Annotated in this window: 50 protein-coding genes (1 of these 50 running past the window's edge); 31 read left to right on the top strand and 19 right to left on the bottom strand. The window is 72.6% G+C overall.

The genetic code is table 11. The annotated features are described in order from the left end of the window. Positions 1–191 precede the first annotated feature (191 nt). From AB0P03_RS24515 to AB0P03_RS24505, 3 genes are all read left to right on the top strand, one after another. Positions 192–317, top strand: coding sequence for a hypothetical protein (locus AB0P03_RS24515; protein ID WP_279634918.1), 126 nt, complete (start codon positions 192–194; stop codon positions 315–317). Between the two features lie 73 nt (positions 318–390). Beyond that, positions 391–990: a nucleoside triphosphate pyrophosphatase gene (locus AB0P03_RS24510; RefSeq protein ID WP_363630741.1), complete on the top strand. Its 600-nt coding sequence runs from the start codon at positions 391–393 to the stop codon at positions 988–990. A 288-nt stretch (positions 991–1,278) separates the two neighbouring features. Next, entirely contained in the window at positions 1,279–3,054 is a 1,776-nt protein-coding gene (locus AB0P03_RS24505) for a biotin carboxylase N-terminal domain-containing protein (RefSeq protein ID WP_363580282.1), read from the top strand. A 79-nt stretch (positions 3,055–3,133) separates the two neighbouring features. Here AB0P03_RS24505 and AB0P03_RS24500 read toward each other — a convergent pair whose 3' ends face one another. Beyond that, positions 3,134–4,126: a DeoR/GlpR family DNA-binding transcription regulator gene (locus AB0P03_RS24500; protein ID WP_363580280.1), complete on the bottom strand. Its 993-nt coding sequence runs from the start codon at positions 4,124–4,126 to the stop codon at positions 3,134–3,136. A gap of 200 nt (positions 4,127–4,326) precedes the next feature. Continuing rightward, the gene (locus AB0P03_RS24495; RefSeq protein WP_350877308.1) at positions 4,327–5,775 is read right to left on the bottom strand and encodes an NAD(P)H-quinone dehydrogenase; all 1,449 of its coding nucleotides are present in this window, start codon (positions 5,773–5,775) and stop codon (positions 4,327–4,329) included. 99 nt (positions 5,776–5,874) lie between these two features. On the opposite strand from AB0P03_RS24495, the gene AB0P03_RS24490 reads away from it, so the two are divergent. After that, a complete protein-coding gene (locus tag AB0P03_RS24490; RefSeq protein ID WP_363580278.1) occupies positions 5,875–6,312 on the top strand; it encodes a gamma-glutamylcyclotransferase in 438 nt (145 codons plus the stop codon). Positions 6,313–6,324: 12 nt separating this feature from the next. On the opposite strand, the gene AB0P03_RS24485 is transcribed toward AB0P03_RS24490, so the two are convergent. Beyond that, positions 6,325–7,320 (bottom strand): hypothetical protein, encoded by a 996-nt coding sequence (locus tag AB0P03_RS24485; protein WP_363580276.1) that lies wholly within the window; start codon positions 7,318–7,320, stop codon positions 6,325–6,327. A 246-nt stretch (positions 7,321–7,566) separates the two neighbouring features. Between AB0P03_RS24485 and AB0P03_RS24480 the strand changes: the two genes are divergently transcribed. The 6 genes from AB0P03_RS24480 to AB0P03_RS24455 all read left to right on the top strand — a co-directional run bounded on the left by AB0P03_RS24480 (position 7,567) and on the right by AB0P03_RS24455 (position 15,716). Further along, complete coding sequence (locus AB0P03_RS24480) at positions 7,567–9,807, top strand: HAMP domain-containing protein (RefSeq protein WP_363630740.1); 2,241 nt, start codon at positions 7,567–7,569, stop codon at positions 9,805–9,807. A gap of 21 nt (positions 9,808–9,828) precedes the next feature. Beyond that, on the top strand, positions 9,829–11,178 hold the full coding sequence (gene pgsB / locus AB0P03_RS24475) for a poly-gamma-glutamate synthase PgsB (protein ID WP_363630738.1): 1,350 nt from the start codon (positions 9,829–9,831) through the stop codon (positions 11,176–11,178). Next, positions 11,175–11,657, top strand: a complete 483-nt coding sequence (locus AB0P03_RS24470) for a poly-gamma-glutamate biosynthesis protein PgsC/CapC (RefSeq protein ID WP_063349074.1) — start codon at positions 11,175–11,177, stop codon at positions 11,655–11,657. The genes pgsB and AB0P03_RS24470 overlap by 4 nt, the downstream gene beginning before the upstream one ends. Before the next feature lie 57 nt (positions 11,658–11,714). Beyond that, complete coding sequence (locus AB0P03_RS24465; protein WP_363624613.1) at positions 11,715–12,800, top strand: NlpC/P60 family protein; 1,086 nt, start codon at positions 11,715–11,717, stop codon at positions 12,798–12,800. Positions 12,801–13,017: 217 nt separating this feature from the next. After that, a complete protein-coding gene (locus AB0P03_RS24460; RefSeq protein WP_350877297.1) occupies positions 13,018–13,839 on the top strand; it encodes a purine-nucleoside phosphorylase in 822 nt (273 codons plus the stop codon). A 152-nt stretch (positions 13,840–13,991) separates the two neighbouring features. Beyond that, entirely contained in the window at positions 13,992–15,716 is a 1,725-nt protein-coding gene (locus tag AB0P03_RS24455; protein WP_363630737.1) for a phospho-sugar mutase, read from the top strand. A gap of 63 nt (positions 15,717–15,779) precedes the next feature. Here the strand turns inward: AB0P03_RS24455 and AB0P03_RS24450 are convergent, their stop codons facing one another. Next, positions 15,780–16,454, bottom strand: coding sequence for a PH domain-containing protein (locus tag AB0P03_RS24450; protein ID WP_363580266.1), 675 nt, complete (start codon positions 16,452–16,454; stop codon positions 15,780–15,782). 207 nt (positions 16,455–16,661) lie between these two features. Between AB0P03_RS24450 and deoC the strand changes: the two genes are divergently transcribed. From deoC to AB0P03_RS24430, 4 genes are all read left to right on the top strand, one after another. Then, positions 16,662–17,648, top strand: a complete 987-nt coding sequence (gene deoC, locus AB0P03_RS24445; RefSeq protein ID WP_363580264.1) for a deoxyribose-phosphate aldolase — start codon at positions 16,662–16,664, stop codon at positions 17,646–17,648. A gap of 5 nt (positions 17,649–17,653) precedes the next feature. Continuing rightward, a complete protein-coding gene (locus AB0P03_RS24440) occupies positions 17,654–19,129 on the top strand; it encodes an aldehyde dehydrogenase family protein (protein WP_363580262.1) in 1,476 nt (491 codons plus the stop codon). Beyond that, the gene (locus AB0P03_RS24435; protein ID WP_363624611.1) at positions 19,122–20,024 is read left to right on the top strand and encodes an aldehyde dehydrogenase family protein; all 903 of its coding nucleotides are present in this window, start codon (positions 19,122–19,124) and stop codon (positions 20,022–20,024) included. Before AB0P03_RS24440 ends, AB0P03_RS24435 begins: the two co-directional genes overlap by 8 nt. 265 nt (positions 20,025–20,289) lie before the next feature. Beyond that, the gene (locus AB0P03_RS24430; RefSeq protein ID WP_363580258.1) at positions 20,290–20,898 is read left to right on the top strand and encodes an ATP-binding protein; all 609 of its coding nucleotides are present in this window, start codon (positions 20,290–20,292) and stop codon (positions 20,896–20,898) included. A 250-nt stretch (positions 20,899–21,148) separates the two neighbouring features. On the opposite strand, the gene AB0P03_RS24425 is transcribed toward AB0P03_RS24430, so the two are convergent. Beyond that, on the bottom strand, positions 21,149–21,811 hold the full coding sequence (locus AB0P03_RS24425; protein ID WP_107453068.1) for a SigE family RNA polymerase sigma factor: 663 nt from the start codon (positions 21,809–21,811) through the stop codon (positions 21,149–21,151). Positions 21,812–22,402: 591 nt separating this feature from the next. Between AB0P03_RS24425 and AB0P03_RS24420 the strand changes: the two genes are divergently transcribed. The 5 genes from AB0P03_RS24420 (at position 22,403) to AB0P03_RS24400 (ending at position 26,530) form a co-directional block, all read left to right on the top strand. Continuing rightward, positions 22,403–23,080, top strand: a complete 678-nt coding sequence (locus AB0P03_RS24420; RefSeq protein WP_063349065.1) for a response regulator transcription factor — start codon at positions 22,403–22,405, stop codon at positions 23,078–23,080. A gap of 120 nt (positions 23,081–23,200) precedes the next feature. After that, positions 23,201–24,745 carry a HAMP domain-containing sensor histidine kinase gene (locus AB0P03_RS24415; protein WP_363630735.1) on the top strand — a complete coding sequence of 515 codons (1,545 nt, stop codon included), beginning with the start codon at positions 23,201–23,203 and terminating at the stop codon, positions 24,743–24,745. After that, positions 24,742–25,056 carry a hypothetical protein gene (locus tag AB0P03_RS24410; protein WP_363580254.1) on the top strand — a complete coding sequence of 105 codons (315 nt, stop codon included), beginning with the start codon at positions 24,742–24,744 and terminating at the stop codon, positions 25,054–25,056. Before AB0P03_RS24415 ends, AB0P03_RS24410 begins: the two co-directional genes overlap by 4 nt. Before the next feature lie 141 nt (positions 25,057–25,197). Further along, positions 25,198–25,821: a VanZ family protein gene (locus tag AB0P03_RS24405; RefSeq protein ID WP_363580252.1), complete on the top strand. Its 624-nt coding sequence runs from the start codon at positions 25,198–25,200 to the stop codon at positions 25,819–25,821. Between the two features lie 229 nt (positions 25,822–26,050). Then, complete coding sequence (locus tag AB0P03_RS24400) at positions 26,051–26,530, top strand: hypothetical protein (protein ID WP_363580250.1); 480 nt, start codon at positions 26,051–26,053, stop codon at positions 26,528–26,530. An 83-nt stretch (positions 26,531–26,613) separates the two neighbouring features. On the opposite strand, the gene aspS is transcribed toward AB0P03_RS24400, so the two are convergent. Further along, complete coding sequence (gene aspS, locus AB0P03_RS24395) at positions 26,614–27,891, bottom strand: aspartate--tRNA(Asn) ligase (RefSeq protein ID WP_363630733.1); 1,278 nt, start codon at positions 27,889–27,891, stop codon at positions 26,614–26,616. 504 nt (positions 27,892–28,395) lie between these two features. Here aspS and AB0P03_RS24390 point away from each other — a divergent pair. Continuing rightward, on the top strand, positions 28,396–28,581 hold the full coding sequence (locus AB0P03_RS24390) for a PspC domain-containing protein (RefSeq protein ID WP_363580246.1): 186 nt from the start codon (positions 28,396–28,398) through the stop codon (positions 28,579–28,581). Between the two features lie 109 nt (positions 28,582–28,690). Here the strand turns inward: AB0P03_RS24390 and AB0P03_RS24385 are convergent, their stop codons facing one another. From AB0P03_RS24385 to AB0P03_RS24375, 3 genes are all read right to left on the bottom strand, one after another. Then, positions 28,691–29,047 (bottom strand): ATP-binding protein, encoded by a 357-nt coding sequence (locus tag AB0P03_RS24385; RefSeq protein WP_363580244.1) that lies wholly within the window; start codon positions 29,045–29,047, stop codon positions 28,691–28,693. A 213-nt stretch (positions 29,048–29,260) separates the two neighbouring features. Further along, a complete protein-coding gene (locus AB0P03_RS24380) occupies positions 29,261–30,418 on the bottom strand; it encodes an adenosine deaminase (RefSeq protein WP_063349058.1) in 1,158 nt (385 codons plus the stop codon). Positions 30,419–30,559: 141 nt separating this feature from the next. Continuing rightward, complete coding sequence (locus AB0P03_RS24375) at positions 30,560–31,537, bottom strand: LysR family transcriptional regulator (protein WP_363624598.1); 978 nt, start codon at positions 31,535–31,537, stop codon at positions 30,560–30,562. Between the two features lie 92 nt (positions 31,538–31,629). Between AB0P03_RS24375 and AB0P03_RS24370 the strand changes: the two genes are divergently transcribed. Genes AB0P03_RS24370 through AB0P03_RS24355 form a run of 4 tightly spaced genes read left to right on the top strand, consistent with a single transcriptional unit; the run spans position 31,630 to position 34,121 of the window. Then, positions 31,630–32,919, top strand: coding sequence for an MFS transporter (locus AB0P03_RS24370; RefSeq protein ID WP_363630732.1), 1,290 nt, complete (start codon positions 31,630–31,632; stop codon positions 32,917–32,919). Positions 32,920–32,948: 29 nt separating this feature from the next. Beyond that, entirely contained in the window at positions 32,949–33,260 is a 312-nt protein-coding gene (locus AB0P03_RS24365) for an AbrB/MazE/SpoVT family DNA-binding domain-containing protein (RefSeq protein WP_363630731.1), read from the top strand. Continuing rightward, positions 33,247–33,540 (top strand): hypothetical protein, encoded by a 294-nt coding sequence (locus tag AB0P03_RS24360; protein WP_363630729.1) that lies wholly within the window; start codon positions 33,247–33,249, stop codon positions 33,538–33,540. Before AB0P03_RS24365 ends, AB0P03_RS24360 begins: the two co-directional genes overlap by 14 nt. A gap of 26 nt (positions 33,541–33,566) precedes the next feature. Beyond that, positions 33,567–34,121, top strand: a complete 555-nt coding sequence (locus tag AB0P03_RS24355) for a Uma2 family endonuclease (protein WP_363630727.1) — start codon at positions 33,567–33,569, stop codon at positions 34,119–34,121. Positions 34,122–34,253: 132 nt separating this feature from the next. On the opposite strand, the gene AB0P03_RS24350 is transcribed toward AB0P03_RS24355, so the two are convergent. The 8 genes from AB0P03_RS24350 to AB0P03_RS24315 all read right to left on the bottom strand — a co-directional run bounded on the left by AB0P03_RS24350 (position 34,254) and on the right by AB0P03_RS24315 (position 44,842). Next, entirely contained in the window at positions 34,254–35,531 is a 1,278-nt protein-coding gene (locus tag AB0P03_RS24350) for a thymidine phosphorylase (protein WP_363580233.1), read from the bottom strand. Positions 35,532–35,627: 96 nt separating this feature from the next. After that, positions 35,628–36,032 carry a cytidine deaminase gene (locus tag AB0P03_RS24345; protein WP_363580231.1) on the bottom strand — a complete coding sequence of 135 codons (405 nt, stop codon included), beginning with the start codon at positions 36,030–36,032 and terminating at the stop codon, positions 35,628–35,630. Next, positions 36,029–37,294 carry an ABC transporter permease gene (locus AB0P03_RS24340; protein WP_350877261.1) on the bottom strand — a complete coding sequence of 422 codons (1,266 nt, stop codon included), beginning with the start codon at positions 37,292–37,294 and terminating at the stop codon, positions 36,029–36,031. The genes AB0P03_RS24345 and AB0P03_RS24340 overlap by 4 nt, the downstream gene beginning before the upstream one ends. Further along, complete coding sequence (locus AB0P03_RS24335; protein ID WP_363580228.1) at positions 37,291–38,457, bottom strand: ABC transporter permease; 1,167 nt, start codon at positions 38,455–38,457, stop codon at positions 37,291–37,293. The genes AB0P03_RS24340 and AB0P03_RS24335 overlap by 4 nt, the downstream gene beginning before the upstream one ends. A gap of 5 nt (positions 38,458–38,462) precedes the next feature. Further along, entirely contained in the window at positions 38,463–40,076 is a 1,614-nt protein-coding gene (locus AB0P03_RS24330) for an ABC transporter ATP-binding protein (RefSeq protein ID WP_363580303.1), read from the bottom strand. A gap of 260 nt (positions 40,077–40,336) precedes the next feature. Continuing rightward, positions 40,337–41,398, bottom strand: a complete 1,062-nt coding sequence (locus AB0P03_RS24325; RefSeq protein ID WP_363580226.1) for a BMP family ABC transporter substrate-binding protein — start codon at positions 41,396–41,398, stop codon at positions 40,337–40,339. A 417-nt stretch (positions 41,399–41,815) separates the two neighbouring features. Beyond that, positions 41,816–43,069, bottom strand: a complete 1,254-nt coding sequence (locus AB0P03_RS24320; RefSeq protein ID WP_363580224.1) for an amidohydrolase — start codon at positions 43,067–43,069, stop codon at positions 41,816–41,818. 183 nt (positions 43,070–43,252) lie between these two features. Further along, complete coding sequence (locus AB0P03_RS24315; RefSeq protein WP_363580222.1) at positions 43,253–44,842, bottom strand: methylmalonyl-CoA mutase family protein; 1,590 nt, start codon at positions 44,840–44,842, stop codon at positions 43,253–43,255. Between the two features lie 140 nt (positions 44,843–44,982). Here AB0P03_RS24315 and AB0P03_RS24310 point away from each other — a divergent pair, with 140 nt between their 5' ends. From AB0P03_RS24310 to AB0P03_RS24300, 3 genes are all read left to right on the top strand, one after another. Next, entirely contained in the window at positions 44,983–45,738 is a 756-nt protein-coding gene (locus AB0P03_RS24310) for an SDR family oxidoreductase (protein WP_363580220.1), read from the top strand. Between the two features lie 68 nt (positions 45,739–45,806). Then, positions 45,807–47,462: an alpha/beta hydrolase gene (locus AB0P03_RS24305; protein WP_363630725.1), complete on the top strand. Its 1,656-nt coding sequence runs from the start codon at positions 45,807–45,809 to the stop codon at positions 47,460–47,462. Between the two features lie 315 nt (positions 47,463–47,777). Beyond that, complete coding sequence (locus AB0P03_RS24300; protein ID WP_363580301.1) at positions 47,778–48,263, top strand: 2-oxo-4-hydroxy-4-carboxy-5-ureidoimidazoline decarboxylase; 486 nt, start codon at positions 47,778–47,780, stop codon at positions 48,261–48,263. 43 nt (positions 48,264–48,306) lie between these two features. Here the strand turns inward: AB0P03_RS24300 and AB0P03_RS24295 are convergent, their stop codons facing one another. Next, entirely contained in the window at positions 48,307–49,086 is a 780-nt protein-coding gene (locus AB0P03_RS24295; RefSeq protein ID WP_363630723.1) for a hypothetical protein, read from the bottom strand. 254 nt (positions 49,087–49,340) lie between these two features. Here AB0P03_RS24295 and sdhC point away from each other — a divergent pair, with 254 nt between their 5' ends. From sdhC to AB0P03_RS24275, 4 genes are read left to right on the top strand one after another with little or no spacing between them, the layout of a single operon-like run. Then, positions 49,341–49,721, top strand: a complete 381-nt coding sequence (sdhC, locus tag AB0P03_RS24290; protein ID WP_063349043.1) for a succinate dehydrogenase, cytochrome b556 subunit — start codon at positions 49,341–49,343, stop codon at positions 49,719–49,721. Positions 49,722–49,729: 8 nt separating this feature from the next. Continuing rightward, positions 49,730–50,221: a succinate dehydrogenase hydrophobic membrane anchor subunit gene (locus tag AB0P03_RS24285; protein WP_350877244.1), complete on the top strand. Its 492-nt coding sequence runs from the start codon at positions 49,730–49,732 to the stop codon at positions 50,219–50,221. Between the two features lie 54 nt (positions 50,222–50,275). Continuing rightward, positions 50,276–52,018 (top strand): succinate dehydrogenase flavoprotein subunit, encoded by a 1,743-nt coding sequence (sdhA, locus tag AB0P03_RS24280; RefSeq protein WP_063349041.1) that lies wholly within the window; start codon positions 50,276–50,278, stop codon positions 52,016–52,018. After that, positions 52,018–52,791 carry a succinate dehydrogenase iron-sulfur subunit gene (locus AB0P03_RS24275; RefSeq protein WP_350877240.1) on the top strand — a complete coding sequence of 258 codons (774 nt, stop codon included), beginning with the start codon at positions 52,018–52,020 and terminating at the stop codon, positions 52,789–52,791. Before sdhA ends, AB0P03_RS24275 begins: the two co-directional genes overlap by 1 nt. A 66-nt stretch (positions 52,792–52,857) precedes the next feature. Here AB0P03_RS24275 and AB0P03_RS24270 read toward each other — a convergent pair whose 3' ends face one another. Continuing rightward, positions 52,858–52,921, bottom strand: the 3' portion of a protein-coding gene (locus AB0P03_RS24270) for a hypothetical protein (RefSeq protein WP_363580216.1). 1,589 nt of this gene lie beyond the right edge of the window; the window shows 64 of its 1,653 coding nt (coding positions 1,590–1,653); its start codon lies off the right edge, out of view; it ends in the stop codon at positions 52,858–52,860.

Raw genomic sequence — 52,921 nt, 5'->3', positions numbered from 1 at the left:
CCCTAACACCCCTTTTCTTCTTTGTGAGGGTTTTTCTGCGTTGGGCTCCCCCGCGGCGGGGGGGGGGTTGGCGAACCGCCCCCCCCCCCCCCCCCCACTCCGCACCCGTTCGGGCCCGTCCGCCCGGATTGCCCGAAAGCTGAGTACGGATACTCAGGCGCCCGGGGCCGGGCGCGGCGCACCCTGGACGTGTGCTCTGGTCAGACCCCCGCGACGAGCCCTCCCCGGAGGCCCGCCGGATGATGGAGCGGCTGCACCGGGCCGGCCGGGTGCTCGCCGCCCTCGCGATGGTGGCCGCCGTCCTCCTCCTGCTGTGACCGCCGCTGATCCGACTGCGGTGGCCGTCGTTCACCCGAACGGCGGACACCGGCACCCCCTACCCTGAGGGGCATGACCGACCAGCGCATCCTCGTCCTCGCCTCCGCCTCCCCCGCCCGCCTCGGACTGCTGCGCCAAGCGGGCCTCGACCCGCGCGTGGTGGTCAGCGGCGTCGACGAGGACGCGATCAGCGCCGCCACCCCGGCCGAACTCGCCCTGGTGCTGGCCGAGGCGAAGGCGAAGGCGGTCGCCGCCGAACTGACCGGCGGCGAGCTGGTGATCGGCTGCGACTCCGTCCTGGAGCTGGACGGCCAGGCCCTCGGCAAGCCCGCCGACGCCACCGAGGCGCTCGCCCGCTGGCAGTCGATGCGCGGTCGCGCCGGGGTGCTGCGCACCGGCCACTGCGTGATCGACACCGCGACCGGCCGGCAGTCCTCGGCGACCGCGTCCACCACCGTCCGCTTCGGCACCCCGGACGACGCCGAGATCGCCGCCTACGTGGCCTCCGGCGAGCCCCTGCACGTCGCCGGGGCGTTCACCCTGGACGGGCGCTCGGCGCCGTTCATCGAGGGCATCGACGGTGACCCGGGCAACGTCATCGGCCTCTCGCTGCCGCTGCTGCGCGCCCTGCTCACCGACCTGGACGTCCGGCTGGTCGACCTCTGGGCCTGACGGCCGGACCCGCGGGACCGCGGCGCCCCGCCGCCCGTTCCACCGTCCTTTGAGCCGCCCGCGCGAGAGTGTGTCCGATGCCACCGGGGGACCGGACAACGCCCGGTCACCCGCTGTGGATCCGGCCGGTTCGACCGCACCGGCCGCGACCTGCGGCGTCACCGGACGGGCGGCCGACGGGCCCCGGAAATTCATCACCGTCCGTGTGGGATAGTTCACAACCTGGGGCTACTCGCCGGTACCGCCCAGGAATCCATAAACTCGACCAGGTTCAAGAAGGGAGCCACAGTGCGCAAGGTGCTCATCGCCAACCGCGGGGAAATCGCCGTCCGCGTCGCCCGGGCCTGCTCGGACGCCGGTATCGCCAGCGTCGCCGTCTACGCCGAGCCGGACCGGGATGCGCTGCACGTCCGCGCGGCCGACGAGGCTTACGCGCTGGGTGGAGACACCCCCGGCACCAGTTACCTGGACATCGCCAAGGTCCTGAAGGCCGCGGCGGACTCCGGGGCCGACGCCATCCACCCCGGCTACGGGTTCCTGTCGGAGAACGCCGACTTCGCCCAGGCCGTCCTCGACGCGGGCCTGACCTGGATCGGCCCGCCCCCGCAGGCCATCCGCGACCTCGGTGACAAGGTCACGGCCCGGCACGTGGCGCAGCGCGCCGGCGCGCCGCTGGTCGCCGGCACCCCGGACCCGGTCTCGGGTGCCGACGAGGTGGTCGTGTTCGCCCGGGAGCACGGCCTTCCGGTCGCCATCAAGGCGGCCTTCGGCGGCGGCGGCCGCGGCCTCAAGGTCGCCCGCACGCTGGAGGAGATCCCGGAGCTGTACGAGTCCGCGGTGCGCGAGGCCGTCGCCGCCTTCGGCCGCGGCGAGTGCTTCGTCGAGCGCTACCTGGACAACCCGCGGCACGTGGAGACCCAGTGCCTCGCGGACAAGCACGGCAACGTGGTGGTCGTCTCCACCCGTGACTGCTCGCTCCAGCGCCGGCACCAGAAGCTGGTCGAGGAGGCGCCCGCGCCGTTCCTGACCGCCGAGCAGAACGCCGAGCTGTACCGGGCGTCCAAGGCCATCCTGAAGGAGGCCGGCTACGAGGGCGCCGGGACCTGCGAGTTCCTGGTGGCGCTGGACGGCACGATCTCCTTCCTGGAGGTCAACACCCGGCTGCAGGTCGAGCACCCGGTCACCGAGGAGGTCACCGGACTCGACCTGGTCCGCGAGATGTTCCGGATCGCCGACGGCGAGGAACTGGGCTACGGCGACCCCGAGGTGCGCGGCCACTCGTTCGAGTTCCGCATCAACGGCGAGGACCCGGGCCGGGGCTTCCTGCCCGCGCCCGGCACCGTGACGCTGTTCGCGCCGCCGTCCGGCCCGGGTGTCCGGCTGGACTCCGGCGTGGAGACCGGCTCGGTCATCGGCCCGGCCTGGGACTCCCTGCTGGCCAAGCTGATCGTCTCCGGCCGGGACCGCAAGCAGGCCCTGGAGCGGGCCCGCCGCGCGCTGAACGAGTTCAAGGTGGAGGGCATGGCCACCGCCATCCCGTTCCACCAGGCGGTCGTCACCGACCCGGCGTTCGCGCCCGAGGTGCACGGCGGCGAGGGCCCGTTCACGATCTACACCCGCTGGATCGAGACCGAGTTCGACAACACCATCCCGCCGTTCGCGGGCGCGGCCGGCGACGGCGAGGAGGCCGAGGGCCGCGAGACCGTCGTGGTCGAGGTCGGCGGCAAGCGGATCGAGGTCTCGCTGCCGTCCTCGCTGGGCGTCTCGGCGGCCCCGGCGGCCGGTGCCGCGGGTGCCGCGAAGGCCAAGCGCCGGGTGGGCGCCAAGAAGGCCGGTTCGGCCGTCAGCGGTGACACCCTGGCCTCGCCGATGCAGGGCACCATCGTCAAGGTCGCCGTCGAGGAGGGCCAGGTCGTCGCCGAGGGCGAGCTGATCGTGGTCCTGGAGGCGATGAAGATGGAGCAGCCGCTGAACGCGCACAAGGCGGGCACCGTCGTCGGCCTCAAGGCCGAGGTGGGCGCGAGCGTCAGCAGCGGCGCCGCGCTGTGCGAGATCAAGGACTGACACGCTCCCTGGAGCACCGGCCGGCCCGTACCCCCTCGGGGGGTGCGGGCCGGCCGCGTTCGCGCGGCTGTACGGGCCCTCAGCGCCCGCGCGGGAGGCCCAGCTCGGCCAGCCGGGTCGGCATGCCGCCCGGCCCGGCCGGACCGCCGTGCGCGCCCGGCCGGCGCTGGCCGGGCAGCGGGGCGCCGCCGGGGGGCGGGGCGGGCCGGCGCGCCAGCGGGCCGGGCTGGGTCTGGTGGACGGGCCCGCTGCCGGTGCCGTGCACCGGGGCGTCCCCGGTGGGGGCGGCGCCGAGCGGCGCCAGGTCGATCTGCACCCCGCAGTCGGCGATCGCGTCGAGTTCCCGGGCGGTGCCGTCGTCGGCGGTCGCCTGCTCGTCCGTGACCAGCCGGGTGATGTTCTCGGTGGGCACGGTCTGGAACATGGAGTCCGCGCCGAGCTTGGTGTGGTCGGCGAGGACGATGACCTCGTTGGCCGACTGCACCAGCGCCCGGTCCACGCTCGCGGACAGCATGTTGGCGGTGGACAGGCCCCGCTCCGCGGTCAGCCCGCTGCCGGAGATGAAGGCCTTGGAGACCCTCAGCCCGTGCAGGGACTGCTCGGCACCGCTGCCGACCAGCGCGTAGTTGGAACCCCGCAGGGTGCCGCCGGTCATCACCACCTCCACCCGGTTGGCGTGCGCCAGCGCCTGGGCGACCAGCAGCGAGTTGGTGACCACGGTGAGGCCGGGCACCCTGGCCAGCCTGCGGGCCAGCTCCTGGGTGGTGGTGCCGGCGCCGACCACCACCGCGTCCCCCTCCTCCACCAGGCCGGCGGCGAGGTCCGCGATGGCGCTCTTCTCCGCCGCGGAGAGGTGGGTCTTCTGCGGGTAGCCGGGTTCGCGGCTGAAGCCGCCGGGGAGCACCGCGCCGCCGTGCCGGCGGTCGAGGAGCCCTTCTGCCTCCAGGGCCCGTACGTCGCGGCGCACGGTCACTTCGGAGGTCTGGACGACGCGGGCCAACTCCCGGAGCGAGACCGCTCCGTTGGCGCGCACCATTTCGAGGATCAACTGGCGACGTTCTGCTGCAAACACAGAACCGACGGTAACGTGCGTGACCGTCTGCTTTCAGGCGTTTGCAGCTAGTAGCTGGAATTGCTCACGCAAGAGCGGCGCGTGACCGTACAATACGCGCCGTCAGCAGCCCGGGACCGCGCCCGCCGTCCGGGTGACGATCACTCCTGCGCGAAGGGCGGCCGCCGATCGGCAGCCGCCCTCAACTGTGCGCCGGAGGTTCAGGATTCGCCCTCGACCCGCTTGCGGATGTGCAGCTGCCGGGCTGCCTCGGCGGTCGAGCCGGAGACCGACGGGTAGACGGTGAAGGCGCTGGCCACCTGTTCGACGGTCAGATTGGCGTCCACCGCGAGCGCGATCGGGTGGATGAGCTCGCTGGCCCGCGGGGCGACGACCACGCCGCCCACCACGATGCCGGTGCCCGGGCGGCAGAACAGCTTCACGAAGCCGTCCCGGATGCCCTGCATCTTCGCCCGCGGGTTGCCGCGCAGCGGCAGCTTGACCACGACCGCGTCCATCTTGCCGCACTCCACATCGGCCGCGGTGTAGCCGACGGTGGCGATCTCCGGGTCGGTGAAGACGTTGGAGGCGACGGTCTTCAGGTTCAGCGGCTGCACCGCGTCGCCGAGCGCGTGGTACATCGCGATCCGGCCCTGCATGGCCGCCACCGAGGCGAGCATGAAGACGCCGGTGCAGTCGCCGGCCGCGTAGACGCCCGGGGCGCTGGTGCGGGAGACCCGGTCGACCTGGATCTGGCCCCAGTCGTTGAGCTTGACCCCGGCCTCCTCCAGGCCCATCTCCGCGGTGTTGGGGATCGAGCCGACCGCCATCAGGCAGTGCGTGCCCTCGATCACCTTGCCGTCGGCGAGGGCCACCTCGACCCGGTCGCCGATCCGCTTGACGCTCTCGGCGCGCGAGCGGCCCATCACGTTCATGCCGCGGCGGCGGAAGACGTCCTCCAGCACCTCGGCGGCGTCCGGGTCCTCGCCCGGCAGCACCCGGTCACGGCTGGAGACCAGGGTGACCTTGGAGCCGAGCGCCTGGTAGGCACCCGCGAACTCCGCGCCGGTCACACCGGAGCCGACCACGATCAGCTCGCGGGGCAGCTCCTCCAGGTCGTACACCTGGGTCCAGGTGAGGATCCGCTCGCCGTCCGGCTGGGCGTCCGGCAGCTCGCGGGGGTGGGCGCCGGTGGCGATCAGCACCGCGTCGGCGCGCAGCGACTGGACGGTGCCGTCCGGCGCGTCCACCAGCACCTCGCGGGAGCCGTCCACCGCCTGCCCGCCGCCGCCGAGCCGGCCGCGGCCGCGCAGCACGGTGACCCCGGCCCGGGTGACCGACTGGGTGATGTCGTGGGACTGCGCGATCGCCAGTCGCTTCACACGGCGGTTGACCTTGCCCAGGTCCACGCCGATGACCTTGGCCGCGTCCGCGGCCTCGTCCTGCGCGACGGTGATGCCCAGCTCCTCGTACGAGCTGTCGAAGGTGGTCATCACCTCCGCGGTCGCGATCAGGGTCTTCGACGGCACGCAGTCGGTGAGCACCGCCGATCCGCCCAGACCGTCGCGGTCGACGACGGTCACCTCCGCGCCGAGCTGCGCGGCCACCAGCGCAGCCTCGTAGCCGCCGGGTCCGCCACCGATGATCACGATCCGAGTCACGTGCACCATTGTCCCGCACGCCGGGAGCGCCGCCACGCCGGGGTCCGGGCTTCTGTGCGATCGCCCAGTCGCCACGGACCGTCCACCGGCCGGGCTAGTCTTCCCCTCATGCCCCTTTACGCCGCGTATGCCACCAACCTCGATGCACGGCAGATGACCCGCCGCGCCCCGCACTCACCACTGCGCGGCACCGGGTGGCTGGACGGCTGGCGGCTCACCTTCGGCGGTGAACAGCTCGGCTGGGAGGGCTCGTTGGCCACCGTCGTCGAGGACGGCAAGGACCGGGTCTTCGTCTCGTTGTACGACGTCGCGCCGATGGACGAGGAGGGCCTGGACCGCTGGGAGGGCGTCCAGCTCGGCATCTACCGCAAGATCAAACTGCGCGCGCAGACCCTGGACGGCGACACCCCGGTCTGGACGTACGTGCTCAACGACTACGAGGGCGGCCTGCCCGCGGCCCGCTACCTCGGCCTGGTCGCCGACGCCGCGGAGAGCGCCGGCGCCCCGCACGACTACGTGATGGACCTGCGCCGCCGCCCCTGCTAGCCCCTGGCCCCACTAGCTCCGGCCCGCAGCCCAGCCGCGGACCGTCTGCGCCAGCACCCCGGCCACCTCCGCACGGCGGGCCGGCTCGGTGCGCAGCCCGTTGCCCAGCTCGACGTGCAGCCACGGCACGCCGAGCCCGGCCGCGAACCGGCCCTCGACGTTGGTGGTGCCCCCGAGCTGCCCGCACTTCTCCCGCCAGGCCCGACAGGCCGCGTACCCGGCCCTGCCCAGCCCGGTGGCGGTCAGCTCGGCGGCCGGGCCCGGCTGGCCGGCGCCGCTGGAGACCACCGCGTCCTGCCCGGGCAGGCTGCCCTCGTCGAAGCCGTGCACCTGGATGCCGGGCAGGCCGCGCCCGGTGAGCGCCTCGACCACCGCCGCGAAGACCGTGTCGGCGCGGTGCGCGACGTCCGAGGCGCCGTCCGCCCCGGCCCGGCGGTGCGCCCCGGCGAGCACCAGCACCCCGCCCGGCTCGGCCCGGAAGAGGTCCACCCCGAGCGCCTCGGTACGGGCGTCCGAGACCGGGTGGGGCACCTGCACGGACCAGCCCGCCCGGGCCGAGAGGTCCAGGTAGACCCGGCCCCAGCCGCGGCTCCCGGCGTCCGTGCCGTCGGCGTCCGCGCCGTCGGCGATCTCCGCCACCCGGCGGCCGGTCGCCGCCTCGGTGAACTCGGTGAGCCGGTAGCCGACCCGCGCCAGTGAGCGCCCGGCCTGCTCGGCCTGCCCGTCCAGCGCGCCGAGCACACCGTCGGCGATCGCCCGGCGCTGCCCGGCGTCCGGCGCGGTGTACGGGCCGCCCGGGGTGAACCCGGCGGTGTACCCGTCGACCAGGGCCGCCAGGTCCACCGGGGCGGGCCCGGTCGGTCCGCTCCGGCCCGCCGCGGCGCCCGCCGCCGACGGCCGCCCGTCGGAGCCGCGCACGGCCAGCGTCAGCACCGCCGCGAGCGCCGCCAGCACCAGCAGCACCGCCGCCGACAGCAGCAACGGGCGTCGCGAACCCCGAGTCTCCATGGCCGTCGAACCTACCGTGCCGCCCGCCGAGGACCGCCGGGGGCCACCTGGGGCCGCGCACCACGCCCGGTCCACGGAAAGAGATCCCGAAGCGGCATCCGATCGACACCGGAACGTGACAACTTTTCGAAATCTCCTTCGTACGCTGTTCCGGCTTGACCGACTCTTGATCAGCGCTTGACCGACGAGAAGGCCGGCGGACCTCCCGGGGACAGGTGCGCCGAGCCCCGAGAAGAACGAGGCCCCGTGAGCACGGCACCCAACCCGCCGCGACAGCACCGCTATCGCCGCCGGGCCGACATGCCGCTGCTGGGAGGCATCCGCCCGCCCATCGCGCTGCTGCTGGTGCTGCTGCTCGCCGTCGCCGCCATCACCGCGCTCGCCGTCGGCGGGCTGCGCGTCGACGACACCCCGCAGGCCGTCCGGGAGTCCCACCAGTACGCCGCCGAGGACACCGCGGCCTCGCTGCGCGCCGGGCTGCACGAGAGCGCCACCGACCTGCGCCGGGCCGCCGCCCGCTACGACGCCGCGCCCGCCGAGCCGACCGCGGTGCTGTCCGCACTCGGCCAGGCGTACCACAAGTGGCGCGGCACGGTGGTGGTCCGCCCCGACACCGGCCGGCTGCTCGCCGCCCGCGGCGAGACCGTGCCGCTGGCCGGCCTCGACCTCAGCCGGGTCACCGACACCGCGCCCGCGCCCGTCCTGGTGCCCTCCGCCGCCGGCACCCGGCTGCTCACCTTCGCCCTGGTCGCCACCAAGGCCGACGGCCGCGCCCTGCTGGTCGCCTCCGACAACCTGCGGCTGCCCGGCATCGCGACCCGCAAGGAACAGACCATCCAGGTCCTCGACGCCGCCGGCGCCGTCCTGGACAGCACCGGCGCCGAACTCGGCGCCGAGGCCGACCGCGCCGTGGTCACCGGTGCCCGGGAGCGCGCCGCCCGCGAACGCCCGGCGCCCGGCGGGACGGCCGCCGGCAGCCTGTCCGGCAGCCCGGACGCCAAGGGCGTGCGCCGGGTCGCCGGCTACGCCGCCGTCGGCACCGCGGGCGGGCACGACCCGGCCGCCCCGCTCGGCCTGACCGTGGTCTCCACCAGCACCGTCGACGGCAAGCCCGGCAGCCTGCGCCACCCCGCGCTCGGCCTGGCCGCCGCCGGCGCGCTGCTCGCCCTGGCCCTGCTGCTCGCGTGGTACCTCAGCCGCAGCCTCCAGCGGCCGCTGCTGCGGCTGTTCCTGGAGTCCCGCCGGCTCACCCGCGGCGAACGGCTCGACCTGCCGGTCCGCGGCCCGAAACGGGGGGAGGCCGGCCGGATCGCCCGCGCCCTGGAGGAGCTGCGGCTGCAACTCCTCGACCCGGCCCGCCCGCCGGCCCCCGCCGCGCCGAAGCGCCGCCCCGGCACCGCGCTGCCGCTGGCGCTGTGCGCCGTCCTGGTGCTCGGCTGGTCCGGCCCGCTGCTGTTCCTGGGCGGCAACGACCCGACCGTACGGGTCCCCACCCAGGTGGTGGCGGGCCAGCGCGACCGCACCGACACCGCCGCCGACCGGATCCGCCAGGCGCTCAACGAGGGTTACGCGGACCTGCGTTCGCTCGCCCCCGAACTCGCCGGCGCCTCCGTCGGCAAGGCCGACGCCCTGCTGCGCGCCACCCTCGCCGAGCACGACCGCTACCGCGCGCTGTACGTCCTCGGCGCGAACGGCGAGGTCCTCGCGCACGCCGGCGACACCCCGCACCGCACCGGCCCGCAGGCCCTCGGCGCGAGCGGCGTGCTGCTGCTCAACAGTTCCGGCCGGGAACCCAGGATCGCCGCCCGCGCGGCCCTCACCGCCGCCCCCGCCGACGCGGAGGCGGAGGGCGCCGCCGAGCCGCCGGGGCCCGTGCTGATCGGCGAGTTCAAGACGGACTTCCTCAGCGGGCTGCTGGTCCGCCCCGGCCTCGGCCGGGTCTGGCTGGTCGACGAACGGCAGCGGGTACTCGCCGCCAACGAGGGCTACAGCTCCTTCGGCGAGCTGCCCGAGGGCCGTGCCAGGGCCCTGCTGGCCCAGGCGAAGAAGTCGGCCGCCGCCGAGGTGCTGCGCGGCGGCGGCGACCCGGCGCTGTTCGCCGCCGCCCCGCTCGGCGGCAACGGCAGCGTGGCCAAGCTGGGCTGGTCGGTGGTCACCGCCCACCCGGTGGCGTGGCTGCACCTGGACGAGAACCGGGCCGACCGGCGGACCGTACTGGCCGGCATGCTCGGCCTGGCCGCGGCCGCGCTCTGCCTCGGCTGGCTGTTCATCGCGGTCGGCCTGCCGCTGCGCCGGCTCGCGGCGAGCGCCGAGGCGCTGGCCGCCGGGGACCGCCGGACGGTCCTCTACCCCGTCCACCACGACGAGGTCGGCGCCGTCGCCCGGAGCCTGGAGCTGATCCGCCAGGAACTCGTCCGTCAGGAGCCGGCCCGCCCCCGCCGCACCGCCGCCCCCGAGTCCGTCCCCGTGCCCGCGCACGCCCGCTGAGCCCCGCCCGAAGGACCTCCCGTGCTCTTCCTCTACGTCGTGCTGCTGGTGTGCTGCGCCGTGCTGCTGGTGGCCGGCATCGTCGAGCAGCGCCGGCACTTCGCCGCGCTGGAACAGATCCCGACCCGGGTGCTGGTCAACGGCATCCGCGGCAAGAGCTCGATCACCCGGCTCTGCGCGGGCGCGCTGCGCGGCGGCGGGCTGGTGACGGTCGCCAAGACCACCGGCACGGCGGCCCGGTTCATCCACCCGGACGCCACCGAGGAGCCGGTCTACCGCAAGTTCGGCATCGCCAACGTGGTCGAGCAGATCGGCATCGTCCGCCGCGCCGCCACCTACCGGCCGGACGCCCTGGTGATCGAGTGCATGGCCGTCATGCCGGCGCTCCAGGAGGTCAACCAGACCAAGCTGATCCGCTCCACCATCGGCGTGCTGTGCAACGTCCGCGAGGACCACCTCGCCGAGATGGGCCCGACCCTGGACGACGTCGCCCGCTCGCTGTCCCGCTCGATGCCGGTCGGTGGGGTGTGCGTCACCGCCGAGCGGGAGCGCGCGCACATCCTGCGCGCGGAGGCGGCCCGGCGCGACTGCGAGCTGATCGTGGTGGACCCGGAGTCGGTCACCGACGAGGAGCTGCGCGGGTTCAGCTGGTTCACCTTCAAGGAGAACGTGGCGATCGCCCTGGCCGTCGCCGAACTCCTCGGCGTGGAGCGGCGGACCGCGCTACGGGGCATGTGGGCGGCCCCGCCGGACCCGGGCGTGCTGTCGGTCGAGCGCTACCGCACCGAGGACGGCAAGCGGCTGCGCTTCGCCAATGTCTTCGCCGCCAACGACCCCGAGTCCACGCTGATGAACGTCCGCCAGCTGGAGGGCCTGGGCGCGATCCACCGCCCGCTCAACGTGGTGATCAACTGCCGCCCGGACCGGGTGGAGCGCAACGGCCAGATGGGCCAGATCGTGCCCGACCTCGACCCGGACGCCGTGTTCCTGATCGGCCACCCCACCAGGAGCGCCCGGGACGGCATCCCGGCCGGGTGGTCCGGCCGGGTGGTCGACCTCGGCGGCGACAAGCGCGACCCGGCCCGGCTCACCGCCGAACTGCTGGCCGAACTCGGGCCGGACTCCTCGCTGGTGGCCGTCGGCAACATCCACGGCCAGGGCGAACTGTTCCTGGAGGAGCTGGCCCGGCTCGCCCCCGACGAGGCCCCGGACGCGCCCGACGCCCCCGAACTCCCGTACCACGAGCCCGAACCGCTCTACCCCGAGCCGGTGTACGACTCCGCGTACCGGCCCGTCCACCGCCCCGAACCGCTCCCCGACTCCTGGTTCGAGCCCCACCACCACACCCCCCACCACGGAGACCAGCAGTGATCCCCACCGAGCTCACCCCCGAGATCGCCGCCATCGGCATCGCGCTCGGCCTGGTCTTCTCGCTCGTCTGCTACCTGACCACCAACCTCTCCCCCGGCGGCATGATCACCCCCGGCTGGCTGGCCCTCACCCTGGTCGAGGACCTCCAGCGGGTGGCCATCGTGATCGGCGTGACGGTGCTGACCTACCTCGCCACCCGGGTGGTCCAGAAGCTGGTGATCCTGTACGGCAAGCGGCTGTTCGCCGCCGTGGTGCTGATCGGCGTGCTGCTGCAGGCCACCGTGATGCTGGTCCTCCAGCGCGAACTGCCCACCCTGTACGCCAACCAGACGCTCGGGTTCATCGTCCCCGGCCTGATCGCCTACCAGCTGGTCCGCCAGCCCCGGGCGGCCACCCTGATGGCCACCAGCACGGTGACGCTCGCCAACTACGTGGTGCTCACCGCCGGCGTCCTGCTCGGCGCCCTGCCCGGCACCTGATCCCCCCGTTCAGGAACCCTCGCCCGGAATCCCGCAGGAACCCCCAGGAAGACCCCGATGCCCGTCACCCGCAAGTCCCTGCTCAGCGGCGGCCTCGCCGTGGCCCTGCTGGCCGCCAGCGGCTACCTCACCGTCCAGCTGCGCGACCGCGACCACGACCGGCCGTCGGACCCGGGCGGCGGCGCACCCCTGATCACCACCACCGCCGTGCCCGGCCCCGCCCGGGGCACCGCCGCCGAGTACCGCTACGAGCGGCTGGGCGGACCCGACCGAACGGTGGTCCGGGACGCCCGCGGCGGCGTGGTCGCCACCCTGACCGACAGCGCCCGCACCGCCGTCCTGGCCGGCCCGAGCCGCACCTTCGCCGAGCCGGGCACCACCACGGCCACCGTGGTGACCGACACCTGGGTCCGGCTGATGCCGCAGCCGTGGCGACCGGGCGCCGAGCAGGAGGGCTGGTTCCGCGCCTGGTTCCAGCAGTCGCTCGGCTCCACCGCGGACGACGTGCTGGCGGTGGCCACCCAGTACCTGGCCGGCGCGGCGCCGGAGAAGGACGCCAAGGGCGTGCGGTTCAAGGGCGACGCCTCCTTCGGCCCGCTCAACCCGAACGGTTCGGTGGGCAACGACCTGCGGCTGGAGCAGACCGACTTCCTCGACTACCTCGGCGTTCCGTACACGTTCGCCGACAAGGTGGCCAAGCAGCCGGACAGGACGCGGTACGGCGCCTTCGACTGCTCCGGGTACGTCCGGATGGTCTACGGCTACCGCTCCGGTTACCCGCTGCTCTCCAAGGACGTGGCCGGCCCCGGCCTGCCGCGCAGCGCCAACGGCCTGGCCAGGGTCGGCCCGGGCGTCCCGGTGCTGCCGCTGACCACCGCGCCGGGCTCCGACACCACCCTGCGACCGGCCTCGATCGACCCGCTCCAGCCCGGCGACCTGGTGTTCTTCGAGATCGACGCCCGCACCGGCGCCCGGCTCGACCACACCGGCATCTACCTGGGCCTGGACACCGACGGCCACCCCCGGTACATCTCCAGCCGGGAGGAGGCGGACGGCCCGACCTTCGGCGACAAGGGCGGCACCGCGCGACTGGACGACAACGGCCTGTACGCGAAGGGGCTGCGCAGCGCGAAGCGGCTCTGAACCCGGGCCCGGCTCCCGGCCCGCACCGCCCGCGGGCCGACTGCGGTTCGACCTCGCACCGGCCTCGCACCGGCCTCGCACCGATTTGTACGTACCGACGAGCGGCGTCACCCGAAAGACGCCACCGAGCTGTGCTTTCGGGTCAACCGGGTAACGATCCGGCATGCCGCGCCGGATTTTCTACGCGCGTAGTCGAAACCCGTCTATCCTCGGAGCCGTGAACGCATCTCCTCAGTCGGTCGTCTCCGCCGACCCCTACGCCGCCGCCCAGGCCGCCGCCGAGCGCCTGCGCGAGCTGACCGGTGCCGAGCGGCACGACGTCGCCCTGGTGATGGGCTCCGGCTGGGTGCCGGCCGCCGACGCCCTGGGCGAGACCGTGGCCGAGTTCCCGGTCACCGAGCTCCCGGGCTTCCCCGCCCCCGCCGTCGCCGGCCACGCCGGCACGATCCGCTCGGTGAAGATCGGCGACAAGCGCGCCCTGATCTTCCTCGGCCGCAACCACTACTACGAGGGCCACGGCGTGGCCACCGTCGTCCACGGCGTGCGCACCGCCGCCGCGGCCGGCTGCGGCATCATCGTGCTGACCAACGGCTGCGGCGGTCTGCGCGAGGGCTGGGTCCCCGGCCAGCCGGTCCTGATCAGCGACCACATCAACCTGACCGCGGACTCCCCGATCGTCGGCGCCAACTTCGTCGACCTCACCGACCTGTACTCCAAGCGCCTGCGCGCGCTCTGCCGCGAGGTGGACCCGAGCCTGGACGAGGCCGTCTACGTCCAGTTCCGCGGCCCGCACTACGAGACCCCGGCCGAGGTCAACATGGCCCGGGTGATCGGCGGCGAGCTGGTCGGCATGTCCACCACCCTGGAGGCCATCGCCGCCCGCGAGGCCGGCTCCGAGGTGCTCGGCATCTCGCTGGTCACCAACCTGGCCGCCGGCATCACCGGCGAGCCGCTCAACCACGCCGAGGTGCTGGAGGCCGGCAAGGCCTCCGCCGAGCGCATGGGCGAGCTGCTCGCGAAGGTCCTTGAGCGGATCTGACAGGCCTAGGCGCACAATCATGAGCGACGGGGCCCTCGGGCGGCCGTGATCCGTTGATCACGCCCCGCGGGCCCCGTCCGCATGTGCACCCCCCTTCTTTGCGGAACCCTCCGGCCGACCAACCGACGCACTTCCCGATGGAGCAGGCAGCCATGACGCAGGCAACCACCACCGACCTCCTCGCCCGGGCCCGAACCTGGCTGGCCGAGGACCCCGACCCGCAGACCCGCGAGGAGCTGACGGCCCTGCTCGCCCGGGCCGAGGACCCGGCGGCCGAGACGGACGGCAAGCTCGCCTGGTCGGACCTCGCCGAGCGCTTCGCCGACCGGCTCCAGTTCGGCACCGCCGGCCTGCGCGGCGAACTGGGCGCGGGCCCGATGCGGATGAACCGCGCCGTGGTGATCCGGGCCGCCGCCGGCCTGGTCGCCTACGTCAAGCAGCAGAACCTGGGCGACCTGGTCGTGATCGGCTACGACGCCCGCCACAAGTCCTACGACTTCGCCCGGGACACCGCCGCCGTGGTGGTCGGCGCCGGCCTGCGCGCCGCGCTGCTGCCGCGCCCGCTGCCGACCCCGGTGCTCGCCTTCGCCGTCCGCCACCTGGGCGCGGCCGCCGGCGTCACCGTGACCGCCAGCCACAACCCGCCGCAGGACAACGGCTACAAGGTCTACCTGGGCGACGGCTCGCAGATCGTCCCGCCGGCCGACGCCGGGATCGCCGCCGAGATCGACGCCATCGGCTCGCTCCACGACGTCCCGCGCGCCGAGGACGGCTGGGAGGTGCTCGGCGAGGACGTCATCGAGGCCTACCTGGCCCGGGCCGTCTCGATCGTCGACGAGCACAGCCCGCGCAACCTCGACGTCGTCTACACCCCGATGCACGGCGTCGGCCGCGACACCCTGGTCGCCGCCTTCCGCCGGGCCGGCTTCCCGGCGCCCACCGTCGTCGCCGAGCAGGCCGAGCCCGACCCGGACTTCCCGACCGTGGCCTTCCCCAATCCGGAGGAGCCGGGGGCGATGGACCTCGCCTTCCGCACCGCCGCCTCGGTCGGCCCCGACATCGTGATCGCCAACGACCCGGACGCCGACCGCTGCGCGGTGGCCGTCCCGGCCCTCGCCAACGCGGCCGGCAGCGGCAACGGCACCTCCGGCTGGCGGATGCTGCGCGGCGACGAGGTCGGCGCGCTGCTCGGCGCGGCCCTGGTCGCCAAGAAGGCCGAGGGCGTCTTCGCCACCACCATCGTCTCCGCCACCCTGCTGGGCCGGATCGCCGAGGCCGCCGGCCTGGGCTACGCCGAGACGCTGACCGGCTTCAAGTGGCTCTCCCGCGCCGAGGGCCTGCGCTACGGCTACGAGGAGGCGCTCGGCTACTGCGTCGACCCGCAGGGCGTCCGGGACAAGGACGGCATCACCGCCGCCCTGCTGGTCGCCGAACTGGCCGCCACCCTCAAGACGTCCGGCCGCACCCTGACCGACCTGCTGGACGACCTGGCGCTGGAGCACGGCCTGCACGCCACCGACCAGCTGTCCGTCCGCGTGCAGGACCTCTCGCTGATCGCCGACGCCATGCGCCGGCTGCGCGAGCAGCCGCCGACCGTCCTGGCCGGCCTCCGGGTCACCCGCGCGGACGACCTGTCGGCCGGCTCCGCCGAGCTTCCGCCCACCGACGGCCTGCGCTACTACCTGGCCGGCGAGGCCGTCCGCTCGGCCCGCATCGTGGTCCGCCCGTCCGGCACCGAGCCCAAGCTCAAGTGCTACCTGGAGGTCGTCCTCCCGGTCGCCACCGCCGCCGACCTCGCCGCCACCCGCGAGCGGGCCGCCGAACTGCTCGAAGCCGTCAAGCGCGACCTGGCCGAGGCCGCGGGCATCGCCGTCTGACGCCCGCCCGTACGAGAAGGGGCCCGCCGGTCGCGTACCGGCGGGCCCCTCGCGTGCTTCGGCTCAGACCGCGATCACCGTGATCAGCGCGGCCAGGCCGGCCAGCGTCGGCGCGATCACCCACCAGCACCACGCCACCTCGACCGGGCCGGCCGCGTCGGGGCGGCGGGCGTTGCGCTCGGCCATCTCCTGGAGCACGTTGGTCACCTGGTCGGACCAGGCGCGGGTCGGGTCGGGCGAGCCCTGCACCACCGGGTTGGCCTGGCGGCCGAACACCATCCCCATCCGGGAGGCGTGCTCGGCGCCGCCGCGCTGCTGGGCCCGGGTCGCCCGCTTGCGCTGCCGCAGTGACACCGGCACCGCCCACACCTGGTACTTCTTGCCCCCGGCCAGCAGCTCGACCGAGTACCCCGCGCGCAGCGCGTCCACCGAGGCCCACGGCGCGGTGATGGTCCGCCACGGGTTGCGCACCAGCAGCCGGCTGCGGTCCGCCAGCACCGCCGGGCGCAGCGTGTAGGCGATCACCGGGAAGGCGAACACCGGTACCGCCGCGAGCGAGACGTACGGCGTCTTCCCCGTCCCGTTCAGCACCGCGTCGCCGATCAACCAGCCGGCGACGGCCAGCAGCAGCACTCCGGAGATCACACCGGGGACAGAGCGGTACACGCGGTCCGCGTACGCGGGATCCCCGTCGGGGGCGGCGGAACCCTGTCGGGGCTTGCCGTCGGAATCGGTCATGCCGTCGATTCTGCCCCATGCCCCCCACCGAGAGGTCTCGGTCCGGCATCGAATGCCGCCCCCGGACCACCCGGTCGCCGGTCGCCGCGCGGCCCGGCCGTACACGCTCCCTGCCACCCCTCCGCCTTCTCCGAGGTCTCGGTCCGGCCACGAAAGGCAGGCCCCCTAGCGGTCGACTACGCGCGTAGATATGCTGCTCTGGTGACTATGTCCACTGTTGCAGCCAATGCCCTCGGCGTTGCGGGCAGCGGCCTTCAGGACGTTGCGGCGTCCGAGGCCTCGCTCCGCCGCTTCCTGCACGGCCTGCCCGGCGTCGACCAGGTCGGCCTCGAGGCGCGTGCCGCCGCCCTCGGTACCCGCTCGATCAAGACCACGGCGAAGGCCTACGCCATCGACCTGGCGATCTCGATGATCGACCTGACCACGCTGGAAGGCGCGGACACGGTCGGCAAGGTGCGCGCCCTGTGCGCCAAGGGCAGGACCCCCGACCCGACCGACCCGACCACCCCCCGCGTCGCCGCCATCTGCGTCTACCCGGACATGGTCGCCACCGCGAAGGACGCCCTGCGGGGCACCGACATCCAGGTCGCCTCGGTGGCCACCGCCTTCCCGGCCGGCCGCGCCGCCCTCCCGGTGAAGCTCGCCGACACCGCCGACGCGGTCGCCGCGGGCGCCGACGAGATCGACATGGTGATCGACCGGGGAGCCTTCCTCTCCGGCCGCTACTACGACGTCTTCAACGAGATCGTCGCCGTCAAGGAGGCGTGCAAGCGCCCGGACGGCACCAGCGCCCACCTCAAGGTGATCTTCGAGACCGGCGAGCTGCAGACGTACGACAACGTGCGCCGCGTCTCCTGGCTGGCGATGCTGGCCGGCGCCGACTTCATCAAGACCTCCACCGGCAAGGTCGCCGTCAACGCGACCCCGCCGGTCACCCTGCTGATGCTGGAGGCGGTCCGCGACTTCAAGGCGCAGACCGGCGTCCAGGTCGGCGTGAAGCCCGCCGGTGGGATCAAGACCACCAAGGACGCCATGAAGTACCTGGTGATGGTCAACGAGACCCTCGGCGACGACTGGCTGAGCCCGCACTGGTTCCGCTTCGGCGCCTCCAGCCTGCTCAACGACCTGCTGATGCAGCGCCAGAAGCTCACCACCGGACGTTACTCCGGCCCCGACTACGTGACGGTGGACTGATCACCATGGCCAAGAAGAAGAACATCGAGGAGCCCGTGAAGGCCTCCGGCCTCTTCGCCTACGCCCCGGCCCCCGAGTCCCCCGCCGCCGCGGGCGACATCGCCACCTCCTACGGCCACTTCATCGGCGGCGAGTTCGTCGACTCCTCCGGCAGCGAGGCCCTGAAGACGGTCAACCCGGCCACCGAGCAGGTGCTCGCCGAGTTCGCCCAGGGCACCGACGAGGACGTGGACCGCGCGGTCGCCGCCGCCCGCAAGGCCTTCGCCGACTGGTCGGCGCTGCCGGGCAGCGAGCGCGGCAAGTACCTGTTCCGGATCGCCCGGATCATCCAGGAGCGCAGCCGCGAGCTGGCCGTGCTGGAGTCGATCGACAACGGCAAGCCGATCCGCGAGACCCGCGACTTCGACATCCCGACCGTCGCCGCGTGGTTCTTCTACTACGCCGGCTGGGCGGACAAGCTGGACTACGCGGGCTTCGGCCCGAACCCGCGCCCGCTGGGCGTGGCCGGCCAGGTCATCCCGTGGAACTTCCCGCTGATGATGCTGGCGTGGAAGATCGCGCCCGCCCTGGCGACCGGCAACACCGTCGTCCTCAAGCCGGCCGAGACCACCCCGCTGACGGCCCTGCGTTTCGCCGAGATCTGCCGCCAGGCCGGTCTGCCGAAGGGTGTCGTCAACATCGTCACCGGCGACGGCCGCACCGGCGCCGCGCTCACCGCGCACCCGGACGTCAACAAGGTCGCCTTCACCGGCTCCACCCCGGTCGGCAAGGCGATCGCCAGGCAGCTGGCCGGCAGCCGCAAGAAGCTGTCGCTGGAGCTGGGCGGCAAGGCCGCGAACATCGTCTTCGACGACGCGCCGATCGACCAGGCGGTCGAGGGCATCGTCAACGGCATCTTCTTCAACCAGGGCCACGTCTGCTGCGCGGGCTCGCGCCTGCTGGTCCAGGAGTCGATCCAGGACGAGCTGCTGGACGCCCTGAAGCGCCGGATGTCCACCCTGCGGGTCGGCGACCCGCTGGACAAGAACACCGACATCGGCGCCATCAACTCGGCCGCCCAGCTGGCCCGGATCACCGAGCTGACCGACGCCGGCGAGGCCGAGGGCGCGGACCGCTGGTCGCCCGAGTGCGAACTCCCGGGCACCGGCTTCTGGTTCAAGCCGACCCTGTTCACCGGTGTCAGCCAGGCCCACCGGATCGCCCAGGAGGAGATCTTCGGCCCGGTCCTGTCGGTGCTGACCTTCCGCACCCCCGACGAGGCGGTCGCGAAGGCCAACAACACCCCGTACGGCCTCTCCGCCGGCATCTGGACGGAGAAGGGCTCGCGCATCCTGTGGACGGCGAGCCGGCTCAAGGCCGGCGTGGTCTGGGCCAACACCTTCAACAAGTTCGACCCGACCTCGCCGTTCGGCGGCTACAAGGAGTCGGGCCACGGCCGCGAGGGTGGCCGCCACGGTCTGGAGGCCTACCTCGATGTCTGATGTCGCGACGCGTCTTGACGTCTTCAAGACCTACAAGCTGTACGTCGGCGGGAAGTTCCCGCGCTCCGAGAGCGGGCGGGTGTACGAGGTGACGGACGCCAAGGGCCAGTGGCTCGCCAACGCTCCGCTGGGCACCCGCAAGGACGCCCGCGACGCCGTCCTGGCCGCCCGCGCGGCGGTCAAGGGCTGGGCCGGCACCACCGCGTACAACCGCGGCCAGGTGCTGTACCGGGTGGCCGAGATGCTGCAGGGCCGCCGCGAGCAGTTCGCCGCCGAGGTCTCCGCCGCCGAGGGCATCGGCCCGAAGAAGGCCGCCGCGCTGGTGGACGCCGCGATCGACCGCTGGATCTGGTACGCGGGCTGGACGGACAAGGTCGCCCAGATCGCGGGCGGCGCCAACCCGGTCGCCGGCCCCTTCTTCAACCTCTCCACCCCGGAGCCGACCGGCGTGGTCGGGATCGTCGCCCCGCAGGCCGGGTACGGGCACTCGCTGCTCGGCCTGGTCTCGGTGATCGCCCCGGCGATCGCCACCGGCAACACGGTCGTGGTCGCGGCCGCCGCGGACGCCCCGCTGCCGGCCCTGTCGCTGGGCGAGGTGCTCGCCACCTCGGACGTCCCCGGCGGCGTGGTCAACATCATCTCGGGCAAGACCGCCGACATCGCGCCCACCCTGGCCTCGCACCAGGACGTCAACGCGGTGGACCTCACCGGCGCGATCGCCGCCGACGGCCCCGGCGCGGCGCAGGCGCTGGAAGCGGCCGCCGCGGATACCCTGAAGAGGGTGGTCCGTCCGGAGCTGGACCCGTTCGCCCAGGACTGGACCAATGCGCCCGGTACCGACCGGCTACTCTCGTTCCTGGAGACGAAGACGGTCTGGCACCCGATGGGGATCTGACCGCCCCGTCGACCATCGAGTAACAACTCCACAGACTGGCCGTCCCCAGTGCCCTCTCCCCCCCAGGGCCCGGACGGTCATTGGACGGACCCGCGCCTCTCCCCCCCTGGCGCGGGTCCGTCGCCTTTCCGTGCCGTTTCGACGCCGTCCTCCGGCTCGCCGATCCCCGGAGCTCTCAGAAGGTGCGATCCGACGGGTTTCGGCATCGGGCCCGGATGCGTCAGACTGGTGTCCCGTGAGTGACGACCCGCTGAATCCTGTGCCGATGACCCACGCCCGGGTCGTCCTGCTGTCCGGCCCCTCCGGCTCCGGGAAGTCCTCGCTCGCCGAGCGCAGCGGGCTGCCGGTCCTGCAACTGGACGACTTCTACAAGGACGGGGACGACCCCACCCTGCCGCTGCTGCCCGACGGCGCGGTCGACTGGGACTCCCCGCTCGCCTGGCACCGCGACCAGGCGGTCGCCGCGATCCGCAGCCTGTACGCGACCGGCCGCGCCGACGTCCCGGTGTACTCGATCCCGGACAACGGCCGGATCGCCACCCGCGCCCTGGACCTGGACGGCGCCCCCGCGTTCATCGCCGAGGGCATCTTCGCCGCCGAGATCACCGCCGAGTGCGCCGCCGAGGGCCTGCTCGGCGATGCCCTGTGCCTGCGCAACGGCGCGCTCACCACGGCCTGGCGCCGGCTGCGCCGGGACGTCCGGGAGGGCCGCAAGTCGCTGCCGGTGCTGCTGCGCCGCGGCTGGCGGCTGATGCGGGCCGAGCGCTCCATCGTCGGGCGGCAGGTCACCCTGGGCTCCCACCCGTGCGCCGGGGCCGAGGCCGAGCGCCGGATCCGCGCCGCGGCCGGGCGGCGGGAGCTGTCCTCCGTCTGAGCCGCCCTCCGTTGGGGCGGGCCGTGCTCCGTTCGGGCGGGCCGTCTCCGGACGAGGGATCGACGCGGGACGAAGACACGAAGAACGACGGGCCCGGTGCGTCTCCCCCGCACCGGGCCCGTCGCCTTCCCCGAACGGCCGTCGGGCTCCCCGTGTTCACCGCTCCCCCGAGCCGGCGTCCACGCACCGCGACCGTCCGCTACCCGTCCCCCGACGGGAGTTCCACTCCTGCGCGTCACCCGCGCCCGCGTCAGGCGACCAGCTCGCCGAACGCCCGGACGGTGTCGCCCGACTTGTTCAGGTGCTCGTCCTCGCGCAGCCGGCGCAGCGCCCGCCAGATGCTGCTCTTGACCGTGCCGACGCTGATCCCCAGCACGTCGGCGATCTCCGGGTCGGTCTTGCCCTCGTAGTACCGCAGCACCAGCATGGTGCGCTGGTTCTCCGGAAGCTTCGCCAGCGCCTGCCAGAGCACGGTGCGCAGCTCGGTGCCGCCCATCGCGTCGGTGTCGCCGGCCGTCTCCGGCAGCTCCTCGGTCGGGTACTCGTTGACCTTGCGGCGCCGCCAGGCGGAGATGTGCAGGTTGGTCATGGTGCGGCGGAGGTACCCGCCGACCGCGGCCTTGTCGGTGATCCGGCCCCAGGCCCGGTAGGTGCTGAAGAGCGCGCTCTGCAGCAGGTCCTCGGCCTCGTAGCGGTCACCGGTGAGGTGGTACGCCGTGGCGTACAGGGAGGCGCGGCGCTCGCGCACGTACGCGGTGAACTCCGTGATGTGGTCCTCCGCGACGGCCGGGTGCTCCCCCTGCGCGTCCGCCCGTCCCGCCTCGGTGGTGCGGGCCGCCGCCGGGTTCAGCTGCAGCAGCGTCGCACCGGCGGCCTCGCGGCCGGCCGACTCCCCCGAGCCGACCGTCCGCAGGCCGTTCCCGCCGACGCCCCGGTTCCCCGCCGGAGCGTCCTTGCCCTCGACGCGGACGGGGAGGATCCCCCGCAGCGTGAGGGTGTTGCCGGAGTCGGCCGCGTTCCCCACCCGGCCGATCCCGTACAGCTCCCCCGTCCTGGCGCCGCCGCTCACCCGGCGGGCGACAGGGTTTCCACCGGTGCTGTGCGCGCACCCCCGTACGGTCACGGCACCGGAGTTCTCGTCGGTCCTGACCTCGTACCGGGTCCGCGGGGCGGTGGCTGACGAGCGCGCGGTGCGGACAGCCGGGTTGGTCCGGGTCTGAAGCATGGCGTTCATCGTGCGCCCCCTGGGTCGGTACGAGCGGTTCCTGTTGCCGCCTTCCAGCCGGCCGGGTTGGCCCGCTGTCCTGCGGCGACATGGAAAATCTTGCCCGCCGGTTGTGATGGCGCTGTCCGCCGACTGTCACAGGGGTGTCACAGGGGCGGGCCTTTCGTCCCGGTCCGCCTCCCTCCGTACCGGACGCCGGTGGTGCTCCTTCCGGTTCCCGTACGGGCGGTGACCGGTCCTGGGGGTGATTCGACGCTTCGAGTGGGCCAAAATGGGGCCGTGCCTTTCCTCCTTCTGATCGAGGACGACGACGCCATCCGGACCGGCCTCGAACTCGCCCTCACCCGCCAGGGCCACCGTGTGGCCACCGCCGCCTCCGGCGAGGACGGTCTGAGGCTCTTCAAGGAGCAGCGGCCCGACCTGATCGTGCTGGACGTCATGCTGCCCGGAATCGACGGCTTCGAGGTCTGCCGCCGCATCCGCCGCACCGACCAGCTGCCGATCATCCTGCTGACCGCCCGTTCGGATGACATCGACGTGGTGGTCGGCCTGGAGTCCGGCGCCGACGACTACGTGGTCAAGCCGGTGCAGCCACGGGTGCTGGACGCCCGGATCCGGGCCGTGCTGCGGCGCGGCGAGCGGGAGAGCTCCGACTCCTCCGCGTACGGCACCGTGGTGATCGACCGGGCGGCGATGACCGTCACCAAGGACGGGCAGGACCTCCAGCTCACCCCGACCGAGCTGCGGCTGCTCCTGGAACTCAGCCGCCGCCCCGGCCAGGCGCTCTCCCGCCAGCAGCTGCTTCGGCTGGTCTGGGAGCACGACTACCTGGGTGACTCCCGCCTGGTGGACGCCTGCGTGCAGCGGCTGCGGGCGAAGGTCGAGGACGTCCCGTCCGCGCCGACCCTGATCCGCACCGTCCGCGGCGTGGGCTACCGGCTGGACCCGCCGGCCTGAGCGCCTCTCCCGTCCTCCTGCTTCCCGTCCTCCTGGCTGCCGCCCTCCTGATCCGCCTGGGCTGCCCGAAATTCCTGAACTCCCTGAACTCCCTGAACTTCCGTACGACGACAGGCTCTTGTGACTGATCATCAGACGACGGCCCGCCGCTTCACCGCGGGCCCGTGGCGCAGGCTGCGTTCCCTGCGCGTACGGCTGATCGCGGTGTTCGCGGCGGTCGCGCTGCTCGCCGCCGTCTCGGCCTCCGGCATCGCCTACTGGCTCAACCGCGACGCGGTGCTCAAGCGCGCCCAGGACACCGCCCTCAACGACTTCCGGGTCTCGCTCAGCCGCAACGTCTCCGAGCTGCCGCTGAACGCGAGCTGCCCGGACCTGACCACGCTCGCGTCCACCGTCGCCAGCTCCGGACTGAGTTACGACGTGGTGGTGGCCGACCCGGCGCACCCGGAGTGCACGGCCTCCTCCGACCCGGGGCAGTTCACGCTGGCCGACGTCCCGGCGGCGCTGCAGTCCACCGTCGCCAGACAGCGCGAGGTCACCGAGAGCAACCCGTACCCGTACCACCTGTACTGGCAGCGGCAGAACCTGGCGGGCCAGCCGTTCCTGATCGGCGGCACCAAGGTGGTGCCGACCGGCCCGACGGCGTACATGTTCAAGTCGCTGGAGAACGAACGCAAAGACCTCAACACGCTGGGCTGGTCGCTGGCCATCGCCACGCTGCTCGCGCTGATCGGCTCGGCGCTGCTCGCCCAGGCGGCCTCGTCGACCGTGCTGCGGCCGGTCAAGCGGCTCGGCGACGCCGCCCGACGGCTCGGCGAGGGACACCTGGACACCCGGCTGGAGGTCGAGGGCGGGGACGAACTCGCGGACCTGGCGAGGACGTTCAACCGGGCCGCGGAGTCGCTGCACGAGCAGGTCGAGGAGTTGAGCGCGCGCGAGGCGCAGAGCCGGCGGTTCGTCGCCGACATGTCGCACGAGCTGCGCACACCGCTGACCGCGATGACCGCCGTCACCGACATCCTGGAGGACGAGGCCGAGTCGCTGGACCCGATGATCGCGCCGGCCGTACGGCTCGTCGTCAGCGAGACGCGGCGGCTGTCCGACCTGGTGGAGAACCTGATGGAGGTGACCCGCTTCGACGCCGGCACCGCCAAGCTGGTCGCCGACGAGGTGGACATGGCCGACCTGATCATGTCCTGCATCGACGGCCGGGCCTGGTACGACGCCGTCGAACTGGACGCCCCGCGCGGCATCCTGGCCGTGGTCGACCCGCGCCGGCTCGACGTGGTCTTCGCCAACCTGATCGGCAACGCGCTCAAGCACGGCGGCTCCCCGGTGCGGGTCAAGGTCCGGCAGACCGCGGGCTCGGTCGTCATCGAGGTCTCCGACAGCGGCCCGGGCATCCCCGAGGACGTGCTGCCGCACGTCTTCGACCGGTTCTACAAGGCGGACCGGGGGCGGGCCCGCTCGGAGGGCAGCGGCCTGGGGCTGTCGATCGCGATGGCCAACGCACAGATCCACGGGGGCACGATCACGGCAGCGAACGGGGAGGTCGGGGCGGTGTTCACGCTGACGCTGCCGCTGGCCCCGACGCCTCCGCCGAACGAGGGCGAGACCGGTGACGGCCCCCTCGGCGACGCCGCCCAGGACAAGGACGCCACGTGACCGCCCCCACCCGCACCGCCCTGCGCCGCACCGCCGGCGCCCTGCTGCTGCTCGCGCTCGCCTCCGGCTGCGGCATCCGGCCGACCGCCGTCCCGGTGGACGCGGGCGCCCCGGCCAGCCGGACGGCCTGCCCGACCGCCCCGCACATACCGACCGCCCTGGCCACACCGCCGGCGCCCACGCCGACCCCGCCGGCCCGCGGCGCCGCCAAGGCCGGTGTGAGCCCGAGCCCGTCGCCCACGGTGGTGCCCGCCACCCCGCCGGCCGACAACGTGTTCGGCGCGGTGCCGACCGCGGCGCCCTGCCGGTAGTCCCGCCTGCCCCTCGTCCGCCGCCCCGCCGCCCCGCCGTTCCACCGCTCGGCCCCGGGGCGGCGGGAGGCCGGGGGCGCGCCCCGGAATGTTCACGCCCGGGGTGGAACCACCGCGCCACCGGCCCACGTCCTTCCCCCCGTGCAGCGAGATGGCACCAGGACACGCGACGAGCGTTCCGGCGCACGGACCAGGAACCGGCCGGCGACGGCCGTCCACCGTCCCCTTCGAACAGCCGGACTGGCGGGCCTGACCTGTCACCTGGCCCTCGTCCTCTGGCTGGTGGTGCTGAGGCCGCTGCCGGTTCCCTGGGTGTACGACACCAACCTGACGCCGCTGGCCTCCCTCCGCTCCTCCACCGGCTGGCAGGTGGTCGGCGAGTTCCTCCTGCTGGCCCCGCTCGGCGTGCTGCTCCCGCTGTCCGGCGGCCGGCTGCGGGCCCCCTGGCTGCCGTCCTTCCTGCGCACCACCGGCGCCTCCGCCCTGCTGGCGACCGGCCTGGAGTTCCTCTCCTCCTGGACGCCCGGGCACGTCCTCAACGTCGACCACATACTGCTCGCCGTGATCGGCGTGGCCATCACCCACCTGGCCCTCGTCCCCGGCCTGCGGCGGCTGCTGCGCGACCGGCGGCCGCGGGTCCGGGTGCCGGTGCCCGCGCCCGGGGCCGCGCCTGCGCCCGCGCCTGCGCCGAAGGTGACCGCCCTGGTCGGCCCGCCGGTCGCGCGCGCCCGCGCCTACGCCGAGCCCACGCCCCCCGCTCGCTGAGGCCCGTCCTCCCGCACCACGGCGAGTGCGTTCCCGCACTCGCCGTCGAGGCCGCAAAAGACCCGCGGCACCTCATAGTCAGTCATTTCCCACCTCGTCCATTGCCGTTCCGTCGGGGTGCGACGACTCCGTGATGAAAAGGCGACGCCGAATGTCGGCCGCCTCCGGTAATCTGCGCTGTCGCCCCAAAGGCCTCACCGCCTTATCCCCCGTCCCACAGGAATCCCCCTTGAACAATCTCGATTTCAGCGCCGAGCCGCTTTTCTCCTGGTACGTCGTCGCGCTGGCGATCAGCGGTGCCGCCATGCTGGTCCTCGGAGCGGTCAATCCCGGTAGCGGCCTGAAGGTCGGCTGGCGAATCATCAACGTCCTCGCCGGCCTTGGATTCCTGGGGTACGCCTACTACCTCGCGTTCGTCTTCGAAGGCGGCCGGTACGAGATCTTCTTCAAGGCGTTCATCCTGCCGATCGCGCTGATCGCCAACTCCGTGAAGGCGATCGTCGAACGCGGCAACGCCAAGAACCAGCAGTCGGCCCCGCAGGCGGCGCCGTACGACCCCAACGCCCCGCAGGCGCCGTACGGCCAGCCCGTCCCGCCGCAGGGCGCCGCGCCGCAGGCCGCGCCGTACGCTCCGCCGGCGCAGCCCGTGCCGAACAACCCGTACGCGCAGCCGGTGCCGCCGGCCGGGCAGTCCGGGCAGGCGCAGTAACCGCCTGTTGATCCGCCGCCGACGGGCGGGGGGCTCCGGTCCGTCCGGTGTCCCCCCGCCCGTCGGTGTCAGGGCGTCAGGGGTCAGGGCGTCAGGCGGTGCAGGTCGCGCGGGAAGAGCGTGGTCCGGCGGACGTTGTCGGTGCCGGTGAGCCGCGCCGTCCAACGCTCCAGCCCCAGCGCGAACCCGCCGTGCGGCGGCATCCCGTGCGCGAAGGAGCGCAGGTAGCCCTCGTACGGCTGGACCGGCTCGCCCCGGGCCGCCAGCGCGGCCAGGTAGTCCTCGTACCGGTGCAGCCGCTGGCCTCCGGTGACCAGTTCGAGCCCGCGGAAGAGCAGGTCGAAGCTGTTGGAGTACTCCGGGCGGCCCGGTTCCGGGTGGGTGTAGAAGGGCCGCTTGCGCATCGGGTAGCCGACCACGAACAGGAACTCGCTGCCGTGCTCGCGCAGCGCCCACTCGCCGAGCCACCGCTCGTGCGCCGGGGCGAGGTCCGGCTCGTCGACGCCCAACAGCCGCATCGCCTCGGCGAAGTGGAGCTGCGGGATCTCCGCCGGGACCTCGGGCGGCTTCACCTCCAGCAGGTCGACGGCGGCGCCGGCCCGCTCGGCCACCGAGGCGACCATCCCGGCGACCACCTCGCGCAGCACGGCCATCACCTCGCGGTGGTCGGTGATGAAGCCGAGCTCCGCGTCGAGGCTGGTGTACTGCGCCAAGTGCCGCGCGGTGTCGTGCGGTTCGGCCCGGAACACCGGCCCGGTCTCGTAGACCCGCTCGAACACCCCGACCATCGCCTGCTTGAAGAACTGCGGCGACTGCGCGAGGTAGGCGGGGCGGCCGAACCAGTCCAGCGCGAAGACGTCCGCCCCGGACTCGGTGGCCGAGGAGACCACCTTCGGGGTCTGGATCTCGGTGAAGCCCAGGCCGTCGAGGGTGGCCCGGAACCCGCCCACCGAGGCCGCCGTGATCCGGTGCAGGGCGGACAGGCGCGGGTGGCGGAGGGTGACGGGAGCGCCGTCGAGGATCACCGGGAGGGCGGCCTCCACGGTCGGCCGGAACAGGCTGAACGGGGGCGCCTCGGCGAGGCTGGACAGGACCTCGACGGTGGGCGAGGTCAGCTCGACGCCGGCCGGCGCCTGCGGGTTGGCGGTGACGGTGCCACGGATCCGCAGGACGGTCTCCTCCGGCAGGTCGGGACCGGCGCCGGTGGCGACCACCTGGGCCGGTCCGGAGCGGTCCCGGATCACCAGGAAGGTGACGGACTTGAGTGCGCGGCGGCGGTGCAGCCAGCCGCTGATCTCTACGGATTCGCCGACGTGGCCGGGTAGTTCGGCGGCCAGGACACGGGTCGTCGGGTGGATCATCGCGGCCCTCCAGGGGCGTCGTGGTGATCCCTTCGGAGTGCGGGCGAGAAGGGCAACTCGCGGTGCCACCGCACTTTCGCCGCCGCCCGCGCGGGCGGCGGCCTCATTGCGGCCCGTTGACGGGGGCCGGCCGGCGGGGCATTTCCTCCCCGCACTCGGGAGTGTCTTCGCTCCGGGGCGCGGGGCCGCCTTCACAGCTGCCGGCGGCTCTCTCGGCCCACGGGGCCCGGAGGTACTCGTCTCCCTCGACGTGTTGCCGGAGAGGCTAGACCGGCCCGCCACCGGCCCGCAACGGGCTTTCCCGCCGCCGGGCGGGCGCCACCTGGGGCATCCGCACTCCGGGCGACCCTGAGACGGACCCCGACACCCGGCTACGCCTCACCGGCGAGTCGGCGGGGTGGCGAATCGACTGCCAGGTGGACGTTTCCGGGAGCGCGGTGGCGGAGAGTGGAAATTAAGCCCGCCGGATCGGCCGGATCGGGTGCCACGACACGGAGTTGACCCATGAGCGCCCGTCTCGCCCGTCCCCGTCACAACCGCGTCATCGCCGGCGTCTGCGCCGGGCTTGCCGAGCGCTACGGCGTGACGCCGTGGACCGTGCGACTGATCTTCCTGATCTCGATCATCCTGCCCGGGCTCCAGTGCCTGGTCTACCTGGTCCTCTGGGTGCTGCTCCCCCAGGAGCCGTAAGCCCGGGAGCCGTACGCCCGGCGCCGTCGCGCCGGGCCCGGTACGACGGCGGGCCGCCCGCTCCCGGGATCACCGGGGCGGACGGCCCGTCGCCGTGCCGGCGGCCAGGTCAGCCGGCCAGGCCCGGCAGCGGCAGGGTGTGGGTCAGCCCGCCGATGGGGGTCTTGTCGATGCCGGGGATGGTCGGGATGGCGCCACGCGTGGTGGCACCGGCCTCGGCGGCCGGGGCGGGCGCCGCCTGGCCGGCGGCCGGGGTGAGGGTGCCGAGCGTGCCGGTGACCTTGTCGCCGCCGGGCAGCTTGGCGGCGGTGTCGGTGACCGCACCGGTCACCGCGGGGTTCGTGACCGCGCCGGTGGGCAGCCCGAGGCCGCCGGGCGCGGGGGCGGCGGCGGCGGTACCGGCGCCCACCGCCGCGATGGCGATGCCGAGCGCCGCGGTGCCGGCGGCCTTGAGAGCCTGCTTCATGGTTCGTCCCTTGGGTCGTCGTCGGTGGCCGACATCGGGACGGGGCGGACGGGCTACCGCCGCCACGGCCTGTCAGCATGGACGGGCACACCGTAGTGAGTGGGCCGCGCGAGGACCAAAGGGCGTTCACTCACCCGAGTGAGTAGTCGGATGAACGCCAACTCCCTTTCGGGACATGGGCGTTCACCCGACCATTCGAACGGGCCGGGCCGCTCAGCTGTCGCCGGTGCCCGAGCTGAACAGCCACTCCGCCTTCAGTTCGGCGTACCCCGGCTTGATCACGTCGTTGATCATCGCCAGCCGCTCGTCGAACGGCAGGAACGCGGACTTCATCGCGTTCACCGTGAACCACTCCATGTCCCCCAGCGTGTAGCCGAAGGCCTCCACCAGGTGCCCGAACTCGCGGCTCATGCTGGTGCCGCTCATCAGCCGGTTGTCGGTGTTCACGGTGACCCGGAACTTCAGCCGGCTGAGCAGCCCGATCGGGTGCTCGGCGTACGAAGTGGCCGCCGCGGTCTGGAGGTTGGAGGTCGGGCACATCTCCAGCGGGATGCGCTTGTCGCGCACGTACGCGGCCAGCCGGCCGAGCTCGACGCTGCCGTCCTCGGCCACCGTGATGTCGTCGACGATCCGCACGCCGTGGCCGAGCCGGTCGGCGCCGCAGCACTGCAGGGCCTCCCAGATCGACGGCAGGCCGAAGGCCTCGCCCGCGTGGATGGTGAAGTGGTTGTTCTCGCCCTTGAGGTAGTCGAAGGCGGCCTGGTGGCGGGTGGGCGGGTGACCCGCCTCGGCACCGGCGATGTCGAAGCCGACGACGCCCTGGTCCCGGTGGCGGTTGGCCAGTTCGGCGATCTCGGTGGAGCGGGCGGCGTGCCGCATCGCGGTCAGCAGGGTGCCGACCCGGATCCGGTGGCCGGCCGCGCGGGCGTTGGCCTCGCCGAGGCGGAAGCCCTCGTTCACGGCCTGGACGACCTCGTCCAGGGACAGGCCGGCCTCCAGGTGCTGCTCGGGGGCGTAGCGGACCTCGGCGTACACGACGCCGTCGGCGGCCAGGTCCTCGGCGCAGTCGGCGGCGACCTTGATCAGGGCCTCGCGGGTCTGCATCACGGCGCAGGTGTGCGCGAAGGTCTCCAGGTAGCGGACCAGCGAGCCGGAGTCGGCGGCCTCGCGGAACCACTCGCCGAGCTCCTTGGCGTCGGTGGTCGGAAGGCCCTCGTAGCCGACCGCGGCGGCCAGCTCGACGACCGTCTCCGGGCGCAGCCCGCCGTCGAGGTGGTCGTGCAGCAGCACCTTCGGCGCGCGGCGGATCTGGTCGGGGGTGGGGATGCGCGGGCCGGCGCCCGCGGCGGTGACAGGGATCTGCTTCTCCATTGCGGAAATATAGCCCCTACGCGCGTAGACTCACCACTGTTGACACGGCCGGTTCGGCGAAAGTCCACCGGGAATTCCACCGCCCGGGCCATCCGCGACACATTCGGCCCGGTTACGGCCCAGTCGCGGCTCAGTCGCGGCTCAGTCGTGCTGCAGCAACCGGCCCCGCCGGGACAGCACGAAGTCCCGGAACGCCGCCACCGGCGGGGTCAGCGGCCGCCCCGCCGCCCAGGCCAGCCCGATCGCCCGCCGGGTGCGCGGCGCCGTCACCTCCAGCTCCACCACCCCCGGCCGCGGCACCAGCGCCGGCGGCAGCAGCGCCACCCCCAGCCCGGCCGCGACCAGCCCGCGCAGCGTCTCCGCCTCCTCCCCCTCGAAGGCCAGCCGCGGCACGAACCCGGCCTGCGCGCAGAAGCCGTCCGTGATCGCGCGCAGCCCGTACCCCTGCTCCAGCCCGACGAACGGCTCCTCGGCCACCTCCGCCAGCCGGATCCGCCGCCGGCCCGCCAGCCGGTGGTCCGCCGGGACGACCAGGTGCAGCCGCTGCTCGTCCAGCGGGCGGGCCGTGAAGGCCGGATCGTCCGGCAGCGGCGCGACCAGGCAGAGGTCCAACTCCCCCGCCCGCAACCGCTCCAGCATCGCCCCGACGTAGTCCTGCACCAGCTGGAACCGGACCTGCGGATGCCCAGCCCGGAACCCCCGCAGCAGCGCCGGCACCGCGTCCGTCCCCATCGTGTGCAGGAAGCCGAACGCCACCCGCCCGGCCGCCGGATCGGCCTCCGCCCGGGCCGCCTCCGCCCCCCGCTCGACCTCCGCCAGCGCCCGCTCCACCGAGGCCAACAGCAGCCGGCCGGCCCTGGTCAGCCGGACCGTCCGGCCCTGACGGGCCAGCAGGTCCACCCCCAGCTCCTCCTCCAGCCGGGCCACCGCCCGCGACAGCGTCGGCTGCGGCACCCCGAGCAGCGCGGCCGCCCGCGTCACGTGCTCCAGCCGGGCCACCGCCGCGAACTGGGCCAGCCGGGGCGCCAGCAGCACCGCCGGCTCGTCCGGCCCCAACTCCGCCACCCGGTACCGCGGCTCCGTGCCGTCCGTCACGTCCGCCCGGTCCGCCCCGGCCATCCCGCCACCACCTCGACTCATACGACAACGCATCGATCATCCACCGTTCATGCATTGGACGCATCAACCGCGGCGCGCCTACCGTCGACGACATGCAGCCCGCCGATACCAGGGCATCCGTGACCACCCCGGATGCCCCCGCCCCCGCCCCCTCGCACGACGACCGCCACCGCCCCGGCCAGCGCGCCTTCCGCCGCGCCAACCTCGCCCTGTTCGCCGCCGGAGTCGCGACCTTCGTCCTGCTCTACTCCACCCAGGGCCTGCTGCCGATCCTCTCGGCCGACCTCGACCTCACCCCCGGCCAGGCCAGCTGGACGGCCTCCGCCGCCACCCTCGGACTCGCGCTCGCCCTGCTCCCCGCCAGCGCCCTGTCCGACCGGTACGGCCGCACCGCCGTGATGACGGCCTCCACCCTCGCCGCCGCCACCCTCGCCCTCGCCCTGCCGCTCGCGCCCGACCTCACCACCCTCGTCGTGCTGCGCGTCCTCCAGGGCGCCGCGCTGGCCGGGCTGCCCGCCACCGCCATGGCCTACCTCGCCGAGGAGGTCCACCCCAGCGCCCTGGCCTCCGCGATGGGCCTGTACGTGGCCGGCAACAGCATCGGCGGCATGGGCGGCCGACTGCTCTCCGGCTGGACCGCCGCGGCCTTCGGCTGGCGCTGGGGCCTCGCCGCCTCCGCCGCCCTCGCCCTGCTCGCCGCGCTCGCCTTCCGGCTGCTGATCCCCGCCGCCCGGCACTTCACCCCGGCCCCGGTGGACGCCCGCGCCCTGGCCCGCACCGTCGGCCGGCACCTGCGCAACCCGCTGCTGGTGCGGCTGTACGCGCTCGGACTGCTGTTCATGGCCGTGTTCGGCGCGGTCTACAACACCGTCGGCTACCGGCTGATCTCGGCGCCGTTCCACCTGCCCGAGTCCGTCGCCGCCTCGATCTTCGTCGTCTACCTGGTCGGCACCGGCACCTCCGCCGCCGCCGGCCGCCTCGCCGCCCGGCTCGGCCGCCGCGGCGCGCTCTACGTCTCCATCGGCGTGACCGCCGCCGGGCTGCTGCTCTCCCTCACCGAGTCCCTGGTCTGCGCCCTGCTCGGCCTGGTCCTGATCACCGCCGGTTTCTTCGCCGGCCACGCCACCGCCTCCTCCGCGGTCGGCCGCACCGCCACCGAGGGCCGCGCCCAGGCCTCCGCCCTCTACCTGATCGCCTACTACCTCGGCAACAGCCTCGGCGGCACCCTGGGCGCCGACGCCTACCACGCCACCGGCTGGCCGGGCGCCGCCACCGTCGGCCTCACCGCCATGACCCTCGCCGCCGCCGTCACCCTCTACGCCACCCGCCGGGCCCACGCGGCCCGGCGAGAGGACCGACTGGGCAGACTTTCCGCCAGGTAGACCTCAAGCGCCGCCGCCGCCCCCACCTGGTGTCCACGCCCGTGCGGAAGAAGGGCGTGGTCACCATCCCGCAGGAGATAAGGGAGCAACTGGACCTCCAGGAGGGCGACCAACTGGTGGTCGCCGTCGAGGACGGCCGCATCGTGCTGACCCCCGCCTCCGTGATCCCCGACGACCAGGCGTGGTTCTGGGGCGCCGCCTGGCAGGAGAAGGAGGTCGACGAGGCGATCGCCGAGGGCGACCGTGGCGAGGTCTTCCAGGACGGCGACGCCTTCCTGCAGTCCCTCGCCGACGAGGGCGGCCTGGACCTGGAGGAGATCAAGCGCCGTGCCGACGCATGAGTCACCGGCCCACTTCCTCCGCGACTGGAAGGGCCTGACTCCCGCGCAGAAGGCCGCATTCCTCGTCGCCGTCGCCCAGTTCGTCACCGACCTGCGGGCCGGTCAGGGCTTCCGACGCGGCCTGCGCGTGAGGAAGATGCAGGGCCACCCGGACATCTGGGAGCTGACCTGGGCCCCGGACGGCCGGGCCACCTTCCACCACGGCCACCCCGTCCAGGGCGGGGAACCACGCATCGTCTGGCGCCGGATCAGCACCCACGACGTCTTCAACCGCCCCTGACAGTCGCCGTGGATACACTCCGGGACATGAGCGTCGATCCGGCGGCGTACGCCCGATTGCGGAAGATCGCCGAACAGCTTCCCCGGCTGCCGGGACTGGGGAAGGTCGAGATCGCCGACGGAGCGGTCGTCCTGATGCTGTCGCCGGTCAAACGGCACGAGCTCGCGGTACTGCGGATCGCTCAACAGCTCAATGCCCAGCTACCCCAGACCCACCCCGGCTACATCGCCCACGGCGGCGCGGACCTGGAAGAAGTCGGCCTGGGCAGGCTGCGGAATCCGGATCTGATGGTGTTCGCCGAAGCGACCCTTGAGAGCGAGAGAGCAGCGTTGCTCCCCCACGAGGTGGTCCTGGTCGTGGAGGTCGTCTCCGAGTCCAACCCCGAGAACGACCACCGCGACAAGGTCCGCGACTACGCGGCGATGGGCATCCCGTTGTACCTCCTGGTCGATCCCCGCAAGGGCACCGGCATCGTGCACGACGAGCCCGGCTACACCCGCCGCAAGGACTTCGTCTTCGGCGACGAGATCACCGTCGGTCCCTGGACGCTCGACACCAGCGTCCTGCGGACTTACGCCTGAACCCGCACCCGCAGGACACCGGCCGACCGGGCCCGAGCACACGGAAGGAGCCCGCACCCGGCAACCCGGGTGCGGGCTCCTCGTCGGTCCCTCATACAGCCGGCACGCTGCCGCACAAAGGTAATCACATGACTACGCGATGCGGTCGAGGACGATCGGGTTCGGGGTGAAGGCCGTGCCGGCCGGGGAGACCGCGATGCCGCCCGCCAGCGCCTCGATGGCGTAGTCGTAGCGCTCGGGGGTGTCGGTGTGCAGGGTCAGCAGGGGCTGGCCGGCCACGACGGTGTCGCCGGGCTTGGCGTGCATCTCGACGCCGGCGCCGGCCTGGACCGGGTCCTCCTTGCGGGCGCGGCCGGCGCCGAGGCGCCAGGCGCAGACGCCGACAGCGTAGGCGTCGAGTTCGGTGAGGACGCCGGAGGCGGGCGCCGGGATGACGTGCTGCTCGCGGGCGACCGGGAGCGGGGCGTCGACGTCGCCGCCCTGGGCGGCGATCATGCGGCGCCAGTGGTCCATCGCGGAGCCGTCGCGCAGCGCGTCGGCCGGGTCCTTGCCGTGCACGCCGGCCGCGGCGAGCATCTCGCGGGCGAGGGCGAGGGTGAGCTCGACGACGTCGGCGGGGCCGCCGCCGGCCAGCACCTCGATCGACTCGCGGACCTCCAGCGCGTTGCCGGCGGTGAGGCCGAGCGGGGTGGACATGTCGGTGAGCAGGGCGACGGTGTTCACACCGGCGCTGGTGCCCAGGCCGACCATGGTGCGGGCGAGTTCGCGGGCGTCGCCGAGGTTCTTCATGAAGGCGCCGGAGCCGACCTTGACGTCCAGGACCAGGGCGCCGGTGCCTTCGGCGATCTTCTTGGACATGATCGAGGAGGCGATCAGCGGGATGGCCTCGACGGTGCCGGTGACGTCGCGCAGCGCGTAGAGCTTCTTGTCGGCGGGCGCGAGACCGTCACCGGCGGCGCAGATGACCGCGCCGGTGGAGCGCAGGACGTCGAGCATCTCCTCGTTGGAGAGCAGGGCGCGCCAGCCGGGGATGGACTCCAGCTTGTCGAGGGTGCCGCCGGTGTGGCCGAGGCCGCGGCCGGAGAGCTGCGGGACGGCGGCGCCGCAGGCGGCGACGAGCGGGGCGAGCGGGAGGGTGATCTTGTCACCGACGCCGCCGGTGGAGTGCTTGTCACTGGTGGGCAGCGGCAGCGAGGAGAAGTCCATCCGGACGCCGGAGCGGATCATGGCGTCGGTCCAGCGGCTGATCTCGTGCGGCTTCATGCCGTTCAGCAGGATCGCCATGGCCAGGGCGGACATCTGCTCGTCGGCGACCTCGCCGCGGGTGTAGGCGTCGATGACCCAGTCGATCTGAGCGTCGCTCAGCTCTCCGCTGTCGCGCTTGGTCCTGATGACGGAGATGGCGTCCATGCGTGCTCCAAGAGGGGTTTCAAAAGCGAAGAGTGTCGCGAGATGACCGGGTTCCGGCCCACTCGCGACACTCTACGCGCGTAACAATTGTCGAAGCTAGAGCCGCTCCGGCCCGAACGCGTCGGGCAGGACCTCACTCATCGGGCAGATCCCCGAGGGCAGCTCGATCAGCAGTTCCGGCCCGCCGTGCTCGTAGAGCAGCTGGCGGCAGCGCCCGCACGGCATCAGCAGTTCGCCCGCGCCGTCGACGCAGGTGAAGGCCGTCAGCCGGCCGCCGCCGGTGGCGTGCAGCGCGGACACCAGCCCGCACTCGGCGCACAGCCCGAGCCCGTACGAGGCGTTCTCGACGTTGCAGCCGGTGACCAGCCGCCCGTCGTCCACCAGCGCGGCCGCGCCGACCGGGAACTTGCTGTACGGGGCGTACGCGTGGGTCATCGCCTCGCGCGCGGCGGCGCGCAGCCGCTCCCAGTCGATCGCGGCCGACGCCGCAGGCGCCGTCACTTGCCCTGGCCCTTGCGGTAGATCTGGCCGTCGGCCTTCGGCATCCGCAGCCGCTGGGAGGCCAGCGAGAGCACCACCAGGGTGATCACGTACGGCGTGGCGACGATCAGCGGGCGCTGCACCTCGTCGGTGAGCGCGTACCAGGCGCCGAGACCGCCGGCGACCACGAAGGAGATCGCCGCACCGGTGAACTTGCGCCGGTACAGCTGCCAGAGCGCGAGCAGCGCCATCGCGATGGCGACGGTCAGGATCAGCACGTGCACCGACTCCGGGTCGCGCAGCTGGAGGCTGTCGGTGAAGCCGAACAGGCCGGCGCCCATGGCGAGGCCGCCCGGCATCCAGTTGCCGAAGATCATCGCGGCGAGGCCGATGAAGCCGCGGCCGAGGGTCTGCCCGTCCTTGTAGAAGTGCGCCGCGACCAGCGAGAGGTACGCACCGCCGAGACCGGCGAAGGCGCCGGAGGCGATGACCGCGAGGTACTTGTACTTGTAGACGTTGACGCCCAGCGACTCGGCGGCGGTCGGGTTCTCACCGCAGGAGCGCAGCCGCAGGCCGAACACCGTGCGCCAGAGCACGAAGTAGCTGACCACGATCATCGCGCCGGCCACCAGCACGACCACCGAGATGTTGGTGACCAGGCCGCCGACCACGCCGGCCACGTCCGAGACCAGGAACCAGTGGTGCTTCTCGATGTCGGACAGCCACGAGGACAGCCCGGGGACGGTGATGTACGGCAGCGGATCCGCCGGCGGCGACTGGTTCGCACCCGCGCCGACCGCGATGTAGTCCTTGTAGTAGATCCGGTTGACGTACGCGCAGATGCCGGGGATCAGCAGGTTGATGCCGACGCCGGAGACGATGTGGTCGACGCCGAAGGTGACGGTCACGAGCGCGTGCAGCAGACCGCCGAGCGCGCCGCCGAGCATGCCGGCCAGCAGGCCGACCCACGGGTTGACCAGGTAGCCGGCCCAGGCACCGCAGAAGGTGCCGGCGACCATCATGCCTTCGAGGCCGATGTTGACCACGCCGGCCCGCTCGGACCACAGACCACCCAGACCGGCCATGCCGATCGGCACGGCGGCGCTGAGCGCGGCGGTGATCTGACCGGAGGAGGTCAGCGCGTGGTTGCCGGTGGCCATGCCCACGGCGGAGAACAGGACCAGGGCGCCCGCGATCAGCAGCAGCACCACCGGCCAGGACATCTTGCGCTTCTTGGTGGGCGCGCCCGGCGCCTTCGGACGCGCGGCGGTAGCCGTGCTCATGCGGACACCTCCTTCTTCTCAGTGGCCGCGAGCTGAGCCGCGAGCTGGGCGGCGAGCTGGGCGCCGACCTTCTGCTGCTGGCGCTTCAGGCCGTAGCGGCGCACCAGCTCGTAGGCGACGACGACGCAGATGACGATGGTGCCCTTCATGACGTCGACGATCTCGAAGGGGAAGCCGCCCTGGAGCGGCAGCTGGGAGCCGGTGGTGTCCAGGAACGCGAACAGCAGGGCCGCGAAGGCCATGCCGATCGGGCTGTTGCGGCCCAGCAGGGCGATCGAGATGCCGAGGAAGCCCAGACCGGGCTGGAAGCTCTGGCCGTAGTAGAACGAGTTCTGCACCAGCTCGGGCATGCCGATCAGACCGGCGATCGCGCCGGAGACCGCCATCGAGATGATCACCATGCGCTTGACGTTCACGCCGGACGCGGTCGCGGCCGACTCTGAGCGGCCGGTGGCGCGCAGGTCGAAGCCGAAGCGGGTGCGGGTCAGCGCGAACTGGAACACCACGCCGACCAGGGCGGCGATGAAGATGAAGCCCCAGAGCGGGCCACCCGCCGTCTCCATCGTGAAGAAGTGGCTGGACTGCGAGATCGGGTCGGTCTGGATCGAGTTGCTGGTGGCGCTCGTCTTCGGCGCGAAGATGCCGGGGACGAGCAGCAGGCCGACGACCGCGATCGAGATCGAGTTCAGCATGATGGTCGAGATGACCTCGCTGACCCCGCGGTAGACCTTCAGCAGACCGGCGATGCTCGCGTACAGGCCGCCGACCAGCATGGCGGTGACCAGCAGCAGCGGGATCTGGATGATCGCCGGCAGGTCGACCTTGGCACCGACGAAGGCCGCGAACAGCGCCGCGACCTTGTACTGGCCCTCGACGCCGATGTTGAACAGGTTCATCCGGAACCCGAAGGCGGCGGCAGCGGCGGCCAGGTAGTACGTGGTGGACCGGTTGAGGATCCCCACTTGGCCGTCCGACTTGCCGGCGTACGTGAGCATCACGTTCCACGCGTCGAACGGGTTCTTGCCCGAAGTCGCCAGCAGGACGGAACAGATCACGATGGAGAGCACGACCGCGAGCACCGGCGCCGCCAGTGCGAGCACGATCCGCTCACCGCTGATCCGCTGCGCCAGGCTGCGCTTGGCGGCGGTGTTGGGACTGGTCATGTGGGTTACTCCCCCGCCTGCGGGTCGTCGGCGGTGTCGGTGGGGCCAGCGTCGGACTCGGCCTCGGTGCCCTCCACGAGGATCTCGTGGAACTGCTCGACGGCCTCCGCATCGGACTCGATGTGGCCGCTGGCGGCACCCGTCATGGCGGTACCGAGGTCCTCGGCGGTGACGGTGGCCGGGTCGGCGTCGGCGACCAGGCGCCCGCGGTAGATGACCCGGATGGTGTCGGACAGGCCGATCAGCTCGTCCAGGTCGGCGGAGATCAGCAGGACGGCCAGACCGGCCCGCTGGGCGACCCGGATGTGCTCCCAGATCTGCGCCTGCGCGCCGACGTCCACACCACGGGTGGGGTGCGCGGCGATCAGCAGCTTGGGCTGGTGGCTCATCTCGCGGCCGATGATCAGCTTCTGCTGGTTGCCGCCGGAGAGGGAGGCCGCGGTGACCTCGATGCCCGGGGTGCGGACGTCGTAGTCCTCGACGATCCGCCAGGTGTCCTTGCGGGCGGCGCCCGGGTCGAGCAGGACGCCCTTGGAGTTGGGCGCCTCGGTGACGTGACCGAGGATCCGGTTCTCCCAGAGCGGGGCCTCCAGCAGCAGGCCGTGCTTGTGGCGGTCCTCGGGGATGTAGCCGATGCCGGCCTCGCGGCGGGCCCGGGTGAGCGAGCCGGAGAGGTCCTTGCCGTCCAGGGTGACGGTGCCGCCGTCCAGCGGCAGCATGCCCATGATGGCCTCGACCAGTTCGGCCTGGCCGTTGCCCTCGACGCCGGCGATGCCGAGGATCTCGCCCTTGTGGATGCGCAACGAGATGTCGTCGAGGACGACGCGCTCGATGCCCTCGGCGTCGGTCTTGGCGATCCGCAGGTCCTTGACGTCGAGCATCTCGGTCGTGGTGACGGTCGACTCGCGGCTCTCCGGGGAGGGCAGCTCGGCGCCGACCATCATCTCGGCCAGCTGACGGGCGGTGACGGCCTTCGGGTCGGCGTCGCCGACCGTGGTACCGCGCCGGATCACGCTGATCGCGTCGGCCACCGCCAGCACCTCGTGCAGCTTGTGCGAGATGAAGATGACGGTGACGCCCTCGGACTTGAGCTCGCGCAGGTTGTCGAACAGCGCGTCGACCTCCTGCGGGACGAGCACGGCCGTCGGCTCGTCGAGGATCAGGATCTTGGCGCCGCGGTAGAGCACCTTGAGGATCTCGACGCGCTGGCGGTCGGCGACGCCGAGGTCCTCGACCAGGGCGTCCGGGCGCACGCCCAGGCCGTACTGGTCGGAGATCTCCTTGATCTTCGCCTTCGCCTTGGCGCCGATGCCGTGGAGCTTCTCGCCGCCGAGGACGACGTTCTCCCACACGGTGAGGTTGTCGGCCAGCATGAAGTGCTGGTGGACCATGCCGATGCCGCGGGAGATGGCGTCGCCCGGGGTGTTGAACTCGCACGGCTCGCCGTTGATCGCGATGGTGCCCTCGTCCGGCTTCTGCATGCCGTAGAGGATCTTCATCAGCGTCGACTTGCCGGCGCCGTTCTCACCCATCAGGGCGTGCACGGTACCGCTGCGGACGGTGAGGTTGATGTCGTGGTTGGCCACGACACCGGGGAAGCGCTTGGTGATGCCGCGCAGTTCGACGGCCGATGTCGCCGTCCCCGCGCTGGGGGTACCGTCCTCGCGCGGGGGGACGGGGTCGGATGCGGTGATGGCGATCTCCTGGTGGTCTGGAGGCGCGTCGTTGCGCTGGGAGGGCCAAGGGGAAGACGGGGGGACGGGACGGGGCCCGGGGGTACGCGTTGAGCGCACCCTGCCGGGCCCCTCCCGTGATGCTTTGCCGTTCATCGCGCTGCCGGGCAGGCGGCAGTCGCTGGTGCGTCCGGGACGCGCGGGCCTTACTGGGCCGGCGCGGTCGGGACGGTGGTGGCGCCGGAGGTGATCGCCGTGGCGGCGGCCTTCAGCTTGTCCTGGATGTCGTCGAGCTTGCCGCCGGTGGTGGCGAGCGAGACGCCCTCGGCCTTCAGGTCGAAGAGCTTGATGCCGGTGAACGGCTGGCCCTTCTTGATCGACTCGATGTAGGAGAAGACGGCGTTGTCGACGTTCTTCACCATCGAGGTGAGGATGCTGTTCTTGTACTTCGCCAGGGCCGGCTGGGCGGCCTGGTCGGAGTCGACGCCGATGGCGTAGGCGCCCGGCTTGTTGGCGACGGCCTCGATGGCGCCGTTGCCGGAGGAGCCGGCGGCGGCGTAGATGACGTCCGCGCCCTTGTCGAGCTGGCCCTGCGCGGCCTCCTTGCCCTTGTCGGGCGAGTTGAAGCCGGTGAAGTCCGGAGGCGTGGTCAGGTAGGTGGTCTCGACCTGGATGTTCGCGTCGACGGACTTCACACCCGCCTTGTAACCGGCCTCGAACTTCTTGATCAGCTCGGTCTGCACACCGCCGATGAAGCCGACGTGCTTGGACTTCGACTTGTTCGCGGCGGCGACGCCGGCGAGGTACGAACCCTCCTGCTCGGCGAAGACCAGCGAAGTGACGTTGGACGGCTGGTCCTTGTCGTTCGAGTCGATGATCGCGAACTTGACGTTCGGGTTGTCCTTGGCGACCTTGTCGACCGCCTGCTGGTAGACGAAGCCGACCGCGATGATCGTCTTGTAACCACCGTCGATCAGGTTCTTGAGGCGGGTCTCCTTGTCAGCCTCGGCCTCACCGGTCTTGGCGTCGGCCTCGGTGACCGCGACGCCGAGCTCGGCCTTGGCCTTGTCGAGACCGCGAGCGGCGGAGTCGTTGAACGACTGGTCGCCACGGCCGCCGATGTCGTAGGCCATACCGACCTTGATCGAGCCGTCGCCCGAACCGGAGGAGGTGTTGCTGTCAGTGCTCTTTGCGCCGCAAGCGGCGAGCGAGGCCATGCCCAGGGAACCCGAGAGCACAACCGCAGCGAGCTTCATTGAACGGCGCAAGGGAGTATCTCCTTCTCACACGCACCTGATTAGCGTGGTCGGACGCCACCGTAACGCGCGTAGAACACGGTTGGGTTACGGGGTGCCGGAGCATTCGGGTTGTTATCAAACCGTGGTCTCACGGTCTTCCCGAGGCCCTATTTCCCGTGCGCGACGGTGATCCAAAGCTGGTTTTGCGGCTCAGTCTACGGAACCGTTCGATTAGCTCGGATGGCGGTAAACCGGCCGGTCACCCCGATGGGGTGCCGACCGGTCGTCCGGGGGGTCGCCCGAGGGGGCGTTCACACGGTGCCCGAGGAGATGTCCGGGGACGGCGTGCGCCGCTCAATCCCGCGGCCCAGTCCTGCTGTTCGGTTTCCGCGGCTCGGTCCTGCGGCTGGGTCCTGCCGTTCGGTTTCCGCAGCTCAGTCCCGCAGCTCAGTCCCGCGGCTCGTCCAGGGCGAGCGCCGCGAACAGCTCCACGCCGATCCCGATCGCGCGCTCGTCGGCGTCGAAGCGGCCCTGGTGCAGGTCGCGGACGGTGGTGTCACCGGGGGCGCGGACGCCGAGCCGGGCCAGCGCGCCCGGGGCGTGCTCCAGGTACCAGGAGAAGTCCTCGCCGCCCAGGCTCTGCTCGGTGCTCTCCACCACCCGCGCGCCCTCCCGGCCGAACCGGTCGGTCATCGCCGCGTCCAGCAGGGCGACCGAGACCGCCTCGTTGACCACCGGCGGCACCCCCCGGTGGTAGTCCAGCGTCCACTTCGCCCGGTAGGTCTCGGCCAGCTTGGCGATCAGCTCGTGCAGCAGGTCGGGCGCCTCGCGCCAGCCGTCCAGCTCCAGGCAGCGGACGGTGCCCTCCAGTTCGGCGTGCTGCGGGATGACGTTGGACGCGGAGCCGGAGGCGATCCGGCCCCAGACCAGGCTCACGCCCCAGCGCGGGTCCATCCGACGGGCCAGCGCGCCCGGCAGGTCGGCGGCCATCCGGGCGACCGCGGTCACCAGATCGGTGGTCAGGTGCGGGCGGGCGGTGTGCCCGCCGGGGCCGTCCAGGTGCAGCACCAGGCGGTCGCAGGCCGAGGTGATCGCCCCGGTGCGCAGGGCGATCCGGCCCACCTCCACCTTGGGGTCGCAGTGCACCGCGAAGATCCGGCCGACGCCGTCCATCCCCCCGGCCTTGATCACGTCCAGCGCACCGCCCGGCAAGACCTCCTCGGCCGGCTGGAACACCAGCCGGACGGGGCGGCGCAGTTCGCCGGTGCGGACGGCCTCGGCCAGCACCAGGGCGGTGCCGAGCACCACCGCGGTGTGCACGTCGTGGCCGCAGGCGTGGGCCCGGCCGGGGACGGTCGAGCGGTACGGCACGTCGGTCTTGGCGTCGTCGATCGGCAGCGCGTCGATGTCGGCGCGGAAGGCCAGGAACTCGGTGCCGGGGGCGGTGCCGGCCGGGACGACGTCGACGATCAGGCCGGTGCCGCCGGGCAGCACCCGGGGGCTCAGGCCAGCCGCCACCAGCCGGTCGCGGAGCAGGCCGGTGGTGCGGAACTCCTGGCGGCCGAGCTCCGGGTGCCGGTGCAGGTCACGGCGGAAGGTGATCAGCTCGGACTCCAGCCCCCGGACCCGGGCGCGCAGTTCGGCGGCGGGGCGGGCGGTGGCCAGAGTGGCGCCCGGCTGAGCGGGCTCAGGACGGTTCATCTCAACAAGGGTAGGCCTGTTGGGGGGATTTGGCCCGACTTCTGGAAAACTAGTCCCCGGATGGGCGCATACCGGCCGAACAGGTGGGTATGACATCTCGTTTCAGCCGCCTTCCCCGGTTGCTTGCCCTGTGCAACGATCACCCGGAGCGGCGGTCACGGCCGCCCCAATCTTGACGTGACGTCAGAAGCGCTCCACCGGGGCGTACACGCCCCACACCTCCCGCAGGGCGTCGCAGACCTCGCCGACGGTGGCCCGCGCGGCCAGCGCCTCCTTCATCGGGTACAGCACGTTCCCCGCCCCCTCCGCGGTGCGGCGCAGCCCGTCCAGCGCCCGGGCGACGGCCACGCGGTCCCGCCCGGCGCGCAGCCGGGACAGCCGCTCGACCTGCTGCCGCTCGACCGCCGGATCCACCCGCAGCGGCCGGTACGGCTCCTCGGCGTCCAGCCGGAAGCGGTTGACGCCGACCACCGTCCGCTCGCCGGAGTCGGTCTCCTGCTGGAGCCGGTAGGCGGTGCGCTCGATCGCGGCCTTCTGGAAGCCCCGCTCGATCGCGGCCACCGCGCCGCCCAGCTCCTCGACCCGGGCCATCAGCGCCAGCACGGCGGCCTCCACCTCGTCGGTCAGCGACTCGACCGCGTACGAGCCGGCGAACGGGTCGGCGGTGGCGGTCACGTCGGTCTCGTGGGCGAGCACCTGCTGGGTACGCAGGGCGAGCCGGGCGGCCTTCTCGGTGGGCAGCGCGATCGCCTCGTCGAAGCCGTTGGTGTGCAGCGACTGGGTGCCGCCGAACACCGCGGCGAGCGCCTGCACCGAGACCCGGACCAGGTTCAGCTCGGGCTGCTGGGCGGTGAGCTGCACCCCGGCGGTCTGGGTGTGGAAGCGCAGCATCCACGAGCGCGGGTCCTTCGCGCCGAACTCCTCCCGCATCACCCTGGCCCAGATCCGGCGGGCGGCACGGAACTTGGCCACCTCCTCCAGCAGCGTGACCCGGGCCACGAAGAAGAACGAGAGCCGGGGGGCGAAGTCGTCCACCGCCATCCCGGCGGCGATCGCGGTACGGACGTAGGCGATGCCGTTGGCCAGCGTGAAGGCGATCTCCTGCGCCGGATCCGCCCCGGCCTCGGCCATGTGGTAGCCGGAGATGGAGATGGTGTTCCAGCGCGGGATCTCCGCCCGGCAGTACCGGAAGACGTCCGCGACCAGCCGCAGCGAGGGCTGCGGCGGGAAGATGTACGTGCCCCGGGCGATGTACTCCTTCAGCACGTCGTTCTGGACCGTGCCGGTCAGCCGGGCCGGCGCCACCCCCTGGGCCTCGCCGACCAGTTGGTAGAGCAGCAGGAGCAGGGCGGCGGGCGCGTTGATGGTCATGGAGGTGGACACCCCGCCCAGCGGGATGCCGTCGAACAGGACGGCCAGGTCCTCGACGCTGTCAACGGCCACGCCCACCTTGCCCACCTCCCCGGCGGCGAGCGGCGCGTCCGAGTCGTAGCCCATCTGGGTGGGCAGGTCGAAGGCCACCGACAGGCCGGTGCCGCCGCCCGCGATCAGCTGCCGGTAGCGGGCGTTGGACTCGGCGGCGGTGCCGAAGCCCGCGTACTGGCGCATCGTCCACGGCCGCCCGGCGTACATCGTCGGGTAGACGCCCCGGGTGTACGGGTACTCCCCCGGCCGGCCGAGTCTGCTCGCCGGATCCCAGTCGGCCAGCGCCTCCGGGCCGTACAGCGGCTCGATCGGGAAGCCTGACTCGGCGCGGCGCGGCTCGGCTGCCATGAGGTCCCTCCACGGGATCGGCGGGGGCATCGGTCGGTCCTCGCAATGTAGGACAGGACCCGGAGCGGGACCGGTCGGCGCGGGCGCGGACGCGGTTGAGATGATCGGGTGAACGACCGGATGAGCCCCAGGGAGTGGCAATGACCGAGCAGAAGGTGGCCGTGGTCACCGGTGCCAGCAGCGGAATCGGCGCGGCGACCGCCCGCCGGCTGGCGGCCGAGGGCTTCGACGTGGTGCTGACCGCCCGGCGGACCGAGCGGATCGAGGCGCTGGCCAAGGAGATCGGCGACGGGGGCGGTTCGGCCAGGGCGGTCACGCTCGACGTCACCGACCGGGCCGCCGTGGACGCCTTCGCGGCCGAGGTGGGCCGGGTCGACGTGCTGGTGAACAACGCCGGCGGGGCGATCGGCGCCGAGACGGTCGAGCACGGCGACCCGGCCGACTGGCGGGCCATGTACGAGGTGAACGTGCTCGGCGTGCTGCACGTGACGCAGGCGCTGCTGCCGGCCCTGCGGGCCACCGGCGACGGCACCGTGCTGGTGCTCTCCTCGACCGCCGCGCTGGCCGCGTACGAGGGCGGCGGCGGGTACGTCGCGGCCAAGCACGCCGCGCACACCATCGCGGCGACGCTGCGCCTGGAGCTGTGCGGGGAGCCGATCCGGGTGATCGAGATCGCCCCCGGCATGGTGAAGTCCGAGGGCTTCGCGGTCACCCGCTTCCGCGGCGACGAGGAGAAGGCCGCGGCCGTGTACGCCGGCGTGGCCGAGCCGCTGACCTCGGAGGACATCGCCGACACCGTGGCCTGGGCGGTCACCCGCCCCCCGCACGTCAACATCGACCTCCTGGTCGTCCGCCCCCGCGCCCAGGCCGCCAACCACAAGGTCCACCGCGGCTGACCCGCCCCCCGGCGGGCAGCCCGGGGGCCATGATCAAACGTGTCACCCGCCAGTGGTACACACGTGCGATGAGAACCTTCCGGGCCGCCCGCCCACGGGTCCTGCTGACCGCCCTGGCGGCAGGCGCCCTGCTCCTCACCTCCGCGTGCAACGACACCGCCAAGCCGTCCCAGGACCAGGCCGCCGGCGCCTCCGCGCCCGGCACCACGAGCCCCACGGCCACCCCGCCGCCGACCCCGACGCCCAAGCCCACCGGCGAGGCCGACCCGGCCCTCCAACCCTTCTACGGCCAGCAGATCGCCTGGGCCGACTGCCCGGCCGACCCCACGGCCGAGAAGCTCAAGATCGACACATCCGGGATGCAGTGCGGCAAGCTGCACGTCCCGCTCGACTACGCCAACCCCGGCACCGACGCGATCGACCTCGCCCTGGTCAAGTACCCGGCAGCCAAGCCGGACCAGCGGATCGGCTCACTGATGGTCAACCCGGGCGGCCCGGGCGAGTCCGGCGTCGGGATGGTCGAGTACGGCGCCAAGGACTTCACCGGCACCCTGCACAACCGCTTCGACGTCATCGGCTTCGACCCGCGCGGCACCGGGGACAGCTCACCGGTCGTCTGCTACGACGACAAGCAGCGCGACGCCGCCGACCAGCAGGACGCCCCGCTCGACCTGGCGACCCGCAAGGCCGAGCACGTCAAGCAGGCCACCGAGCACGCCGCCGCCTGCCAGGCCAAGTCCGGCAGGCTGCTGCCGTTCGTCGGCACCCGCAACACCGCTCGCGACCTGGACGTGCTGCGCGCCGTCAGCGGCGACAAGAAGCTCAACTACCTCGGCGTCTCCTACGGCACCTACCTCGGCTCGCTGTACGCCGAGGAGTTCCCGAAGAACACCGGGCGGCTCGTCCTGGACGGCGCCGTCGACCCCTCCCAGGACACCATGGACCACGGCGTCGACCAGCAGGTCGGCTTCGAGAAGTCCTTCGAGCGCTTCGCCGCCGACTGCGTGGAGAACCACGCCGACGAGTGCCCGCTCGGCAAGGACCCGGCCAAGGCCGCCAAGAAGGCCGCCGACTTCCTGGACGGGCTGTACGACCACCCGCTGACCGTCAAGGACGGCCGCAAGCTGGGCCGCGACCTGGCCTGGACCGGCACCATCCAGGCGCTCTACGGCGACGAGAAGACCTCCTGGAAGTACCTGCGCGCCGCCCTGGGCTGGGCGATGGTGCGCGGCAAGGGCGACTACCTGATGGACTCCGCCGACGGCTACAACGGCCGCGACGAGAACGGCCACTACAGCCCGATGCAGGAGTCCAACGGCGCGATCAGCTGCGCCGACGCGGCCCGCCCGGCACCGACGCCGGAGCACGCCAAGCAGGCGGTGGACCGGCTGACCGCCGAGGCACCGCTGCTGTCCAAGGGCACCACCGTGGACGACTACAGCGAGGCCGGCTGCGCCTACTGGCCGTTCAAGACCACGGAGAAGCCGCACACCATCCGGGCGGAGGGCGCCGCCCCGATCCTGGTGGTCGGCTCCACCGGCGACCCGGCCACCCCGTACGCCTCGGCCGAGGCGCTGGCCAAGGGCTTCGCCAGTGCCACCCTGCTCACCCGGGTCGGCGAGGGGCACGGGGCCTTCGGCAAGGGCAACGTCTGCATCGACCGGGCCCTGGAGGCCTACCTGACCGAGGGCACGATGCCGGCCGACGGAACCCGCTGCTCCTGAGGCGGGGGTGCCGGGTCAACAGCTGCCGGATTAACGGATGAATGTGGGGAGGGCGCTGACACAAAGATGTCAACGTCACAACTTGATAGCTCGTCCGGATGAATTCCGCGCGCGCCCTCCCCAACTGATGACCGCTCAACTACCTTTGAGGAGCTGCCCGACCGGCGCCGTGACGCCGCCCGCAGCCCCCATACTTCAGCTGCTTCACCCCACCCCACTTCACCGGCACCTTCCCGCCCTCACGAGGAGGACCCGCTGGCCAGCGACGTCCCACCACAGCGGCTCGATCCAAGCTCCGAGCCGACCCTCCTCGGGCTGCACCGCTTCAACGAAGCCGATGCCGGCGCCGCCGAGGAGGCCCTCCTGGCCTGCTGCGGCAGCCACCGCTGGGCCCTGCGGCTCACCGCGCACCGGCCCTACCCCGACATAGAGTCCCTGCTGGCCGCCGCCAGCGAGGCCTCCTACGACCTCCGCCCGGCCGACCTGGCCGAGGCGCTCGCCGACGAGAGCTGGATGCCGCAACCGCTGCTCGGCATGCGGGCACCGGGCAGCCAGGCCGCGCACACCGCGCTGCGGGCCGCCCACGCCGCGTACGAGGCCAGGTTCGGCCACGTCTTCGTGGTCTGCCTGGAGGGCGTGGCCCCGGAGGAGATGCTCGACACCGTGCTCTCCTCGATCCGCACCCGGCTGGCCAACGACCCCGACGAGGAGCGGCTGATCTCGGCGGACGAGCTCCGCCGGATCTCCCTCACCCGGCTGGAGCACCTGGTCGCCACCCATTCGGAGGCCGGGGCGCGCTGAGCCGCCGACTCCTCCCCCATCCCGCCCACTCCCTCTCCGCCCGCTACTTCTTCTTCGCCTGCGCGGCCCGCAGCTTGGCCACCTGCTGCCGGACGATCACCTCGTCCGGCGCGGTGGCCGGCTCGGCGGCGACCCCGAAGGTGGTGAACACCGCGAGCGCCGGCCCGATCCGGGCCAGCACCGCACGCTGCGAGAGCACCGCGCTCCCCGATTCATTCGTCAGGGTGAATCCGAGCGCGGCGTCCGCTCCCCCGGGGGTGGGCGTGTCCTCACGGTTCAGCCGGTGCCTGGTCCGGATCGGCGCCCTCTTCCCCGGCTTCTCGGCCGGCGGCGCCGGGGCCATCGAGGTGAACGCGGCACACGGGCCGAACAGCTTCTCCAGCTCCGCCTGGAGCACGGCCGCCCGCCCCGTCCGGTAGCCGAGCAGCCCGCCGTACACGCCGCCCCTGGGGTCGGCGGCCCGGGCCACGCTCAGGTCCGTCTCCGCGTACGGGTAGCCCGGGGCCTGGGCGGCCGGCGAGGCAGAGGCGGCCGGGGTGGCCGGGGTCACCGCGTCCAGCAGCGGCTGGCAGGCCGGGACGTCCGCGACCTCCCGCCCCGCGCCCGCCCCGGTGTCGCCGTGGCCGGGCGTCATCACCGTCACCGTGTAGCCCGCCCCGAGGTCGGCGTCGGCCACCGCGGCCGCCCGCAGCTCGGCCGCGGACAGCTCGCGGCCGGGCCCGGCCCGGTCCGCGGAGGAGCCGCCGACCGCGGTGCAGCCCGTGGCGAGCATCAGCAGGGCCGCGAGGGCGGCGGCGGGCGGTCGGACGGGGCGAAGCGGCACGGGGGCCTCGGCAGGGTGTCGGCGGCGGAGCGGGCCGCCACCGTAACGCAGCCGAGCAGTCACCCAGAGCGACCAAAGTGCCGCCGGTTCCCGTCCGGCTAGGCCAGTCGTGCCTGATTGATCACACCTGAGACCCCCGGAGGCGGTTCGCGACGCGGCGTCGATAGGATGCTGGCGGCCGGTGGACCGTACCTGGCCGGGCTGACCGACACCGAAGCCGGCCGAGCCCCCAATCGCTTCCGGAGGGTTTTTCCGTGCCGGCTGGAACGCTGTACCGCGGCCGGGAAGGCATGTGGAGCTGGGTGGCTCATCGAGTCACCGGCGTCCTCATCTTTTTCTTCCTGTTCGCCCATGTCCTGGACACCGCTCTGGTGCGCGTGTCGCCCGAGGCGTACGACACCGTCATTCAGACGTACAAGACTCCTCTCGTGAACCTGATGGAGTACGGCCTGGTGGCCGCCATCCTGTTCCACGCCCTCAACGGCCTGCGGGTCGTCGCCGTGGACTTCTGGTCCAAGGGCCCGAAGTACCAGAAGCAGATGCTCTGGACCGTCGTGGCGGTCTGGGTCGTGCTGATGGCCGGTTCCTTCTACGGGATCCTGCAGCACACGCTGATCTCCTGGTTCGGGAAGTGAGCTGACACATGTCCACGGAATACTCCGACGCGCTGGTCGTCCCCTCCGCGCAGGCGCACACCGGCAAGGGCCTCGGCACCGGCAACCCGGCCGACGCGTTCGTCATCGAGCCGCCGCGCAAGCGGACCCCGAAGACCCCGCGCCGCACCCGCACCAACTTCGAGATGCTGGCCTGGCTCTTCATGCGCCTGTCCGGCATCGTCCTCGTGGTCCTGATCCTCGGCCACCTGCTGATCATGCTGGTGCTCGACGGCGGCGTCTCCAAGATCGGCTTCGCCTTCGTGGCCGGCCGCTGGGCCTCGCCGTTCTGGCAGGTCTGGGACCTCACGATGCTCTGGCTCGCCATGCTCCACGGCGCCAACGGCATGCGGCAGGTCATCAACGACTACGCCGAGAAGGACTCGACCCGGCTCTGGCTGAAGGGGCTCATGGGTACCGCCACGGTCTTCACCGTGCTGCTGGGCACCCTGGTGATCTTCACCTTCGACCCCAACATCTGACGACAAAGCATCTAATCGGCAATCGGCAGAGGCCAGAGGCGAGTTAGAACCCCCATGCAGATTCACCAGTACGACACCGTCATCGTCGGCGCCGGCGGCGCCGGCATGCGCGCGGCCATCGAGTCGACGCAGCGCACCCGCACCGCCGTCCTGACCAAGCTCTACCCCACCCGGTCCCACACCGGCGCGGCCCAGGGCGGCATGTGCGCCGCCCTCGCCAACGTCGAGGAGGACAACTGGGAGTGGCACACCTTCGACACGGTCAAGGGTGGTGACTACCTGGTCGACCAGGACGCCGCCGAGATCATGTGCAAGGAGGCCATCGACGCCGTCCTCGACCTGGAGAAGATGGGCCTGCCCTTCTCCCGCACCGAGCAGGGCCGGATCGACCAGCGCCGCTTCGGCGGGCACTCCCGCAACCACGGTGAGGCCCCCGTCCGCCGCTCCTGCTACGCGGCCGACCGCACCGGTCACATGATCCTCCAGACGCTGTTCCAGAACTGCGTCAAGCACGGCGTCGAGTTCTTCAACGAGTTCTACGTCCTCGACCTGCTGATCAACGAGGGCAAGACGGCCGGCGTCGTCGCCTACGAGCTGGCCACCGGCGAGATCCACGTCTTCCAGGCCAAGTCCGTCGTGTTCGCCTCCGGCGGCACCGGCAAGTTCTTCAAGGTCTCCTCCAACGCCCACACCCTCACCGGTGACGGCCAGGCCCTGGTGTACCGCCGCGGCCTGCCGCTGGAGGACATGGAGTTCTTCCAGTTCCACCCGACGGGCATCTGGCGCATGGGCATCCTGCTCACCGAGGGCGCCCGCGGCGAGGGCGGCATCCTGCGCAACAAGGACGGCGAGCGCTTCATGGAGCGCTACGCCCCCGTCATGAAGGACCTCGCGTCCCGTGACGTCTGCTCCCGCGCGATCTACACCGAGATCCGCGAAGGCCGCGGCTGCGGTCCGGACGGCGACCACGTCTACCTGGACCTGACCCACCTGCCGCCGGAGCAGCTGGACGCCAAGCTCCCGGACATCACCGAGTTCGCCCGCACCTACCTCGGCATCGAGCCCTACACGGACCCGATCCCGATCCAGCCCACCGCGCACTACGCCATGGGCGGCATCCCGACCAACGTCGAGGGTGAGGTGCTGCGCAACAACACCGACGTCGTCCCGGGCCTGTACGCGGCCGGCGAGGTCGCCTGCGTGTCCGTGCACGGCGCCAACCGCCTGGGCACCAACTCGCTGCTGGACATCAACGTGTTCGGCCGTCGCGCGGGCATCGCCGCCGCCGACTACGCCAACGTGCACGAGTTCGTCGAGCTGCCCGAGAACCCGGCCGAGAAGGTCCAGGCCCTGGTCGACGGCCTGCGCGAGGCCGCCGGCACCGAGTCCGTGGCGCAGATCCGCAAGGAGCTGCAGGAGACCATGGACGCCAACGCGATGGTGTACCGCACCGGCGCCACCCTGAAGCAGGCGGTCGAGGACATCGCCGCGCTGAAGGAGCGCTACAAGAACGTCTCGATCCAGGACAAGGGCTTCCGGTACAACACGGACCTCCTGGAGGCCGTCGAGCTGGGCAACCTGCTCGACCTGGCCGAGGTGCTGGCCGTCTCCGCGCTGGCCCGCGAGGAGTCGCGCGGCGGCCACTACCGCGAGGACTTCCCGACCCGTGACGACGTGAAGTTCATGCAGCACACCATGGCGTACCAGGAGGTGGCCGCCGACGGCAGCACCTCCATCCGCCTCGACTACAAGCCGGTCGTCACGACCCGCTACCAGCCGATGGAGCGTAAGTACTGATGAGCACTCCTACCGTGGAGAAGCACTCGGCCGCTCTGGACGCGGTCGAGGCGGGCGGCGTCGAGCTGATCACCGTCACCTTCCGGATCCGCCGGTTCAACCCGGAGGAGCACCCGGACCCGGTGTGGGTCGACTACCAGCTGACGCTGGACCCGAAGGAGCGCGTTCTGGACGCGCTCAACAAGATCAAGTGGGAGCAGGACGGCACCCTCACCTACCGCCGTTCCTGCGCGCACGGCATCTGCGGCTCCGACGCCATGCGGATCAACGGCCGCAACCGGCTGGCGTGCAAGACCCTGATCAAGGACGTCAACCCGGAGAAGCCGATCACGATCGAGGCCATCAAGGGCCTCACGGTCCTCAAGGACCTGGTCGTGGACATGGACCCGTTCTTCCAGGCGTACAAGGACGTCATGCCGTTCCTCATCACCGAGGGGAACGACCCGACCCGCGAGCGCCTGCAGTCCGCCGAGGAGCGCGAGCGCTTCGACGACACCACCAAGTGCATCCTGTGCGCCGCGTGCACGTCGTCCTGCCCGGTGTTCTGGAACGACGGCCAGTACTTCGGCCCGGCCGCGATCGTGAACGCGCACCGCTTCATCTTCGACTCGCGCGACGAGGGCGCCGAGCAGCGCCTGGAGATCCTCAATGACCGTGAGGGCGTGTGGCGCTGCCGCACCACCTTCAACTGCTCCGAGGCCTGCCCGCGCGGCATCGAGGTCACCAAGGCGATCCAGGAAGTGAAGCGGGCGCTGGTCACCCGCCGCTTCTGATCTCCACCTGACACGGCGAAGGCCCCCGTCCGATCATCCGATCGGACGGGGGCCTTCGCCGTGGGCTCAGCGCAGCGCGCCGAGGTCCTTCGGGGCGGACCAGCCGCTGAAGGTCACCAGGTGCCGGTCG

The sequence above is a fragment of the Kitasatospora sp. NPDC088779 genome, assembly GCF_040685395.1.
Lineage (GTDB): Bacteria > Actinomycetota > Actinomycetes > Streptomycetales > Streptomycetaceae > Kitasatospora.
The sequence above is the reverse complement of the archived record's forward strand: the minus strand, read 5'-3'. Positions and strand labels throughout refer to the sequence as shown.

What these genes read in the sequence shown, in the direction of transcription:
- AB0P03_RS24350 (WP_363580233.1), bottom strand. Translation starts at nt 35,531, where the DNA reads ATGGACGCCATCTCCGTCATCAGGACCAAGCGCGACAGCGGAGAGCTG.
- AB0P03_RS24335 (WP_363580228.1), bottom strand. Translation starts at nt 38,457, where the DNA reads ATGACCAGTCCCAACACCGCCGCCAAGCGCAGCCTGGCGCAGCGGATC.
- AB0P03_RS24275 (WP_350877240.1), top strand. Translation starts at nt 52,018, where the DNA reads ATGAGCACTCCTACCGTGGAGAAGCACTCGGCCGCTCTGGACGCGGTC.
- AB0P03_RS24455 (WP_363630737.1), top strand. Translation starts at nt 13,992, where the DNA reads ATGACGCAGGCAACCACCACCGACCTCCTCGCCCGGGCCCGAACCTGG.
- AB0P03_RS24305 (WP_363630725.1), top strand. Translation starts at nt 45,807, where the DNA reads ATGAGAACCTTCCGGGCCGCCCGCCCACGGGTCCTGCTGACCGCCCTG.
- aspS (WP_363630733.1), bottom strand. Translation starts at nt 27,891, where the DNA reads ATGATCCACCCGACGACCCGTGTCCTGGCCGCCGAACTACCCGGCCAC.
- AB0P03_RS24510 (WP_363630741.1), top strand. Translation starts at nt 391, where the DNA reads ATGACCGACCAGCGCATCCTCGTCCTCGCCTCCGCCTCCCCCGCCCGC.
- AB0P03_RS24435 (WP_363624611.1), top strand. Translation starts at nt 19,122, where the DNA reads ATGTCTGATGTCGCGACGCGTCTTGACGTCTTCAAGACCTACAAGCTG.
- AB0P03_RS24430 (WP_363580258.1), top strand. Translation starts at nt 20,290, where the DNA reads ATGACCCACGCCCGGGTCGTCCTGCTGTCCGGCCCCTCCGGCTCCGGG.
- AB0P03_RS24370 (WP_363630732.1), top strand. Translation starts at nt 31,630, where the DNA reads ATGCAGCCCGCCGATACCAGGGCATCCGTGACCACCCCGGATGCCCCC.
- deoC (WP_363580264.1), top strand. Translation starts at nt 16,662, where the DNA reads ATGTCCACTGTTGCAGCCAATGCCCTCGGCGTTGCGGGCAGCGGCCTT.
- AB0P03_RS24355 (WP_363630727.1), top strand. Translation starts at nt 33,567, where the DNA reads ATGAGCGTCGATCCGGCGGCGTACGCCCGATTGCGGAAGATCGCCGAA.
- AB0P03_RS24375 (WP_363624598.1), bottom strand. Translation starts at nt 31,537, where the DNA reads ATGGCCGGGGCGGACCGGGCGGACGTGACGGACGGCACGGAGCCGCGG.
- AB0P03_RS24310 (WP_363580220.1), top strand. Translation starts at nt 44,983, where the DNA reads ATGACCGAGCAGAAGGTGGCCGTGGTCACCGGTGCCAGCAGCGGAATC.
- AB0P03_RS24390 (WP_363580246.1), top strand. Translation starts at nt 28,396, where the DNA reads ATGAGCGCCCGTCTCGCCCGTCCCCGTCACAACCGCGTCATCGCCGGC.
- AB0P03_RS24440 (WP_363580262.1), top strand. Translation starts at nt 17,654, where the DNA reads ATGGCCAAGAAGAAGAACATCGAGGAGCCCGTGAAGGCCTCCGGCCTC.
- AB0P03_RS24340 (WP_350877261.1), bottom strand. Translation starts at nt 37,294, where the DNA reads ATGAGCACGGCTACCGCCGCGCGTCCGAAGGCGCCGGGCGCGCCCACC.
- AB0P03_RS24450 (WP_363580266.1), bottom strand. Translation starts at nt 16,454, where the DNA reads ATGACCGATTCCGACGGCAAGCCCCGACAGGGTTCCGCCGCCCCCGAC.
- AB0P03_RS24320 (WP_363580224.1), bottom strand. Translation starts at nt 43,069, where the DNA reads ATGAACCGTCCTGAGCCCGCTCAGCCGGGCGCCACTCTGGCCACCGCC.
- AB0P03_RS24485 (WP_363580276.1), bottom strand. Translation starts at nt 7,320, where the DNA reads ATGGAGACTCGGGGTTCGCGACGCCCGTTGCTGCTGTCGGCGGCGGTG.
- AB0P03_RS24385 (WP_363580244.1), bottom strand. Translation starts at nt 29,047, where the DNA reads ATGAAGCAGGCTCTCAAGGCCGCCGGCACCGCGGCGCTCGGCATCGCC.
- AB0P03_RS24465 (WP_363624613.1), top strand. Translation starts at nt 11,715, where the DNA reads ATGCCCGTCACCCGCAAGTCCCTGCTCAGCGGCGGCCTCGCCGTGGCC.
- AB0P03_RS24285 (WP_350877244.1), top strand. Translation starts at nt 49,730, where the DNA reads ATGTCCACGGAATACTCCGACGCGCTGGTCGTCCCCTCCGCGCAGGCG.
- AB0P03_RS24380 (WP_063349058.1), bottom strand. Translation starts at nt 30,418, where the DNA reads ATGGAGAAGCAGATCCCTGTCACCGCCGCGGGCGCCGGCCCGCGCATC.
- AB0P03_RS24315 (WP_363580222.1), bottom strand. Translation starts at nt 44,842, where the DNA reads ATGGCAGCCGAGCCGCGCCGCGCCGAGTCAGGCTTCCCGATCGAGCCG.
- sdhA (WP_063349041.1), top strand. Translation starts at nt 50,276, where the DNA reads ATGCAGATTCACCAGTACGACACCGTCATCGTCGGCGCCGGCGGCGCC.
- AB0P03_RS24490 (WP_363580278.1), top strand. Translation starts at nt 5,875, where the DNA reads ATGCCCCTTTACGCCGCGTATGCCACCAACCTCGATGCACGGCAGATG.
- AB0P03_RS24495 (WP_350877308.1), bottom strand. Translation starts at nt 5,775, where the DNA reads ATGGTGCACGTGACTCGGATCGTGATCATCGGTGGCGGACCCGGCGGC.